At 73.0% G+C, this 55472-nt stretch carries 54 protein-coding genes (1 of these 54 running past the window's edge); 24 read left to right on the top strand and 30 right to left on the bottom strand.

Going from position 1 to position 55472, the window contains the following annotated elements; genetic code table 11:
* On the top strand, nt 1-311 hold the 3' end of the coding sequence (locus ACIQCH_RS17760; RefSeq protein ID WP_402581779.1) for a hemolysin III family protein. The gene continues 433 nt to the left of window position 1, outside the view; only the last 311 of its 744 coding nucleotides appear in the window; its start codon lies off the left edge, out of view; it ends in the stop codon at nt 309-311.
* Between the two features lie 40 nt (nt 312-351).
* Here ACIQCH_RS17760 and ACIQCH_RS17755 read toward each other — a convergent pair whose 3' ends face one another.
* Nucleotides 352-2397: a thioredoxin domain-containing protein gene (locus tag ACIQCH_RS17755; protein WP_402581777.1), complete on the bottom strand. Its 2046-nt coding sequence runs from the start codon at nt 2395-2397 to the stop codon at nt 352-354.
* Nucleotides 2398-2482: 85 nt separating this feature from the next.
* A complete protein-coding gene (locus tag ACIQCH_RS17750) occupies nt 2483-4120 on the bottom strand; it encodes a recombinase family protein (protein ID WP_402581775.1) in 1638 nt (545 codons plus the stop codon).
* 289 nt (nt 4121-4409) lie between these two features.
* Here ACIQCH_RS17750 and ACIQCH_RS17745 point away from each other — a divergent pair, with 289 nt between their 5' ends.
* Nucleotides 4410-7844 (top strand): tetratricopeptide repeat protein, encoded by a 3435-nt coding sequence (locus ACIQCH_RS17745; RefSeq protein WP_402581773.1) that lies wholly within the window; start codon nt 4410-4412, stop codon nt 7842-7844.
* Nucleotides 7845-7935: 91 nt separating this feature from the next.
* Here ACIQCH_RS17745 and ACIQCH_RS17740 read toward each other — a convergent pair whose 3' ends face one another.
* Together ACIQCH_RS17740 and mca are read right to left on the bottom strand one after the other, a co-directional pair.
* Entirely contained in the window at nt 7936-8175 is a 240-nt protein-coding gene (locus tag ACIQCH_RS17740; protein ID WP_199922746.1) for a hypothetical protein, read from the bottom strand.
* On the bottom strand, nt 8168-9049 hold the full coding sequence (mca, locus tag ACIQCH_RS17735; protein WP_402581771.1) for a mycothiol conjugate amidase Mca: 882 nt from the start codon (nt 9047-9049) through the stop codon (nt 8168-8170). Before mca ends, ACIQCH_RS17740 begins: the two co-directional genes overlap by 8 nt.
* 160 nt (nt 9050-9209) lie before the next feature.
* On the opposite strand from mca, the gene ACIQCH_RS17730 reads away from it, so the two are divergent.
* Both ACIQCH_RS17730 and greA read left to right on the top strand, forming a co-directional pair.
* Complete coding sequence (locus tag ACIQCH_RS17730) at nt 9210-9638, top strand: DUF4307 domain-containing protein (protein ID WP_402581769.1); 429 nt, start codon at nt 9210-9212, stop codon at nt 9636-9638.
* Between the two features lie 143 nt (nt 9639-9781).
* Entirely contained in the window at nt 9782-10279 is a 498-nt protein-coding gene (gene greA, locus ACIQCH_RS17725; protein WP_402581767.1) for a transcription elongation factor GreA, read from the top strand.
* Nucleotides 10280-10351: 72 nt separating this feature from the next.
* Here the strand turns inward: greA and ACIQCH_RS17720 are convergent, their stop codons facing one another.
* The 3 genes from ACIQCH_RS17720 to ilvA all read right to left on the bottom strand — a co-directional run bounded on the left by ACIQCH_RS17720 (nt 10352) and on the right by ilvA (nt 13654).
* Nucleotides 10352-11203 (bottom strand): ABC transporter permease, encoded by an 852-nt coding sequence (locus ACIQCH_RS17720; RefSeq protein WP_402581765.1) that lies wholly within the window; start codon nt 11201-11203, stop codon nt 10352-10354.
* Nucleotides 11200-12228, bottom strand: a complete 1029-nt coding sequence (locus ACIQCH_RS17715) for an ATP-binding cassette domain-containing protein (protein ID WP_402581763.1) — start codon at nt 12226-12228, stop codon at nt 11200-11202. Before ACIQCH_RS17715 ends, ACIQCH_RS17720 begins: the two co-directional genes overlap by 4 nt.
* Nucleotides 12229-12424: 196 nt before the next feature.
* Nucleotides 12425-13654 carry a threonine ammonia-lyase gene (ilvA, locus tag ACIQCH_RS17710; protein ID WP_402581761.1) on the bottom strand — a complete coding sequence of 410 codons (1230 nt, stop codon included), beginning with the start codon at nt 13652-13654 and terminating at the stop codon, nt 12425-12427.
* A gap of 183 nt (nt 13655-13837) precedes the next feature.
* Here ilvA and ACIQCH_RS17705 point away from each other — a divergent pair, with 183 nt between their 5' ends.
* From ACIQCH_RS17705 to ACIQCH_RS17695, 3 genes are read left to right on the top strand one after another with little or no spacing between them, the layout of a single operon-like run.
* Nucleotides 13838-14368 carry a MarR family winged helix-turn-helix transcriptional regulator gene (locus tag ACIQCH_RS17705; RefSeq protein ID WP_402581954.1) on the top strand — a complete coding sequence of 177 codons (531 nt, stop codon included), beginning with the start codon at nt 13838-13840 and terminating at the stop codon, nt 14366-14368.
* Nucleotides 14369-14425: 57 nt separating this feature from the next.
* On the top strand, nt 14426-14887 hold the full coding sequence (locus tag ACIQCH_RS17700) for a sigma factor-like helix-turn-helix DNA-binding protein (protein ID WP_402581759.1): 462 nt from the start codon (nt 14426-14428) through the stop codon (nt 14885-14887).
* 34 nt (nt 14888-14921) lie between these two features.
* A complete protein-coding gene (locus ACIQCH_RS17695; protein WP_030202070.1) occupies nt 14922-15173 on the top strand; it encodes a hypothetical protein in 252 nt (83 codons plus the stop codon).
* A gap of 138 nt (nt 15174-15311) precedes the next feature.
* Here ACIQCH_RS17695 and ACIQCH_RS17690 read toward each other — a convergent pair whose 3' ends face one another.
* Nucleotides 15312-16460: a cystathionine gamma-synthase gene (locus tag ACIQCH_RS17690; RefSeq protein ID WP_402581757.1), complete on the bottom strand. Its 1149-nt coding sequence runs from the start codon at nt 16458-16460 to the stop codon at nt 15312-15314.
* Nucleotides 16461-16571: 111 nt separating this feature from the next.
* Complete coding sequence (locus ACIQCH_RS17685; protein WP_402581755.1) at nt 16572-17534, bottom strand: hypothetical protein; 963 nt, start codon at nt 17532-17534, stop codon at nt 16572-16574.
* A gap of 213 nt (nt 17535-17747) precedes the next feature.
* Between ACIQCH_RS17685 and ACIQCH_RS17680 the strand changes: the two genes are divergently transcribed.
* The 3 genes from ACIQCH_RS17680 (at nt 17748) to ACIQCH_RS17670 (ending at nt 20129) form a co-directional block, all read left to right on the top strand.
* Complete coding sequence (locus ACIQCH_RS17680) at nt 17748-18857, top strand: hypothetical protein (RefSeq protein ID WP_402581753.1); 1110 nt, start codon at nt 17748-17750, stop codon at nt 18855-18857.
* A gap of 116 nt (nt 18858-18973) precedes the next feature.
* The gene (msrA, locus tag ACIQCH_RS17675; protein ID WP_030202058.1) at nt 18974-19639 is read left to right on the top strand and encodes a peptide-methionine (S)-S-oxide reductase MsrA; all 666 of its coding nucleotides are present in this window, start codon (nt 18974-18976) and stop codon (nt 19637-19639) included.
* 133 nt (nt 19640-19772) lie between these two features.
* Entirely contained in the window at nt 19773-20129 is a 357-nt protein-coding gene (locus tag ACIQCH_RS17670; protein WP_402581952.1) for a hypothetical protein, read from the top strand.
* Between the two features lie 123 nt (nt 20130-20252).
* Here the strand turns inward: ACIQCH_RS17670 and ACIQCH_RS17665 are convergent, their stop codons facing one another.
* Nucleotides 20253-21314: an NAD(P)-dependent alcohol dehydrogenase gene (locus ACIQCH_RS17665; protein WP_402581950.1), complete on the bottom strand. Its 1062-nt coding sequence runs from the start codon at nt 21312-21314 to the stop codon at nt 20253-20255.
* Between the two features lie 218 nt (nt 21315-21532).
* Between ACIQCH_RS17665 and ACIQCH_RS17660 the strand changes: the two genes are divergently transcribed.
* Both ACIQCH_RS17660 and ACIQCH_RS17655 read left to right on the top strand, forming a co-directional pair.
* A complete protein-coding gene (locus tag ACIQCH_RS17660; RefSeq protein WP_402581751.1) occupies nt 21533-22444 on the top strand; it encodes a helix-turn-helix domain-containing protein in 912 nt (303 codons plus the stop codon).
* Nucleotides 22441-22914 (top strand): GNAT family N-acetyltransferase, encoded by a 474-nt coding sequence (locus ACIQCH_RS17655; protein ID WP_402581749.1) that lies wholly within the window; start codon nt 22441-22443, stop codon nt 22912-22914. The genes ACIQCH_RS17660 and ACIQCH_RS17655 overlap by 4 nt, the downstream gene beginning before the upstream one ends.
* 64 nt (nt 22915-22978) lie before the next feature.
* Here ACIQCH_RS17655 and ACIQCH_RS17650 read toward each other — a convergent pair whose 3' ends face one another.
* The 3 genes from ACIQCH_RS17650 to ACIQCH_RS17640 all read right to left on the bottom strand — a co-directional run bounded on the left by ACIQCH_RS17650 (nt 22979) and on the right by ACIQCH_RS17640 (nt 25577).
* Nucleotides 22979-23428 (bottom strand): peptidoglycan-binding protein, encoded by a 450-nt coding sequence (locus ACIQCH_RS17650; protein ID WP_402581747.1) that lies wholly within the window; start codon nt 23426-23428, stop codon nt 22979-22981.
* A gap of 382 nt (nt 23429-23810) precedes the next feature.
* The gene (locus ACIQCH_RS17645; RefSeq protein ID WP_402581746.1) at nt 23811-25082 is read right to left on the bottom strand and encodes an Ig-like domain-containing protein; all 1272 of its coding nucleotides are present in this window, start codon (nt 25080-25082) and stop codon (nt 23811-23813) included.
* Between the two features lie 141 nt (nt 25083-25223).
* Complete coding sequence (locus ACIQCH_RS17640; protein WP_402581744.1) at nt 25224-25577, bottom strand: hypothetical protein; 354 nt, start codon at nt 25575-25577, stop codon at nt 25224-25226.
* Nucleotides 25578-25685: 108 nt separating this feature from the next.
* On the opposite strand from ACIQCH_RS17640, the gene ACIQCH_RS17635 reads away from it, so the two are divergent.
* Nucleotides 25686-26057, top strand: coding sequence for a hypothetical protein (locus tag ACIQCH_RS17635; protein ID WP_402581743.1), 372 nt, complete (start codon nt 25686-25688; stop codon nt 26055-26057).
* 96 nt (nt 26058-26153) lie between these two features.
* On the opposite strand, the gene hutH is transcribed toward ACIQCH_RS17635, so the two are convergent.
* The 5 genes from hutH to ACIQCH_RS17610 form a co-directional block, all read right to left on the bottom strand.
* On the bottom strand, nt 26154-27698 hold the full coding sequence (gene hutH, locus ACIQCH_RS17630) for a histidine ammonia-lyase (protein ID WP_402581948.1): 1545 nt from the start codon (nt 27696-27698) through the stop codon (nt 26154-26156).
* Nucleotides 27699-27782: 84 nt separating this feature from the next.
* Nucleotides 27783-28916, bottom strand: coding sequence for a GGDEF domain-containing protein (locus tag ACIQCH_RS17625; RefSeq protein ID WP_402581741.1), 1134 nt, complete (start codon nt 28914-28916; stop codon nt 27783-27785).
* 446 nt (nt 28917-29362) lie between these two features.
* Nucleotides 29363-30181: an enoyl-CoA hydratase/isomerase family protein gene (locus tag ACIQCH_RS17620; RefSeq protein WP_030202030.1), complete on the bottom strand. Its 819-nt coding sequence runs from the start codon at nt 30179-30181 to the stop codon at nt 29363-29365.
* A gap of 32 nt (nt 30182-30213) precedes the next feature.
* A complete protein-coding gene (locus tag ACIQCH_RS17615) occupies nt 30214-31428 on the bottom strand; it encodes an adenylate/guanylate cyclase domain-containing protein (protein ID WP_402581739.1) in 1215 nt (404 codons plus the stop codon).
* Between the two features lie 204 nt (nt 31429-31632).
* Nucleotides 31633-32547 carry a biotin--[acetyl-CoA-carboxylase] ligase gene (locus ACIQCH_RS17610; RefSeq protein ID WP_402581737.1) on the bottom strand — a complete coding sequence of 305 codons (915 nt, stop codon included), beginning with the start codon at nt 32545-32547 and terminating at the stop codon, nt 31633-31635.
* A 107-nt stretch (nt 32548-32654) separates the two neighbouring features.
* On the opposite strand from ACIQCH_RS17610, the gene ACIQCH_RS17605 reads away from it, so the two are divergent.
* The 4 genes from ACIQCH_RS17605 (at nt 32655) to ACIQCH_RS17590 (ending at nt 35320) form a co-directional block, all read left to right on the top strand.
* Entirely contained in the window at nt 32655-34250 is a 1596-nt protein-coding gene (locus tag ACIQCH_RS17605) for an acyl-CoA carboxylase subunit beta (RefSeq protein WP_402581735.1), read from the top strand.
* 23 nt (nt 34251-34273) lie between these two features.
* Nucleotides 34274-34480, top strand: a complete 207-nt coding sequence (locus tag ACIQCH_RS17600) for an acyl-CoA carboxylase epsilon subunit (RefSeq protein WP_402581733.1) — start codon at nt 34274-34276, stop codon at nt 34478-34480.
* Nucleotides 34481-34555: 75 nt separating this feature from the next.
* Nucleotides 34556-34684, top strand: a complete 129-nt coding sequence (mmpB, locus tag ACIQCH_RS17595; RefSeq protein WP_267884793.1) for a morphogenic membrane protein MmpB — start codon at nt 34556-34558, stop codon at nt 34682-34684.
* 24 nt (nt 34685-34708) lie between these two features.
* The gene (locus ACIQCH_RS17590; RefSeq protein ID WP_402581731.1) at nt 34709-35320 is read left to right on the top strand and encodes a Maf family protein; all 612 of its coding nucleotides are present in this window, start codon (nt 34709-34711) and stop codon (nt 35318-35320) included.
* Between the two features lie 26 nt (nt 35321-35346).
* Here ACIQCH_RS17590 and ACIQCH_RS17585 read toward each other — a convergent pair whose 3' ends face one another.
* Nucleotides 35347-35850: a hypothetical protein gene (locus ACIQCH_RS17585; RefSeq protein ID WP_402581729.1), complete on the bottom strand. Its 504-nt coding sequence runs from the start codon at nt 35848-35850 to the stop codon at nt 35347-35349.
* Nucleotides 35851-36217: 367 nt separating this feature from the next.
* On the opposite strand from ACIQCH_RS17585, the gene ACIQCH_RS17580 reads away from it, so the two are divergent.
* On the top strand, nt 36218-37981 hold the full coding sequence (locus ACIQCH_RS17580; protein ID WP_402581727.1) for an acetyl/propionyl/methylcrotonyl-CoA carboxylase subunit alpha: 1764 nt from the start codon (nt 36218-36220) through the stop codon (nt 37979-37981).
* A gap of 165 nt (nt 37982-38146) precedes the next feature.
* Here ACIQCH_RS17580 and ACIQCH_RS17575 read toward each other — a convergent pair whose 3' ends face one another.
* Together ACIQCH_RS17575 and ACIQCH_RS17570 are read right to left on the bottom strand one after the other, a co-directional pair.
* Nucleotides 38147-39082 carry a DeoR/GlpR family DNA-binding transcription regulator gene (locus ACIQCH_RS17575; protein WP_402581725.1) on the bottom strand — a complete coding sequence of 312 codons (936 nt, stop codon included), beginning with the start codon at nt 39080-39082 and terminating at the stop codon, nt 38147-38149.
* Between the two features lie 175 nt (nt 39083-39257).
* Nucleotides 39258-40697 (bottom strand): NAD(P)H-quinone dehydrogenase, encoded by a 1440-nt coding sequence (locus ACIQCH_RS17570; protein ID WP_402581723.1) that lies wholly within the window; start codon nt 40695-40697, stop codon nt 39258-39260.
* 211 nt (nt 40698-40908) lie between these two features.
* Here ACIQCH_RS17570 and ACIQCH_RS17565 point away from each other — a divergent pair, with 211 nt between their 5' ends.
* The 4 genes from ACIQCH_RS17565 (at nt 40909) to ACIQCH_RS17550 (ending at nt 44850) form a co-directional block, all read left to right on the top strand.
* Entirely contained in the window at nt 40909-41346 is a 438-nt protein-coding gene (locus ACIQCH_RS17565; protein ID WP_402581722.1) for a gamma-glutamylcyclotransferase, read from the top strand.
* Nucleotides 41347-41715: 369 nt separating this feature from the next.
* Nucleotides 41716-42522, top strand: coding sequence for a purine-nucleoside phosphorylase (locus ACIQCH_RS17560; protein ID WP_402581720.1), 807 nt, complete (start codon nt 41716-41718; stop codon nt 42520-42522).
* Between the two features lie 118 nt (nt 42523-42640).
* Complete coding sequence (locus ACIQCH_RS17555; protein ID WP_402581947.1) at nt 42641-44290, top strand: phospho-sugar mutase; 1650 nt, start codon at nt 42641-42643, stop codon at nt 44288-44290.
* 125 nt (nt 44291-44415) lie between these two features.
* Entirely contained in the window at nt 44416-44850 is a 435-nt protein-coding gene (locus ACIQCH_RS17550; protein ID WP_402581718.1) for a CBS domain-containing protein, read from the top strand.
* Nucleotides 44851-44931: 81 nt separating this feature from the next.
* Here ACIQCH_RS17550 and ACIQCH_RS17545 read toward each other — a convergent pair whose 3' ends face one another.
* From ACIQCH_RS17545 to afsQ1, 4 genes are all read right to left on the bottom strand, one after another.
* Nucleotides 44932-45726: a VOC family protein gene (locus tag ACIQCH_RS17545; RefSeq protein ID WP_402581716.1), complete on the bottom strand. Its 795-nt coding sequence runs from the start codon at nt 45724-45726 to the stop codon at nt 44932-44934.
* Between the two features lie 163 nt (nt 45727-45889).
* On the bottom strand, nt 45890-46480 hold the full coding sequence (locus tag ACIQCH_RS17540; protein ID WP_402581714.1) for a hypothetical protein: 591 nt from the start codon (nt 46478-46480) through the stop codon (nt 45890-45892).
* Between the two features lie 14 nt (nt 46481-46494).
* Nucleotides 46495-48084 carry an ATP-binding protein gene (locus ACIQCH_RS17535; protein ID WP_402581945.1) on the bottom strand — a complete coding sequence of 530 codons (1590 nt, stop codon included), beginning with the start codon at nt 48082-48084 and terminating at the stop codon, nt 46495-46497.
* Entirely contained in the window at nt 47982-48659 is a 678-nt protein-coding gene (afsQ1, locus tag ACIQCH_RS17530; RefSeq protein ID WP_402581712.1) for a two-component system response regulator AfsQ1, read from the bottom strand. Before afsQ1 ends, ACIQCH_RS17535 begins: the two co-directional genes overlap by 103 nt.
* A gap of 167 nt (nt 48660-48826) precedes the next feature.
* Between afsQ1 and ACIQCH_RS17525 the strand changes: the two genes are divergently transcribed.
* Nucleotides 48827-49558: a SigE family RNA polymerase sigma factor gene (locus ACIQCH_RS17525; protein ID WP_402581711.1), complete on the top strand. Its 732-nt coding sequence runs from the start codon at nt 48827-48829 to the stop codon at nt 49556-49558.
* Nucleotides 49559-49717: 159 nt separating this feature from the next.
* Here the strand turns inward: ACIQCH_RS17525 and ACIQCH_RS17520 are convergent, their stop codons facing one another.
* Nucleotides 49718-50425, bottom strand: coding sequence for a uridine kinase (locus tag ACIQCH_RS17520; RefSeq protein WP_402581710.1), 708 nt, complete (start codon nt 50423-50425; stop codon nt 49718-49720).
* Between the two features lie 49 nt (nt 50426-50474).
* Here ACIQCH_RS17520 and ACIQCH_RS17515 point away from each other — a divergent pair, with 49 nt between their 5' ends.
* Nucleotides 50475-50819, top strand: coding sequence for a hypothetical protein (locus ACIQCH_RS17515; RefSeq protein ID WP_402581709.1), 345 nt, complete (start codon nt 50475-50477; stop codon nt 50817-50819).
* Between the two features lie 128 nt (nt 50820-50947).
* On the opposite strand, the gene ACIQCH_RS17510 is transcribed toward ACIQCH_RS17515, so the two are convergent.
* The 4 genes from ACIQCH_RS17510 to ACIQCH_RS17495 form a co-directional block, all read right to left on the bottom strand.
* The gene (locus tag ACIQCH_RS17510) at nt 50948-51844 is read right to left on the bottom strand and encodes an aldehyde dehydrogenase family protein (protein WP_402581707.1); all 897 of its coding nucleotides are present in this window, start codon (nt 51842-51844) and stop codon (nt 50948-50950) included.
* Nucleotides 51837-53273: an aldehyde dehydrogenase family protein gene (locus ACIQCH_RS17505; protein ID WP_402581705.1), complete on the bottom strand. Its 1437-nt coding sequence runs from the start codon at nt 53271-53273 to the stop codon at nt 51837-51839. Before ACIQCH_RS17505 ends, ACIQCH_RS17510 begins: the two co-directional genes overlap by 8 nt.
* A gap of 5 nt (nt 53274-53278) precedes the next feature.
* A complete protein-coding gene (deoC, locus tag ACIQCH_RS17500) occupies nt 53279-54283 on the bottom strand; it encodes a deoxyribose-phosphate aldolase (RefSeq protein WP_402581704.1) in 1005 nt (334 codons plus the stop codon).
* A 67-nt stretch (nt 54284-54350) separates the two neighbouring features.
* Nucleotides 54351-55079 (bottom strand): hypothetical protein, encoded by a 729-nt coding sequence (locus tag ACIQCH_RS17495; RefSeq protein WP_402581702.1) that lies wholly within the window; start codon nt 55077-55079, stop codon nt 54351-54353.
* Nucleotides 55080-55472 lie beyond the last annotated feature (393 nt).

The raw sequence follows: 55472 nt of genomic DNA, 5'->3' as shown, positions 1-55472 counted from the left end.
CCGCCGGCATCGCCTTCCGCGTCTTCTGGGTCGGCGCCCCCCGCTGGCTGTACACCCCCTGCTACATCGCGATGGGCTGGGCGGCGGTCTTCTTCCTGCCCGACTTCATGCGGGCCGGCGGGATCGCCGTCCTCGTGCTGGTGATCGTCGGCGGACTGCTGTACAGCGCGGGCGGGATCATCTACGGGCTCAAGCGCCCCAACCCCTCCCCCCGCCTCTTCGGCTTCCACGAGGTCTTCCACTCCCTGACCCTCGCGGCCTTCATCGCCCACTACGTGGGCATCTCCCTGGTCGCCTACTCGCACACCTGAGGGGTGTCCGGCGCACCGCCGGCCGGACACCCCCGGGCCGTCAGGACCGGATCGCGCCGAGCTCGCGCGCCAGCGCCCGGTCGTCCGCGGTCGGCGCGGAGCACACGAAGTGGCGGCACACGTACGCGGCCGGCCGCCCCTCGACGAGCGGGCGGTCGGTGAGCAGCGGGAACTCGTCCCCGTCCGGCTCCCCGAGCGCCACCACCGCGCCCGGAGCCGTCCCCAGCAGCGCCGTACGGTGCAGCCGCTCGCGCATCGGATCGTCCGCCGCACCGACGACCGCGACCTCCCGCGGCCCGTCGAGCAGCGCCTCCGCCACCGCCAGGCCCCAGCCGATGAAGCGCGGGGCCCGCGGGCCGAGGGCGTGCACCACGCCCAGCGCCCGCTCCGCCGCCGTGCGGTGCGCCTCCGAACCGGTGTGGGCGGCGTACGACAGCAGCGCCCCGGCGGCCGCGGTCCAGCCGGCCGGCGCCGCGTTGTCCGTCGGGTCCTGCGGCCGCCGGATCAGCGCCTCGGCGTCGTGCGCGGTGTCGTAGAGCGAGCCGTCCTCAGCGACGAACCGGTCCAGGACCAGGTCGCACAGGAACCCGGCGAACTCCAGCCAGACCCCCTCCCCCGTCACCGCCGCGAGCGCGAGGAAGCCCTCCGCCACGTCGCCGTAGTCCTCCAGCACGCCGGCGTTCCCGCCCACGACCCCGTCCTTGCTGGTCCGGGCCAGCCGGGCGCGCCCGGCGGCCGCGTCGAAGTGCAGCCGCACCAGCAGGTCCGCGGCCTCGGTGGCCCGGTCGACGAGGTCCGGCCGGTCGAAGTACGCCCCGCACTCGGCCAGCGCCGCGACGGCCAGCCCGTTCCAGGCCGCCACGACCTTGTCGTCCCGCCCCGGCGCCGGACGCCCGGCGCGCGCCGCCAGCAGCCGGTCCCGGATGCCCGCCAGACGCACCCCGTCCACCACCGGCCCGTCCTGCGGGAGCTGGAGCACGGAGGTGCCGTGCTCGAACGTGCCCTCCTCGGTCACCCCGAAGTACGCCATGGCCACCTCGGCGTCCTCGTCCCCGAGCACCTCCCGCAGCTGCGCCGGGCTCCAGGCGTAGTACGCCCCCTCGACGTGCCTGCCGGTGCCGTCGTCGCTGTCGGCGTCCAGCGCCGACGCGAAGCCGCCCTCGCGGGTCCGCAGTTCCCGCACCATGAAGTCGGCGGTCTCCAGCGCCACCCGCCGCGCCAGGTCCGACCCGGTGGCCCGCCACAGGTGCGCGTACACGCGGCACAGCAGCGCGTTATCGTAGAGCATCTTTTCGAAATGCGGGACCGTCCACGCCCGGTCCACCGCGTACCGGGCGAAGCCGCCGCCGAGCTGGTCGTAGATCCCGCCCCGGGCCATCGCCTCGCACGTGTCGGCGGCCATCTGCAGCGCACCCTCGGACCCGGTCCGGGCGTGGTGGCGCAGCAGGAACTCCAGCACCATCGACGGCGGGAACTTCGGCGCCCCGCCGAACCCGCCGTGCCGGTCGTCGTACTCCCGCGTCAGCCCGAGCAGCGCCTGCGCCAGCTCCTCCGGCCCCGGCACGCCGGCCTTCCCGTACTCGATCCTGCGCCCGGCCAGGTCCCGCACGATCTTCCGCGCCACCTCGGCCACCTCCGCGGGCCGGCCCACCCAGGCCGTCCGCACGCCCTCGAGCACCTGCATGAAGGACGGCATCCCGTGCCGGGGCTCCGGCGGGAAGTACGTCCCGAAGTAGAAGGGCTCCCCGTCCGCCGTCATGAACACCGTCATCGGCCACCCGCCCTGCCCGGTCGCCGCCTGCACCGCCTCCATGTACACGGAGTCCACGTCCGGTCGCTCCTCGCGGTCGACCTTGATGTTGACGAAGTGCTCGTTCATGTACGCGGCGGTGAGCTCGTCCTCGAAGCTTTCGCTCGCGAGAACATGGCACCAGTGGCACGAGCTGTACCCGACGCTGAGGAAAACCGGAACGTTCCGCCTGCGGGCTTCCTCGAACGCCGCCGGCTCCCACTCCCACCAGTCGACGGGGTTGTCCGCATGCTGAAGGAGGTATGGGGACGTGGCATGAGCGAGTCGATTGGCCATGGGCTCATCCTTGCGCACGAGGCGGAGACGGAGTCGCATGGCACGTGGCGCTGCCCGCGAATGAACCAGAGGTGCGCTCGCCGCCTCACTCCTCCCGCTCGGCAGCTTCCCCCACAAGCCAATCGAACACGAGTCGATCGAGAATCGGGCTGCGGTCGCCCCGCCGAGCTGCGGGAACCACGACGATGCCGTGGGCTCCGAGCGCAGTCTTCAACAGCATCCGCCGCTCAAGGGTGTTCGCCGCCTCCCACGCCGTCCGCAACATCTCTATCGGTGCACGGGAATCGCGGGCGATGGTCGAGCTCCAGGCGTCCACAGCGGTCTCGGCGCTCTCGATGACGGAGCGCAGCCCGTCGTGCAGTTCCTCGAAGCGTTGCTCGTCCATCTTGCCGTAGACGTAGAAGTCTTCTTCCAGCTTGCCCATCCTCTGCTGCGCGGCCGCCAGCGCGCTCTGCGCCGCCGCCCCGTTCGCCTGGCCCTCCGGATCCCCGGCCGCCAGCCACCACCCGACGATCCTGGACGCCTCGGGGTCGTCAGCCGCCAGACGTGACACGTAGCTCGTCCAGGCCAGCCCCACTTCCCGGTCGATGCGATCGGCAAGGGTGACGACACCGGTGCAGACAGCGCTCCCTCGCGTGTCCCGCACCGAGCACCGGTAGCGGCCGCCGCGATAGGTCATCGGCGCCCCGCACCGTTCAAGGTCGCCCGCACCACTCTTGTCGCGCAATCGTCCGCACCGGTAGATGCCCGTCCCCATGTGCTTCGTCTGCGGCTTACCCCTCGACCAGCGATCGTCCGTACGCGCACCGATCATCGCCTTGATCCGAAACCATTCCGCAGGGTCCACCACGCCGACCCCACACATCACGATCTCACCCGCCGCGTCCCGCAGGGGTTCTCCGAACCCGGCCCAGCTGTCCAAGAGCGCACCGTGTTCGTCGGTCCGACGCCGCCGGACGGGAACCATCGCGGCGAACAGCGGCGACTGCGCGAGCTTGCTCACGGCGGTCGGAGACCAGGTGGCACCGCTCCGTGTCCAGCGACCTTCCCGATTGAGCTGGTGCGCCGTGGCCTTCGTCGTCTTCCCGTCGAGCAGCAGGTCGGCCAGTCTGCGCGCTGTCTCGTACTCCGCCGGATGCGGTTCCACCTTGCCGCTGCCCGGCACGCTGAACAGACCGAACGGCGGTCTTCCCGTTCCACGCCGGCCCTCGGCCTTGTGCGAGTCGTGTCCCATCTTTACGCGCTTGGCGATGTCCAAGGACTCCTCTCTGGCCCGCTCGCTGAGGATGCCGAAGACCAGACGTCCGCCATTCGCGGAGTCCAACCCCTCGGACACGGACACCAGACGCGACCCGCGTCGGTCGAACTCGTCCAGCAGCCGCCCGACGGCACCCATGCCGCGCCGGTCGAAGCGATCCGCTTTCCACACCGCCAGCGTCCTGGCCTTCCCGTCCATCACGGCCTGGACGGCGCGCTCGAACTGCCGGCGCCGGACATGCGATTTGGAGGCCGAGAGCTGTTCGAACCACACGTGGCGGATCTGAAGGCCGCCCGCCCGCGCCCAGCGGACCACCTCGCGCAGGTGGCCCCGCAAGGTCGCCAGGTCCTCTCCCTTGTTGCTCCGCCGGAGGTACACGTCCACCAGCTCGTCGGGCCCGGCCAGGCACGGCTCGGAGAGCCCCATCGCCCCGAGCTCGTCCACTCCGAGCCCGAGCGAGGCCAAGACTTCATGGTCCGCACGCATGTCATCCCACCCTTCCGGTTCGCCGCGAGACTACGAAGAACCTGGATATCTGACAGCCCATTCCTGAAAGTGCCACACGATCCAGCGAACAGACTTCCTCGAGACGGCACCCGACAGCCGTGCCTACGCGTACGAGCGTGAGGCCACGAGTCCCGAAGCTCTGAAGTTGCTCAACTGGCTTCGCAATCGCAGCGGTTCCCTCGCGCCGGGGGCGATCCGGGCGGACACTTGTGCCTCCGATCTGAGCCTCTCTGACAGGGGGACGCGCATGAGGGACGGTCATCGGAGCGAAGCCGAGCGGGTGTTGGCGCAGGCGGTCGAGGAGGAGGTGCGGCGGTCCGGCGGCCGGATCGAGCAGGGGCCGCTGCTCGCGCGGGCCAAGGCGGCCCTCGACGGGATCGCGGCCGCCGCCGCGCCGGAGTACGAGGCGTACACCCGCGCGCTGGACGAGGCGGCGGACGGGGCGCGGACCCTGGGCGAGTCGTTCCGGCAGCAGGGCGCGCCGACGGCCGCCCTGGTGACGGGCGTTGCGGCGGTGGCGGCCTTCGGCGCGGACCTGGCCCTCGGCCTGGAGGCCGGGGCCGCGCTCGGCGCCGGGGCCGCGGTGGCCGTGGCGGGGGCGGCGGCGACGGTGCTGCGGGTGACGGCGGCGCACTGGCCGGCCGCGCACCGCCGGGCGGGGCGACTGGGCCAGCCGGGCGGCCCGGAACAGTTGCGGCTGCAGTGGCTCTCGGCGCTGGAGGTACGGGGCGTCCGGCCGTACCTGGAGCAGCAGCGCGCCGTCGCGGCGGCCTCCCGGGCCGCGGCCGGGCCGCTGGCCGTACCGGGCGCGCGGGCCGGGGGCGGGTCGGCGGCCGTACCGTCGGCGGGCCGGTCCGGGAGCGGGTCGGCGGGTACGGGGCGCGGGCGGGTGTCCGCGGGTGCGACGGGCCCGGGCACCGGGCCGCAGCTGCGGGGCGTGGACCGGAGTGCGGCGGCGCGGCGCAGGAACGTGCTGGCGCAGTCGTTCGGGCAGCTGTCGGAGCCGGCCGGGCCGTTCGTGGGGCGGCGGGCGGAGGTGGCCCGGATCGCGCAGTGGGTCCAGGCCGCGCGGGCGAGCACGGAGACCCGGCCGGTGGTCGTGGTGCTGCACGGCGAGCCCGGGGTGGGCCGGACGGCGCTGGCGGTGCGGGCCGCGCACCACCTGCGGGACCAGTTCCGCGGGGCGTGCGTGGTGGACCTGCGGGGCGGGGCGCTGAGCGGTGAGCGGCCGCTGCCGACGCGGGAGGCGCTGCTGCACCTGCTGAACCGGCTGGGCGCGCCGCGCGAGCAGCTCCTGTTCCGGGAGCGGGCCTCGGCGCAGGCGCAGGTGCGGCGGCTGGGCGAGCTGTACCACCAGCACCTGCGGGGGCTGCCGGTGGCGGTGGTGCTGGACGACGCGGTGGACGCGGCGCAGGTGCGGGAGCTGGTGCCGGAGCGTTCGGACTCGCTGGTGCTGGTGACGGCCCGGGAGCCGCTGGAGCTGCCGGCGGACACGCCGGCGTGGGTGTACCACCTGGAGGTGGCGCCGTTGGCGGCCGGGGACGGGGCCGAGGTGCTGCGGGAGGCGGTGGCGGCGGCGGGCACGAGCGTCTACGACGAGGAGGCGCTGGCGGCGATCCAGCGGTTCACGGCCGGGCTGCCGCTGGCACTGCGATTGACGGGGCCGCTGCTGGGGACGCACACGGCGCGCCGGTTCGAGGTGCACCTGCGCGACCGGGTGGGTTCGCTGGACGTGACGGAGCGGGCGCTGGACCTGTCGTACGCGCACCTGGCCGAGCCGGTGCGGCGGCTGCTGCGGCGGCTGTCGCTGGCCGGGCGGGCCTCGCTGGGGGCTGCGGCCGCGGCCGCGCTGGCCGAGGTGGCCGAGACGGAGGCGCTGCGGCAGCTGGCGGCGCTGGCCGGTGCGGGTCTGGTCGACCACGTGCGCGGGCAGCGGTACCGGCTGCACGACGCGGTGCGGGCGTACGCGGCGGTGAAGCTGCTGGAGGAGGAGGACCGGGAGGAGATCACGGCGGCGCACGAGCGGCTGATCCGTACGTACGCCCAGCTCGCGGACGCGGTGATCCGGATGGTCGACGGCAAGACCTCGACCCGGGCCGACGGGGTGGCCAAGGGCGCGGTGGGCGGGCACGGGTTCGTGTCGCTGGAGGGCGCGCTGCAGTGGCTGGACGACGAGTCGAGCTTCATCACGGCGGCGCTGCGGCACACGGAGGGCGTGGACCAGGGGGCGGTGCTGGACCTGTTGGGGGCGTTGTGCGACTACTGCCTGCTGCGCGGTGACCTGTACCGGTTGGGGGAGATCAACGAGCTGACCCAGGCGCTGGAGGGGGGCCCGGACGCGGACGGGACGTCGAGTTCGGGTGCCGGTGCGGGTGCGGGTGCGGGGGCCGACGGAGGTGCGGGTACCGCGCCGGTGTCGGGTTCGGTGGCGCGGCGGTCGGTGCAGTGGCGTACCGGCATCGCGGCCCGGCAGCTGGGCGAGCTGGACGTGGCGCGCACGACGCTGACCTCGGTCGTGGACTCGTACGTGGAGGCCCACAACGCGTCGGGGGCGGCCCGGGCCATGGTGTCGCTGGGCATCACGCTGCACCACCAGGGGCAGCTGGCCGAGGCGGCGACGCGGATCCGGGAGGCGCTGGCGGTGCAGACCGGTCCGGAGCTGGCGGGTGACCGGGCGTGGGCGCTGCACGCGCTGGCGTCGGTCGAGCGGGACCGGGCGCGGCTGGCGGAGGCGCTGGAGCTGCTGGAGGAGTCGCTGGCGCTGCACCGGGAGAGCGAGAGCCTGCACGGGCAGGCGTGGGCCCACTTCCAGCGCGGTCAGGTCTTCCTGCGGACCGGGGAGGTCGGGCGGGCCGAGGAGGACCTGCGACGGGCGCTGGAGCTGTACGGGCGTACGCACGACGAGCGCGGTGAGGCGTGGGCGCTGACGCAGTTGGCCCGGGCGCGGCTGGTGGCGGGGGACGCGCCGGCCGCGGTGGACGGCCTGCGGGAGGCGCTGGTGCGGCACCGGGAGGCGGAGGACGCGCGGGGCGAGGCGTGGACGCAGTACTACCTGGGGCAGGCGCTCGAGGAGCGGGGCGATCCGGACCAGGCGGTGCGGGAGCTGGAGCGGGCGCGGACGATGTTCTCGCGGATGCGGGACGTGTACGGGCTCGCCTGCGCGCGACACCACTCGGGGCGGGTCACGCGTGACATCCGGGCCGCACAGACCGGCAGTCTGCGCAATTCGGGGTTCGCGCGGCAGTTGCTGACCGACGCCCGGGCGGACTTCCGCCGGGTGGGGGTGGCGCACGGCGAGGGCTGGACGTGCCTGGAGCTGGCGGTGGTGGACGCCGGCAACGGCAAGCCGGCGTCGGCGCTCGGGCTGTGCGACGAGGCGCTGGAGCTGTTCCGCTCGTACGGGGACGCGCGGGGGGCGGACTGGGCCGCGTTCCTGCGGTGCACGTTGCTGCCGTACGTCGACGAGGTCGACGTCGCGCGGGCCGAGTTCGCGGCCCTCGCGGGGGCGGGGCACGGGGCGCGGGACGGGAAGCTGGAGGACTGCCTGGAGGCGTACGGGCTCGTCCTCGACCGGGGGGTCGACCCCGGGGAGGGGTGGCAGGGGTACCGGTTGGGGCTGATCCCCACGCGGCACTCGCGGGAGGTCATGGGCGTGCCGGTGCCGCCGGCCGCGGCGGGCTGACCCTTCCGGCGCCGGTCGCGCTCGAACCGGGGCCCCGGGCCCGACGCCCGCCCGCGTTCGGGGCAGGGCCGGGGGCGGGGCCCCGGGAGCGTCAGGCCTTGGTGGGGTTGGCCGGGTCGGTCGACGGGGCCGGGGACTCCGGGGCCTCGGTGAAGTTCACGCGGCCCATGTGCCGGTTCATGGACTTCATCAGGCCCCACGTCCCCAGGGCCAGCACAGCGAAGACGATGAAGCCCAGGATCCCGGGCGTCACCTTGTTCTTGTCGAAGGTGTCGCCCGCGAGCGGGACGAGCTGGGCCAGGGCTGCGTGAGTAGCGCTCATGTCAGGCATTGTCCCGGATGCCCGCGAAGAGGTCGTCCTCGGGGAGGGTGGTGTCCACGAGGGACTTCGCCAGCTCGTACTCCTCCGTGGGCCAGATCTCCTTCTGGAGCTCCAGCGGCACGCGGAACCAGCCGCCGTCCGGGTCGATCTGCGTGGCGTGCGCGATCAGGGCCTTGTCGCGGATCTCGAAGAAGTCGGCGCACGGGACGTGCGTGGTCAGCGTCCGCTCCTTGCGCTCGAACTCCTTCCAGCGCTCCAGCCACTCCCCGTACGGCGACTCGAGGCCGCGGGCGAGCAGGCCCTCGTGCAGGGCGACGGTGCGGGGCTTGTTGAAGCCCTGGTTGTAGTAGAGCTTCTGCGGCCGGTGGACGGGGCCGAACTCGGCCTCGGGGTACTTGTCGGTGTCGGCCGCGCCGTCGAAGGCCACCATCGTGATCTTGTGGGTCATGATGTGGTCGGGGTGCGGGTAGCCGCCGTTCTCGTCGTAGGTCGTGACGACCTGCGGCCGGAACTCGCGGATCTTGCGCACCAGGCGGCCGGCGGCCGCGTCGACGTCCTCGAGGGCGAAGCAGCCGTCGGGCAGCGGCGGCAGCGGGTCGCCCTCGGGCAGGCCGGAGTCGACGTAGCCGAGCCATTCCTGGGACACGCCCAGGATCTGGCGGGCCTCGTCCATCTCCTTGCGACGCACCTCGTGGATGTTCTCCTCGATGTACGCGTCGCCCTGGAGCTTGGGGTTGAGGATGGAGCCGCGCTCACCGCCCGTGCAGGTCACGACCAGCACGTCCACCCCCTCGGACACGTACTTGGCCATGGTCGCGGCACCCTTGCTCGACTCGTCGTCGGGGTGCGCGTGCACTGCCATCAGTCGAAGCTGCTCAGTCAAGACTCGATCCTCGCGATTCGAAGCGAAACGTTCGAAAACGTACCCTCTGTCCCCCCGCGGAACAGCGGCCTGGGGCTCATGGGAGGCACCTGCGGCCAGCTTCTATAGTGACCGAATCGGGGGACGGAAAATTCCAGGACCCCTGTAGAGAGGAACGATCATGAGCGCGGTGCGCGAGGGCCTGCCCGAGGGGCGGGGCCGCCTGCCGGAGGGCCGCTACGGCCGGACGAAGGACGAGCGCGCAGACCGGAAGCTCAAGATCGTCGGATCGGTGCTGGGCGTGGGCCTGCTGGGCCTGGTCGGCTGGATCGGCTGGGACTACGTGGCGGGCAGCGCGGTGAGCGCCGAGGTGATCAAGTTCCAGGCCTCGGACACCGAGGTCAAGGTCCACCTGGAGGTCCGCAAGGACGCCGAGGTGCGCGGGGTGTGCACCCTTTCCTCGCAGGACCGGGACCACAATGAGGTCGGCCGGAAGGATTACGTCTTCGGCCAGCGGGCAACCCGTATCGACGAGGTCGTCGTACTGAAGACGACCGGCCGGGCCTCCATGGTCGAGCTGGTCGGCTGCCAGGCCGCCACCTCGGGCTGACCTTCCGGCCGGCCGGAGCGAAACATTCCGTCCACCTCGCCTCCTCCCCCTTTTTCCCCCGAATTGTTAGGCTCGTGGTTTCGCCTGGCAGAGCTCTGGCAGAGCGAGGCGCTTTGTTATCCCAGTACCGACGAGGAGCACCTGTGACCCAGACGAGCGAGAGCGTCACCTGGCTGACCCAGGACGCCTACGACCAGCTCAGGGCCGAGCTGGAGTACCTGTCTGGTCCCGCACGCACGGAGATCGCGGCCAAGATCGCCGCCGCCCGTGAGGAGGGTGACCTGCGGGAGAACGGCGGGTACCACGCGGCCAAGGAAGAGCAGGGCAAGCAGGAGCTCCGGGTCCGCCAGCTGACGCAGCTGCTGGAGAACGCGAAGGTCGGCGAGGCGCCGTCCTCCGACGGCGTGGTGGCCCCCGGCACGGTCGTGACCATCGCCTTCGACGGCGACCCGGACGACACGATGAGCTTCCTGCTGGCCTCCCGCGAGTACGCCTCCGCGGACATCGACACCTACTCGCCCCAGTCCCCGCTGGGCCAGGGCGTGAACGGCCGTGCGATCGGCGAGGACGCCGAGTACGAGCTGCCGAACGGCAAGAAGGCCACCGTCAAGATCCTCGACGTCAAGCCGTACGCCGGCTGATCCGGCGCCGCCGCGATCGTACGAAGGCCCCCGCCCGGGACACACCGGGCGGGGGCCTTCGCCGTGCCGGCGTCAGGACGTCGCCGACCGGTACTTGCGCACCGCGAGGGTCCGGAAGACGACGACGATCAGCAGGGACCAGAGGACCGACGCGATCACCGGGTGCTGCATGGGCCAGGCCGGCGAGTCGACCACGCCCGGGTTGCCGAACAGCGTGCGGCCGGCCTGCACCGTGGCGCTGAACGGGTTCCACTCGGCCACGTGCCGGAGCCAGGGCGTCATCTGGGCGGGGTCGACGAACGCGATCGAGACGAAGGTCACCGGGAAGAGCCAGATCAGCCCGCCGGAGGTGGCCGCCTCGGGCGTGCGCACGGACAGCCCGATGAGGGCGCCGATCCAGGTGAAGGCGTACCCGAGCAGCAGGAACAGCGCGAAGGCGCCGACCACCTCGACCGCACTGGTGTGGGTGCGCCAGCCGACGAGCAGGGCGACCGCGGCCAGGACGAGCAGGGTGAGCGCGGTCTGGACGAGGTCGGCCAGGGTGCGGCCGGTGAGCACCGCCCCCCTCGCCATGGGCAGCGAGCGGAACCGGTCGATCAGACCCTTGTGCATGTCGTCGGCGATGCCGGCGCCGGCGCCCGCGGTGGCGAAGGTGACGGTCTGGGCGAAGATGCCCGCCATCAGGAACTCGCGGTAGACGGCCGGGTCGTTGCTGCCGCCCACGGTCATGGAGCCGCCGAAGACGTAGCTGAAGAGCACGACGAACATCACCGGCTGGATCAGCCCGAACACGATCATCTCGGGGATCCGCGACATCCGGATCAGGTTGCGCTTGGCGACGACGAGGGAGTCCTTGACGGACTGCACGGCGCCGCCGCGCGGCCGGGGGCCGGTGGGGGCGAGGGTGTCGGAGGCGGCGGTCATCGGACGGCCTCCTTCTTCGCGGCCCGGCGGCCCCGGGCCTGCTGCCCGTCGCCGGGCCCGCCCTCGCCGTTCTCCTCCTCGCCGCGGTCGGCCACGTGGCCGGTCAGGGAGATGAAGACGTCGTCGAGGGTGGGCCGGCGCAGGCCGATGTCGTCGATCTCGATCCCGCGGACGTCGAGTTCGCGGATGACCTCGGCGAGCAGCTTGGCGCCGCCGGTGACGGGGACGATCAGCTTGCGGGTGTGCGCCTCGACGGTGGTCTCGCCCTTGGCGAAGGCGGCGAGCACGCCGCGGGCGGTGTCGAGGGTGTCGCGCTCGTGGACGACGACCTCGACGCGTTCCCCGCCGGTCTGGGCCTTCAGCTCGTCGGAGGTGCCGCGGGCGATGACCTTGCCGTGGTCGACGACGCAGATGTCGTGGGCCAGCCGGTCGGCCTCCTCCAGGTACTGGGTGGTCAGCAGCAGGGTGGTGCCGCCGGCGACCAGTTCCTCGATGACGTCCCACAGGCCCTGGCGGTTGCGCGGGTCGAGGCCGGTGGTGGGCTCGTCCATGAACATCACCGGCGGTCGGACGACCAGGGCCGCGGCGAGGTCGAGGCGGCGGCGCATGCCGCCGGAGTAGGTCTTGGCCGTGCGGTCGGCGGCCTCGGCGAGGTTGAAGCGCTCCAGCAGCTCGCCGGCGCGGGCCTTCGCGGCCCTGGCGCTCATCTGGTAGAGCTGGCCGACCATCTGCAGGTTCTCGCGACCGGTGAGGTACTCGTCGACGGCCGCGAACTGGCCGGACAGGCCGATCGAGCGGCGGACTTCGTTGGGGTGCTTGAGGACGTCGATGCCGGCGACGACCGCCGAGCCGCTGTCCGGCTTGAGGAGGGTGGTCAGCACCCGGACGGTGGTGGTCTTCCCCGCGCCGTTGGGGCCGAGCAGGCCCAACACGGTTCCCTCGGGTACGTCGAGGTCCACTCCGTCCAGAGCCCGTACGTCGCCGAAGGTCTTCACCAGGCCTTCGGCGTAGATGGCGCCTCGCATATGGATTCTCCCAGTGCGAATCGGGCGTTTCCCAGCAAATCCTATGGTCGGCGGGTACGACCCGCCGGTCGGTGCGGCGTTCTGCCGGAAACGGTATCGCGTTATATCGCGTCGGGTGGGCGGAACGGCCGAGTCGGTACGGCCGGCTCGTGAGCCGGCCCGGCGCGGCCCGCTCGGCGGACTCGGGACGGCCCGCTCAGGACATCACCCGGTACCCCGCGGCGTGCAGGGACGCGGCCACCTCGGCGCAGTGCTCGGGACCCTTGGTCTCCAGGTGCAGCTCCACCTCCACCTCCGTGAGCCCCAGACCCGGATCGGTCCGCACGTGGCTCACGTCCAACACGTTCGCATCCACCACTGACAACACCCCCAGCAGACCGGCCAGCGCCCCCGGCCGGTCGGCCACCCGCAGCCGCAGCGACAGGTACCGCCCGGCCGCCACCATGCCGTGCCGCAGGATCCGCTGGAGCAACAACGGGTCCACGTTCCCGCCCGACAGCACCGCCACCACCGGGCCCCGGAACGCCTCGGGCTCGCTCAGCAGCGCCGCCACCGGCGCGCAACCGGCCGGCTCGACGACCAGCTTGGCCCGCTCCAGGCACAGCAGCAGGGCGCTGGACAGGGCGTCCTCGGACACCGTCCGTACGTCGTCCACCAGCTCCCGCACGATGGCGAACGGCACGTCACCCGGCCGCCCCACCTTGATGCCGTCCGCCATCGTCACCGGCTCGTCCACCGCCACCGGATGGCCCGCGACCAGCGAGGGCGGGTACGCGGCCGCGCCCTTGGCCTGCACGCCCACGACCCGGACGTCCGGACGCACCGCCTTGACCGCCACCGCGATGCCGGCCACCAGGCCCCCGCCGCCGACGCCCACCACGATCGTGCGGACCTCCGGGCACTGCTCCAGGATCTCCAGGCCGACCGTGCCCTGACCGGCGATGACGTCGCGGTGGTCGAAGGGGTGGATGAACACCGCCCCGGTGCGCTCGGCGTACTCCTGCGCGGCGGCCAGGGTCTCGTCCACGACCTGGCCGACCAGGCGCACGTCGGCCCCGTACTCCCGGGTCGCGGCCACCTTCGGCAGCGGCGCGCCGACCGGCATGAACACCGTGGAGCGCACCCCCAGGAGGGCGGAGGCGAGGGCCACGCCCTGCGCGTGGTTGCCGGCACTGGCGGCCACCACCCCGGCCGCCTTCTCCTCCGGCCGCAGCCCGGCGATGCGCACGTACGCGCCGCGCAGCTTGAAGGAGCCGGTCCGCTGGAGGTTCTCGCACTTGAGGTGCACCGGGGAGCCGACGAGCGCGGACAGGTGCCGGCTGCCCTCCATGGCCGTGACGCGCGCGACCCCGTCGAGCATCTTCTGTGCACCTCGGACGTCGTCGAGGATCAGGGAGGGGAGGGGGGCGGGCAACCGGTAGCTCATGCCGCAAGTCTCGCAGCGCGCGGAGGGTGCCGCGCAGGGCCGCCGGACCGGCCGTCTCAGGTTTCCCCAGGGCCGGTACGCCGCGCCCCCTCGCCGCGTACTCTGTCCCCCATCCTGTCGGCCCCGCATGAAGAGAGCCCCGGTTCCATGCCCCCAATCCCGCCGCCCCCGGCCCCTTCCGACCTGCCCGCCCAGGGCCAGACAGAGGCCGGGAACGAGGGCGCGAGCGAGGTCGGGCCGGAGGCCGGCAGCGGCCTGCTCGACTCCCTCCAGCACCAGGTGGCCCTGTTCGCGCGCCGCGCGGAGCAGACCCGGCTCGGCGGGGTGGGCCAGGCCCGCAACTCGATGGACCGCGCCGCGTACCTGCTGCTCAACCGGCTCGACCGGGAGGGCCCGATGGGGGTCAAGGCACTCGCCGCCGGCATGGGCATCGACTCCTCGACCGTCACCCGGCAGGTCGCGCCCCTGGTGGACAGCGGCCTGGTCAAGCGGACCTCGCACCCGGAGGACGGGCGCGCGGTCGTGCTCGCCCTGTCCCCGCGCGGACTGGCGCGGCTGGAGGACGTACGGTCCTCGCGGCGCGCGCTGATGGCCCAGGTGACGGAGGGGTGGAGCGAGGACGAGCGGGAGGCCTTCACCGCCCTGCTGACGCGGTTCAACGTGTCGCTGTCCGAGCGGATGGGCGCTCCCGGCGAGGGCGGCCCCGCCTCCTGATCGCGCGACGCCGCCGCGAGTCTTGACCGGGCGCCCGGCCTGCCCTGTCATGAGAGGGTGACAGGACGGTGGGCCGGCCAAGGCGACCGCCGGGCCCGCGAGTTCGAGGCGTTCGTCGCGGGCGCGGGCGGTCGGCTGCTGCACGTCGCGACCCTGCTCACCGCCGAACCGGACGACGACAACCCGGCCGCGCGGCGGCTGCTCGCGGACGCCCTCGCCCGGACGTACGCCGGCTGGGAGCGGGCCCGCGGCGACGATCCGTACGACCGCACGCGCGCGGAGCTGGCGCTCGCCTTCGCCCGCTCCGCCTGGCGCCACCACCGCGGACGCGGCGGAGTGCTCACGGCCCTCTCGCCGCAGGAACGCCTCGTCATCGCCCTGCGCGTGTACGAGGGCATCGCCGAGGAGCAGACGGCCGCCCTGCTGGGCCTGCCCGCGGACCGGATACGGACCCTCCTGACCCGCGCCGTCTCCGCGCTGCGCTCGCGGCCGGCGACCCCCGCGGCGGGTGCGGCGTGAGCGCGCCCGCGGGTCGCGGGAGAGGAGCGGTGCGATGAGCCTGCCCGACCGCAAGGAACTGGAGGTGCGGCGGATGCTCGAAGGACCGCACCCCGTGGTCCCCGTCGGCCTCGCGGCCCAGGCCGCCGCCCGCGGCACGCGCCTGCTGCGCCGCCGCCGCGCGCTGCGCCGGCTCGGCTGGACCCTGCTGCTGGCCGCGGCCGTCGCGTTCACGGTGTGGGCCTCGCTCACCCGGCCCTGGGTGGTACCGCCCTCGACGGTCGCACCGCCGCTCGAGGGCTGGTGACCGTACGGACCGGATCCGGTCGGGGCGAGGTACGGGCGCGGGTACGGACGGGCGCGGGTACGAGCACGGGTGTGAGCACGGCTGCGGGTGCGGAACCCCGGGGGTGCCGCACCCGCGCCTGCGCGCTGCCCGGACCGGCTAGCCCAGCGCCTGCTTGAGGTCGGCCAGCAGGTCGTCGATCGCCTCGATGCCCACCGACAGGCGGACCAGGTCGGCCGGTACCTCCAGGGCCGAGCCCGCGGCCGAGGCGTGGGTCATGCGACCGGGGTGCTCGATCAGCGACTCGACGCCGCCCAGGGACTCGCCGAGGGTGAACAGCTGCGCACGGTTGCAGACCTCGACGGCCGCCTCCTCGCCGCCCTGCACCTGGAAGGAGACCATGCCGCCGAAGTCCTTCATCTGCTTGGCGGCGACCTCGTGGCCCGGGTGCTCCGGCAGGCCGGGGTACAGCACGCGCGTGACCTTGGGGTGCTCGGTCAGCATCTCGGCGACCCGGGCCGCGTTCTGGCTGTGCCGGTCCATGCGCACCGACAGCGTCTTGATGCCGCGCAGCACGATCCAGGAGTCGAACGGACCGGCGACCGCGCCCATCGCGTTCTGGTGGTAGGCGAGTTCCTCGCCCAGCGCCGCGTCCGCCGTGACCAGCGCGCCGCCGACCACGTCGGAGTGGCCGCCCATGTACTTCGTCAGGGAGTGCACGACCACGTCCGCGCCCAGCGCCAGCGGCTGCTGGAGGTACGGGCTGGCGAAGGTGTTGTCGACCACCAGCTTCGCGCCGGCGGACCGCGCGATCTCCGCGACCACCGCGATGTCGGTGATGCCGAGGAGGGGGTTCGAGGGGGTCTCGACCCAGATCACCTTCGTACGGTCGGTGATCGCGGCCCGCACCGAGGCCGGGTCGGAGGTGTCCGCGACGGACCACTCGACGCCCCAGCGGGAGACGACCTTCGCGAAGAGGCGGAAGGTGCCGCCGTACGCGTCGTTCGGGATGACCACGTGGTCGCCGGGCGAGAGGAGCGTGCGCAGGAGGCAGTCCTCGGCGGCCAGGCCGGAGGCGAAGGCGAGGCCGCGGCGGCCGCCTTCGAGTGCGGCGAGGTTCTCCTCCAGAGCGGTGCGCGTGGGGTTGGCGCTGCGGCTGTACTCGTAGCCGCCGCGCAGGCCGCCGACGCCGTCCTGCTTGTAGGTGGAGACCTGGTAGATCGGGGGGACGACCGCGCCGGTCAACGGGTCAGCCGTGTTGCCCGCGTGGATGGCGCGGGTCTCGAAGCTCATCTGCTCGTGGCTCATGTGCAGAGCCTATGCGTCCGCACAGGGGTGGCGCGCGGCCGCCGGGCCCCGCCCGGGGCTGCGTCCTCCCCGGGCGGGCTCCGGTCCGGTCGGACCCGGGCGGCGGTCCGGTCAGCCCCAGGCGTGCACCATCTCCTCGGCGAAGCCGGCCATCTCGGCGGCGCCGAGGTCGTCGGCGGTGGCCGTCCGCTCGCCGCCCCGCGGCCGCGCGGCGAGCGTGCCCTCCTCCTGCTCCTGCGGCTGGTCACCGGGGCGGGCCTGCTCGGCCGGCCCGGCCTCCTCGCCCGGCTGCTGCTCCTGGGCCGGGTCCTGACCCTGGCCCGGCTGCTGCTCCTGGGCCGGGTCCTGACCCTGACCCGGCTCCTGCTCCTGACCCGGCTCCTGACCCTGACCCGGCTCCTGACCCTGACCCGGCTCCTGCTCCTGACCCGGCTCCTGACCCTGACCCGGCTCCTGCTCCTGACCCGGCTCCTGACCCTGACCCGGCTCCTCGGCCTGGTCCCGGCCCTGGTCCTGGCCCTGGTCCTGGCCCTGGCCCGGGTCGAGGCCCTCGTCCATGCCGGAGCCCGGGTCGGCGCCCTCCTCCATGCCGTCCTCCAGACCGTCGTCCGCGCCCTGGTCCGTGCCCTGATCCGGGTCGTCGTCGCCGGGCTTCGCGGGCTGCGCGGCGGGCCGGCCCGGCGCGGTGGTCGGGGTCTGCGGGGCGGGCAGGGTCTGCGGGGCACCCTCCGCGCGGTCGGCGAAGGCCACCGACAGGGCGGGGAGGTCCTTCTCCGCGCGGTCCTCACCGGAGGCGAGTTCGAACGCCTCCCCCTCGCAGTGCGGGCCCTCGAAGACGAACGCGGTGACCCGGGTGCCGTTCGCGAGCCGCTCCGGGAGCTTGCCCTCCGGGACCGCCTCGAGCTCGTAGCAGGTATCGCCGTTCGGGTTCTGGATCTGCGCGACCGCGGAGTTCTCGGCGCCGGGCACGTAGTAGCTGAAGGTTTCCGTGTCGGCCGCGAACGCCGCGGCCGGCAGCGTGACGGAAAGGGCCAGGGCGCCCAGGGTGATCGAGACTGCACTCCGCATGCGCATGCGCGTTTTCTCCTTCGGCTTGATCAGGCCGGGCAGGCCTGCGCGGGAGATGCTAAATGCGGACAAACCGCGGAAACGATGCTCTGGTCCGGTATCCACGGGTGTTCCGCGCACATTCACGTGGTCGGCTCAGGAACGGCCCTCCCGCCCCGGGCAAATGGCGGACGCACCCGGGCCGCGGGGAGAGCCGGCCGGGTGTGGAACGCTTGAGCCATGGAGATCCTGTGGTTCCTGATCGCGATGGGCATGCTCGCCGCCGTCGTCGTCCCCTACGTGCGGCGTCGGAACGGCGGCGGCATCCGGCTGACCCACCCCGACGCCCCCGACGCCGCCGACCCGGCGGACTACGGCTTCGTACGCCAGGAGGAACTCGACATCCGCGTCCCCGGTCCCGACCGGGACCTGATGGACGTACTGGAGCTGGTGCAGCGCAGCCAGGACTGGCGGGCGGCCTCCCAGCTGCTGGCCGGCACCCCCAAGGAGGGCGAGGTGCGCTGGCAGCGCGTGCAGGCCTTCGCGGGCGCGGCCTCCCTCGAGCTCGCCCAGCGGCCTGGCGTCGGCGCGGCCTGGCTGCGGACCTGGCGGCTGGAGTCCCCGAAGGACGCGGGCGGGGCGCAGGTGCACGCCGAGTTCCTGGTGCAGCAGGCCTGGCGGGCCTCGGGCGGGGTCGGCTCCGAGGACCACCGGATCATCCTCGAGGAGGCCCGTACGGCCTGCGACGAGGCCGCCCTGCTGGCCCCCGGCGACCCGGTGCCGCACATCACGCAGCTGGCGGTCGCGCGGGGGCTGGCGTACCCGGAGGCGGAGTTCGACGCGCTGTGGGCGAAGGTCATCGACCGCGCGCCCGAGCACATGGGGGCCCACCTGGCGGCCCTGCACTACTGGTGCGAGAAGTGGCACGGTTCGCGGGAGAAGGCCGACGCCTTCACGCACGCGGCCGCCGCCCGCGCCCCGCGCGGCTCGCTGCTGGCGGCGCTGCCCCTCTTCGGCGTCTTCGAGCACCTCCCCGACATCGCCCTCGTCCAGGACTTCTACGGCAGCGCGGTGGTCTCGCGGGCCATGGAGGGCGCCCTGTACGCCGTCCACGCGGCCCGGCCCGACGACCCGATGCTCGCGCACGTGCGCCACCTGCTGATCCTGTTCCTGGTGCGCGGCGAGCGGTGGGCCGAGGCCATGGAGCAGATCCGGCACGTGGACGGCTACGTCGGCGCGCTGCCGTGGTCGCACAGCGAGGACCCGGCGGCCGAGTACGCGGTCTACCGCGCCCTCGCGGTGGCCGGCTACGAGGCCAACGGCGGCAGCCCGGCCACCCTCCCCCACTGACGCCGGACGCCTCCACCGACGCCGGACCGGCCGGCACCGGCGCCACCGCGGGAATCGAGACCGGCGGGCGGACGTTGACACGACACCGCCCGCCGTCTTCCCCGAGGAGCCACCCCATGCTGTACGGCCGTCGTACCCCTGAGCTGCCCACCCCGGAGCAGGCGATCCCGGGGCGCTCGGAGGCCCTGTTCAGCCTGCCGTCCACCCACACCGTCCTGGGCAACCCGCTGGCCGGGCCCTACCCGGCCGGGCTGGAGGTGGCCGACTTCGGGCTCGGTTGCTTCTGGGGCGCCGAGCGCAAGTTCTGGCAGACCCCGGGCGTGTGGACCACGCTCGTCGGCTACCAGGGCGGCTACACCGAGAACCCCACGTACGAAGAGGTCTGCTCCGGCGGGACCGGCCACACGGAGGTCGTCCGCGTGGTCTTCGACCCGTCCGCCGTGTCGTACGAGACGCTGCTGAAGGTCTTCTGGGAGGCGCACGACCCGACCCAGGGCTTCCGCCAGGGCAACGACGTGGGCACCCAGTACCGCTCGGCCGCCTACACCCACTCCCCCGCCCAGCAGGCCGCGGCGGAGGCCTCCCGCACCGCCTACCAGGAGGTCCTGACCCGCTCCGGGTACGGCCAGATCACCACCGCGGTACTGCCCGCCGCCGAGCGCCCGTTCTGGCCTGCGGAGGCCTACCACCAGCAGTACCTCGACAAGAACCCGGCCGGCTACTGCGGCATCGGCGGCACGGGCGTCTCCTGCCCCATCGGCATCGCCAGGACCGACGCCTGACCCCCCTGCCCGCCACCACCGCTCCCGACCGCCGCCCCACCCGCTCCGTGTCGTCACCCGTTCGGATGCCGGCACGGGGAACGGTGTGGCCGGGCCGGGTCGAGGGACCAGGATCTCGCCCATGGGAGCCACCGTGACGACCAGCGCCGCCGGGCAACAGCCGCTCATTCCGCAGCCGCCGGGGACCGTGACCGCACTGCGCCAGGCGCTGGCGCAGATCGCTCCGGCCTCGCTGCCGGCGTTCACCCGCGAACTGGACCAGGCTGCGGACCAGTCCCGGCAAGGGGCCGACCTCGCACCGCTGCGGCGGTTCGTGGCCCAGTGGGCGGTCTACGTGCACGTCCAGCGCCAGCCGCGGCTCGCGAGCGAGCTGCGGCACTGGGAGGAGTCGGCCGCGACCGCCGACGCCACCGAGGCCCGCCGCGCGGCGACCGAGATCGGCCGCATCCTCGGCGAGGCCCACGCCGCCCTGTCCGCCCCGCCGCGGTGAGTGCCGACGGACCTGGGAGCGTGCCGCCCTTCGACGCACTGTGAATGGCTTCCGCCCCAGCCCCGGTCCGCTCGTGGGGGAGCAGGCCGGGGCCGGGGCGGTTGCCTGTGGGCCGAGGACGGGTCAGATGGTGGCGGCGTCGATGACGAAGCGGTAGCGGACGTCGCTGGAGAGGATCCGCTCGAAGGCGGTGTTGATCTCGTCGGCGCGGATGGTCTCGATCTCGGCGCCGAGGCCGTGCGCCGCGCAGAAGTCCAGCATCTCCTGCGTCTCGGCGATGCCGCCGATCATCGAGCCGGCCAGGGTGCGGCGGCCGGTGATGACCGAGAACAGGTTCAGCGAGACGTCCTCCTCCGGGGCGCCGACGTTCACCAGCGCCCCGTCCACCTTCAGCAGGCCGAGGTAGGCGTTGAGGTCCAGCGGCGCCGACACGGTCGAGACGACCAGGTCGAAGGTGCCCGCCAGGTCGCGGAAGGTGGCCTCGTCACTGGTGGCGTGGTAGTGCGCGGCGCCGAGCCGGAGCCCGTCGTCCTTCTTGCGCAGCGACTGGGACAGCACCGTCACCTCGGCACCCAGCGCCGCCGCGATCTTGACGCCCATGTGGCCGAGCCCGCCCAGGCCCACGACCGCGACCTTCTTGCCCGGACCGGCGCCCCAGTGCTTGAGCGGCGAGTAGAGCGTGATGCCCGCGCACAGCAGCGGGGCGGCCACGTCGAGCGCCAGCCCGTCGGGGATGCGGACCGTGTAGTTCTCGTCGACCACGATGTGGGTCGAGTAGCCGCCGTACGTGGGGTCGCCGTTCTTGTCGCGGCCGTTGTACGTGCCGGTCATGCCCTGCACGCAGTACTGCTCCTGGCCCGCCAGGCAGTACTCACACGCGCGGCAGGAGTCGACGAAGCAGCCGACCCCCACCCGGTCGCCCACCGCGAACCGGGTCACGCCCGCGCCCACCGCGGTGACCACGCCGGCGATCTCGTGGCCCGGGACCATCGGGAAGGTGCCCTCGCCCCAGCCGTCGCGGGCCTGGTGGATGTCGGAGTGGCAGATGCCCGCGTACTTGATCTCGATGAGCACGTCGTGCTCGCCGACCGCGCGGCGCGGGACCGTGGTCCGCTCCAGCGGGGCCTTGGGGGCGGGGGCCGCCCAGGCCGCCACCCGCGTGCCCGCGTTCTCGGTCGCGGTCACGGTGGCGGTCCGGGTCGCGGTCACGTTCACGTTCTCGGTCACGTCGTCTTCTTCCGTCTTCGTCCGGCGCGGCGCCCGCGCCCTCATGTCGTCCGTTCCGAGGGGAAACGATGCCGCAGCCGGCCGGCCCCACCCAGGCCCCTCCCGAGCCTAGGTCCACCGGTCCTACCCTCACCGGTGGCAGGCTGCCGCCTGCCCCGGCCGGTGATACTGGCCGCATGGAGCGCCACGACCCCCTGGACCAGCGCGCCGAGCTGAGCGAGTTCCTGCGCTCCCGGCGCGCCCGCCTCAAGCCCCAGGACGTCGGACTGCCCGAGTACGGGCGCGCCCGCCGCGTACCGGGGCTGCGCCGCGAGGAGCTGGCGCAGCTGGCCGGGGTGTCGCTGACGTACTACACGCGCCTGGAGCAGGGCCACGGCCAGAACGTCTCCGCCGAGGTCCTCGACGCCATCGCCCGCGCGCTGCGCCTGGACGACACCGAGCGCGCCCACCTCACCCACCTGGCCAAGCCCCGGGCCCGGCGCAAGCGGCACAGCGAGCGGCCCCAGCAGGTCCGGCCCGAGCTGCTGGGCCTGCTCGAGGCGATGGAGGGGGTGCCCGCGTACGTCCTCGGGCGCCGCCTCGACGTCCTGGCCTGGAACCGGATGGCCGCCGCCGTCTTCGGCGACTTCGGCGCCCTGCCGGTCGCGGAGCGCAACATGGCGCGGCTGGTCTTCCTCGACCCGGCCGCGCAGGAGCTGTACGCCGACTGGGCCTGCCGGGCCTGCGAGATGGTCAGCGGGCTGCGGTGGTACGCGGGCTGCCACCCGGACGACCCGCGGCTGTCGGCGCTGGTGGGCGAGCTGTCCGTGAAGAACGAGGAGTTCCGCACGCTGTGGGCCGCCCACACCGTCGCGGACAAGACGCACGGCCGGAAAACCCTTCGCCATCCGCTGGTCGGTGAGGTCCACTTGGCGTTCGAGACGCTGAAGTTGCCGGACAGCCCCGAGCAGTCCCTGGTCACGTTCCACGCCGACCCGGGCTCCGGCTCGGCGGACGCCCTGCGACTGCTCGCCTCGTGGCAGGCCGGTGCCCCGGCCCCCGCCGAGACCGTGACCACGCACCCAGCCCCGGAGACCCGCAGCCGATGAAGTCCGCACGGACCACCACCGCGTACACCCTCGCCCCCGCCGTCACGGAGGCCGACGCGGCGGCCGTCGCCGAGGTCTGGCTGCGCTCGTACGACGCGGCGCTGCCGTCCGTGCGCCGCGCCCACACGGACGACGAGGTGCGCGACTGGTTCCGGTACGTGGTCGTGCCCGCGGGGAACACCCACCTCGCCCGCGACGCCGCCGGCGGTCCGGCCGGGATGATGGTCGTCGCGGACGGGGTCCTCGACCAGCTCTACCTCGACCCGGCGCACCGCGGCCGCGGCCTCGGCGACCGCTTCCTGACCCTGGCCAAGGAACTCTCGCCGGAGGGCCTGGAGTTGTGGACGTTCCAGGTCAACACCCCCGCCCAGCGCTTCTACGAGCGCCACGGCTTCGCCGCCGTGGAGCGGACGGACGGCTCCGGTAACGAGGAGCGGGAGCCCGACGTCAGGTACGTCTGGCTCCCGTGACCTCACCCCCGGCCCCCGCCCGGGAGCTCGGCCCCCGTTTCCCCGTGGGGGATCCCTGCGGTCGTCAGTGCGCGCCGGCGCCGGACAGGGTGTTGCAGGTGTTGTAGGCCCCCTCCATGTTCCTCCAGTGCCACTTCATCCTGTCGCGGGTCTGGGGGCCGTAGATGCCGTCGGCGGCGAGGCCGAGGCTCGCCTGGACGCGCTTGAGGGCGGCCGTCGTGTACGCGCCGAAGGCGCCGTCCACGCTGACGTTCTGGCCGTAGCAGTAGTTCAGGGTGTCCTGGAGGTGGTACACCTGCATGCCGTTGGCCCCGGCGCGCAGGGTGCAGTTGTTGTTGCCCTGGAGGCCGATGGTGGGGACCTTCGCGTACCAGGCGTTGGTGTTGCCGCTGTAGTAGATCGCGTAGTCGGTGCAGCCGGGGAGGGCCGCGTGCGCGGCCGGGCTGAAGCCGATCAGGCCGACGGTCATCGCGGCGGCGGAGCCGAGCGTGGCAAGCGTGCGCTTGAGCTTCATGTGTGGGTCGACCCCCGGGTGCGGTCCGATGCGAGCGGAAGCGATCGGATGTGAACGGATGTTGGCGGTCGGCGGGTTGCCGTCCGACAGCGAGGAACCTAGCCGCGTTCCGGCACCCCGGCTTCCGCCTCCGCCGGGGTGTCCCACGGCCCTCCTACGTCCTGGGAAGGGCCCGGTGCGCCCGGAGTGCGGGCCGCCCCGCATCCGTCCCGCGGCGTCCCCGGAGCGTCCCACGCGCGTCCCGACGTACGTCCCGACGTACGTCCCGACCTCCCGCTTCCGCCTCCACCCCGAGCGCTAGGGGCCGCAGAACGCCGGTGGCGGCGGCCCCTGGAAGGGTCCGCCGCCACCGGCGCGAGTCGTGCGGAGGGAACGGAGGGGATCAGACGGCGGAGCCGGCCTTCCACTCCGACCAGCTCATGTTCCAGCCGTTCAGGCCGTTGTCCGGCTTGATCTGGCGGTCGGGGGAGTTGGTGACGGTGACGACGTCGCCGATGAGCGAGTTGTTGAAGAACCAGGCGGCCGGCTGGTCCGGGTCGCCCGCGCCCTTGACGTCGGCCAGGCCCACGCAGCCGTGGCTGGTGTTGACGCTGCCGAAGACCGAGCGGGGACCCCAGTAGTTGCCGTGCACGAAGGTGCCGGACGTCGACAGGCGCATGGCGTGCGGCACGTCCTTGATGTCGTACGCGCCCTTGCCCTTGTCGTCCGTGAAGCCGACGGTGGCGCCGTTCATCCGGGTCTCCTTGAACTTCTCGGAGATCACCATCTGGCCGTTGTACGTCGGGTTCTCCGGCGAGCCCGACGAGATCGGGATGGTCTTGATGACCTGGCCGTCCCGGGTGATCTGCATCGTCTTCTTCTTCGCGTCGACGACGGAGACCTGGCTCCGGCCGATCTGGAAGGTGACGGTGCGCTCCTGCACGCCGTAGACGCCCGGGGCGCCCTCGACGCCGTCGAGCTTCAGCTTCAGCGTGACGGTGGAGTTCGCCTTCCAGTACTGCTCGGGGCGGAAGTCGAGGCGCTGGGAGTTGAACCAGTGGCCGACGACCTCCTGGCCGCCGCTGGAGGAGACGTCGATGGCCGACTGGACGGCCTTCTTGTCCTTGATCGGCTTGTCGAAGTTGATCGACACGGGCATGCCCACGCCGACCGTGGAGCCGTCCTCGGGGGTGAAGAGGCCGACGAAGCTGTTGGCCTGCGAGACGGTGCTGAAGGACGCGTTCTCGTGCGCCTCGCGGCCCGAGGCGTCCTTGGCGGTGGCCGACAGGGTGTACTTCGTGGCGCGCTTGAGCTTCGAGGCCGGCTTCCAGCTCTTGCCGTCGGCGGAGATCTCGCCCTCGACGTCGGCGCCCTCGGCGGTCTTGAAGTCGACCTGGGTCAGGGTGCCGTCGGTCACCGTGACGGAGGCGTCGTTGTTGATGCCGACGTTGGTGGCGCCGTTCTTCGGCTTGATGGATATTCGCGCCTGGGACGAGTTCGCCGCCGCGGCCGCGTCGGCGTCCGACTGCGACTTCTTCGTGCCGTCGCCACTGCCCGCACCCGCGTCGTCACCGCCGCCGCACGCCGTCAGCACCAGTACCCCGCCGAGCAGCGCGGACGCGGCCGCCAGGGCCCTGCGCCGCCGCTTGCTGTCCGTCCTCACACGTCTCTCCATCGTTGCCGGATGACCCCCGGGAAACCCCGGGCGGGGAGGCCCTCGTGGACCGCCCCGCCTCGCTACACATACGCCAGTCTGCGGTAGATCGGTTCCACAGTTCGCGGAACTGTGGGAAACCCCACGGGGCCGGCCCCCGTCCTACGGTTCCCGGCGGGTGTCGGCGTCTTCGTGTTCGAGGGGACCATCCTCCTCTCCCGCGTCCCACTCCATCGAGTCGGGGTCGTATTCCACGGGCTCGGTGCTCCACGAGGCCTGGGCGAGCTCGACGCCGGGCACCTCGGCGATCAGGTCGAAGGGGTCGACGAGGTACGCGAGGGCTTCCGCTTCGTCCTCCCGTACGGCGGCCTCGGCATGGCTGCGCTCCTCGTCCGGCATGAACTCGTCGGCCGCGATGCGCTCCAACGCGGCGCCGGTCAGAGCCTCCGGTTCCGGGACCTCCAACACCAAATCGACGCGAAGGCGTACGTACTGTGATGACTCAGAAGTGCTCATGGCTGGGAGGGTATGCCCGTGGGGGCCCCGCCTTTCCCACGACCCGCCCCTTTCATTAGCATCGGCGGCACACGGCCAATTCGCTGCTGCCACAAGGGGGATCGCACCGTGTTCGCACGTCGACCGCTTCTCACCGCCATCGGAGCGGGCACCCTTCTCACCGCCCTCTGGTTCGTCCCCAACGCCAACGCGACCCCGGAGCAGCCCGCCGCCGCTCCCCGCTCCGCGGATTCCGCTTCCGTACGCACCGCAACCGTCGGAGTCGCCAGAGTGACCGGGACCGCCAAGGTCACGGGTGCCACCGGGGCGATACCCGCCGCGGCTCCCGCGGACGCCCCGACGGAGCTGGCGCTGGCGGACACCGGGGGCGTGGACACGTCCCCGTACCTGCTCGCCGGAACGGCGTTCCTGGTGGCCGGGGCCGGCTTCGTGGCCTTCTCGGCCCGCCGGGCCCGCGCCGAGCAGCCGGGCCGCCCGTAGGGGCGCCGCTGGGGGCCGCGGCCCGCAGACGCGGAAGAGGGGCTGCCCCGGACTCTTCGTCCGGGGCAGCCCCTCTTGCGCGTCTCGGCGGGCGCGTCAGGCCAGCGGGCCCGTCACGGCCTGGACGGCGTCGACCAGCGCGCCGGAGCGCACGAAGGCGTCGGCGGCGGCCAGGTCGGGGGCCAGGAACCGGTCGGGACCGGGGCCCTGGACGCCCGCCGCGCGGGCGGCCTCGATGGCGGCCCGGCTGGCCGGGGCCGGCGCGAGGTGGTGCTCGGCGCGCAGCTCGATCGCACGCGTGGCGGCGTACATCTCGATGGCCACGATCCGGGTGAGGTTGTCGACCGCGGTGCGCAGCTTGCGGGCGGCGGACCAGCCCATCGAGACGTGGTCCTCCTGCATCGCGGAGGACGGGATCGAGTCGGCGGAGGCCGGAACGGCCAGCCGCTTCATCTCGCTGACCAGCGCGGCCTGCGTGTACTGGGCGATCATGAGGCCCGAGTCGACGCCGGCGTCGTCCGCGAGGAACGGCGGCAGGCCGTGGCTGCGGTTCTTGTCCAGCAGGCGGTCGGTGCGGCGCTCGGAGATGGAGCCGAGGTCGGCGGCGGCGATGGCCAGGAAGTCCAGGACGTACGCCACGGGCGCGCCGTGGAAGTTGCCGTTGGACTCCACGCGGCCGTCGGGCAGCACGACCGGGTTGTCGACCGCGGAGGCCAGCTCGCGGGAGGCGACCAGCTCGGCGTGGGTGACGGTGTCGCGGCCGGCGCCGGCCACCTGCGGGGCGCAGCGCACCGAGTAGGCGTCCTGGACGCGCGGGGAGTCGTCCTGGTGGTGGCCGGTCAGGCCGGAGCCCTGCAGGACGGCGAGCATGTTCGCGGCGGAGTCGCCCTGGCCCGGGTGCGGGCGGATGGCGTGCAGCTCGGGGGCCAGCACCTTCTCGGTGCCGAGCAGGGCCTCGAGGCTGAGGGCGGCGGTGATGTCGGCCGACGTGTAGAGCTTCTTGAGGTCGGCGATGGCCATGCACAGCATGCCGAGCATGCCGTCGGTGCCGTTGAGGAGGGCCAGGCCCTCCTTCTCCTTCAGCTCGACGGGCGCGATGCCGGCCTCGGCGAGCAGCTCGCCGGCCGGGCGGACGGTGCCGTCGGGGCCCTCCGCGTCGCCCTCGCCCATCAGGGTCAGGGCGCAGTGCGAGAGCGGGGCGAGGTCGCCGGAGCAGCCGAGGGAGCCGTACTCGTGCACGACGGGGGTGATGCCCGCGTTGAGGACGTCGGCCATCGTCTGGGCGACCTCGGGGCGTACGCCGGTGTGGCCGGAGGCCACGGTCTTCAGGCGCAGGAACATCAGGGCACGGACGACCTCGCGCTCGACGCGCGGGCCCATGCCGGCCGCGTGGGAGCGGACGATGTTGCGCTGCAGCTGGGCGCGGAGGTCATGGTTGATGTGCCGGGTGGCGAGCGCGCCGAATCCGGTGGACACCCCGTAGACGGGTTCGGGCTTGGCGGCCAGGGCGTCCACGATCCCGCGGGCCCGGGCGAGCGCGCCCAGGGCCTCGTCGGACAGCTCGATACGAGCGTTGCCGCGGGCCACGGCGATGACGTCGGCAGCGGTGGTACCGGACGTCCCCACCACGACAGTGTGCATATCCATATTCAGCACCCTACGGATTGAATCGCTTCATGTCACTAGGAGGGCGGCCACAAGTGGCCGGGCGCGGCCGCACGCCGCTCACGACGGCGCCGACGGCCGGTCGTCGCCCGCCCGGCCGCGGAAGCGGCGACGCTCGGGCGAACCGGGCTGCGGGGCGTCCGCGAGCGGGACGACGGCGGTGTCGCGGCCCGCGACGACCGGCTTCGGCGAACGCGCCGCCTTCGCCTTGTACTGAGCCGCGTCCGCGAGCCGGAACAGCCGCCGGGAGGACCGCACCGCGCCGATCGGATCGCCGGTGGAGGCGATCCCGCAGGCCACGCCCTCGCCGAGCTCCAGATCGGCGGCCCGGGCGCACAGCTGCTCGGCGGCCTCGACCACGGCGTCGGAGCCGGGCCCCACGGACACCAGACAGAACTCGTCCCCGCCGAGCCGGGCGGCCAGGGCGCCGGGGAGCATGGCGCCGCACAGCGACAGCACCGACCCGAAACGCTCCAGCAGCCGGTCGCCGGTGGCGTGCCCCAGGGTGTCGTTGACCCGCTTGAGCCCGTTGAGGTCGCAGACCACCAGGCTCACCACGGAACCGTCCGCCCGGTGCCGCTCCAGCGCCTCGTCCAGGGCCATGTCCACCGCGCGACGGTTGGCCAGGCCGGTCAGCGGATCGGTGAAGGCCAGCCGGCGGACCTCCTCCAGGCGCTCGCTCTGCGCCAGACCGGCGGCCACGACGGCCGCGAGGACGGTGGCGAACTCGGCGTCCTCGACGCCGAACTGCGCGCCCCCCGCCGTCCGGGCCACGTACAGCTCGCCCCACGCCCGGCCGTGCAGCACGAGCGGGGCGACCACGCAGCTGCCGCGGCCGCGGCGCTTGAGGCCCGCCGCGCGGTTGCCGGCACCGGCGGCGGTCTCGACCCAGGCGTGCGGGCCGCCGCCGCCCGCCCACCGCTCGTGCAGGAACTCGGTGATCTCGGGGAAGTCGTGGACGGGATAGGACTCGTCCTGCGGGAACTCCTCCTCGCCCGCGGCCCGGTCGCCCTCGTTGACCAGGACGCGCAGCCGGCCGCGCTCGCGCTCCCAGGCGGAGACGGCGGCGAAGGAACCGTCCATCGCCCGCCGCGCCCCGCGCGCGGCCGCCCGTACGGCCTCGTTCGGCGTGGCCGCCGCCGCCATGGCCTGCGCGAGGGCCACTACGGCCCGCAACCGCCCATCCACTCCCATCACCCCAGATTAGGGATGATTGTCCGATTCGGGGACATCGAGTACGGCATCCGGTCCCGTGGCGACTACTCCTCGTAGCCGCGGGGACGACTCGCAGCCGGGGACAGCCCGTCAGCGAAGTCCCGGGCCCGCACACATCGCGGGAGCGCCGCCCCGTGGTGTGCGGGGGAGGCACTTGAGGCGGCATGGCAGGCTGGTCCGGAGGCAGGCCCGGGCCGGAGGTGGCCGCAGGCCAGGGCGAAGCCCCAAAGCCTCCGGGGTGGGCCTGCCGCAGGGCCTGCAGGCCATGCCGGGTCAAGCGCCGAGGGGACCCGCACACCACGGGGCGGCCCACGAAGCGCGAGGCCGCCTCTACGCCGGAAGCCCCCACGAGCCCCACGGGCCACGACCCGTCGAGCGCCGAGGGGGCCACCCGAACGGGACGGGCCCTGAAGGGGACCCAGCCCCTACTCCCCCGGCCAGTTCGGCTTGCGCTTCTCGTTGAAGGCGGCGACGCCCTCCGCGCGGTCGCCGGAGAACGCCACCGTCCGCCACGCGGCGTCCTCGACCTCGAGCCCGGCCCGCAGGTCCAACCCCTGCCCCAGCCGCAGCGCCCGCTTCGCGGCCCGCAGCCCCACCGGGGAGTTGCCGGCGATGGTCGCGGCCAGCTCCAGGGCCCGCTCCCGGTCCCGCCCCGCCTCGACCAGCTCGTCGACGAGCCCCAGCGCGGCCGCCTCCGGCGCCTCGACCCGGCGCGCCGAGAAGATCAGCTCCGCCGCCCGCGCGGCCCCGACCCGACGCGGCAGCAGCTGCGTACCGCCGCCGCCGGGGATGACGCCCACGGAGACCTCGGGGAGACCGACCAGCGCCGTCTCGTCCGCCACGATCACGTCGCAGGACAGCGCGAGCTCGAAGCCGCCGCCCAGCGCGAAGCCGTGCACCGCCGCGATCGTCGGCATCGGCAGCTCCAGCACGCCGGTGTACGACGCGCGCGTGGTCGGCCGCTGGCGCCGCAGGTCCGCGTCGGTGAAGGAGTTGCGCTCCTTGAGGTCCGCGCCCACGCAGAAGGCCCGCTCGTGCGTCGAGGTCAGCACCACCACGCGCACCGTCGGGTCCGCGGCCAGCGCGTCGCAGGCCGCGATGATCGAGCGGGCCATCTCGGTGGAGACCGCGTTCATCGCCTTGGGCCGGTCCAGGACGAGCTCGGCGACGTGCCCCTCGCCCTCCCGCCGTACCGCGACGAACTCTCCGAAGCGCTGCTCCGCCTGCTCAGCCTGCTCGGCCATCCTGGCCCTCCCGGTTAACGACCGTTATCTCGTCAACCGGGGATCTTAGGGGCCCTGCGCGTCAGCAGCCAGGGCTCCACGATGCCCAGTCCACGGACCGGCCGCTGCCACATCGGCTGGAGCGCGAACCGGTACGAGGCGCCCTCGGCCTCCTCCAGCTCCGCGGCCTTCTCCGACACCGGCGCGTCGCCCGTCCGGCCCAGCTCCAGCGCGAGCGCCCCGTCGACCAGCACCGAGTCCTTCGGCGCTATCGACGTGAGCCGGCTGGCCAGGTTCACCGTCGTGCCGAAGACGTCGCCCATGCGGGTGGTGACCGTGCCGAACGCGATGCCCACCCGGAGCTCCGGCATCGACTCGTCGTTGCCCAGCGTCCCGATGAGCCGCAGCGCGATCTCCGCCGCCGTGCCCGCGTCGTCGGCGCAGAAGAGCACCTCGTCGCCCAGGGTCTTGATCAGCCGCCCACCGTGCGCGGCCACCAGATCGGCGGCCGTGGTCTCGAAGGACTCGACCAGCTCGCCGAGCTCCTCCTCCTCCAGGCGGCGGGTCAGCCGCGTGAAGCCGACGAGGTCGGCGAAGCCGACCGCGAGCCGCCGGTCCACCATCTCCTCGTCGTCCGCGGCCTGCACCACGCGGCCCGTGGCCGCGGCCAGCTGCCGCCGCCAGACGTAGACGAGGAACTCCTCCAGCTCCGGCAGCAGCAGCTCCACCAGCGGGTACGTGACCTCGGTCCGGGTCATCCCCGGCTCCGGCGGCTCCGTCAGCCCCTCCAGGAAGGAGTCGATCTGCCACTCGGCCAGCCGGGCCGTGGTCTGGCCGGTGGAACGGGCCACCTGCACCGCCATCGGCTCGCTGAGCAGCCCGGCCTCCACCAGGCCGGCCAGCCGCCGCAGCGCCAGGACGTCCGCCTCCGTCAGGGCGCGGGCCTGCCCGATGTCCGCGAAGCCCATGGCCCGCCAGAAGCGGGAGGCCAGCTCCATCGACACCCCGGCGGTACGGGCCGCCTGGAAGGGGGTGTAGCGACGCTCGGCGCCGAGGATCAGCTGCTCCAGACGGATGGCGAGCGGGTCGGCGGTGGGCTCGGCCGTGTGGTCGACCTCGTGGTGCGGGGTGTGCTGCTCGGGGCCGATGGGACCGGACGGGTTGCCGGAGTGGCCGCCGGAGTGGCCGCCCGCCTGCCCGCCACCCTGGCCGTTCCCGCCGGTAACAGGAGTGTTGGACGCGCCGGAAGCCGTGTCGTCGACGGTCAAGGGCCGCCTCCTGTCCATTCCGTGCGCACTGCCCCACCGAGCCGGGTGATCGCCGATGGCACTGGCGACCGCCTAAACCATACGGCAGGTGTGCCGTAGCTCACTCCTCGCTCCGTCCCGAAACCGCCGACTTCCGTGGACGCGCCGGCCCCGGCCGCCGCACGAACGGTCGTACGCCGGCCCGGGCACCGGTCCACGGCCGCCTCAGCCCTCCCCGCGCAGGTGGATCACGTCTCCCGCGCCCACCGTCTCGCGCCCGCCCCCGTCGGTGGCGATCACCAGCCGTCCGTCGGCGTCCAGGGCCTCCGCCCGCCCGACGACCTCGCGCCCGCCCGGCAGGTCGGCCCGTACCCGTCGGCCCAGCGTCGCGCACCCGGCCGTGTAGGCCTCCAGCACGCCGCTGCGCCCGGCGTCGCCCCCGGCCGCGCGCCAGTGCCCGTACCAGCCCTCCAGCGAGCGCAGCACGGCGCGCAGCAGCGGGTCCCGGTCGGTGCCGGTGGCCTTCGCCAGGGCCAGCGACCCGGCGCCCGGCACCGGCAGCTCGTCGGCACTCAGCGTGACGTTGAGCCCGATGCCGATCACGATGCCGTCGCCCGCGCGCTCGGCGAGGATGCCGCCGGTCTTGCGCTCCTCCCCCTCCACCGTCACCAGGACGTCGTTGGGCCACTTCAGCGCGGTGTCCACGCCCGCGGTCCGGGCCACCGCCTCGGCCGTGGCCACCCCGGCCAGCAGCGGCAGCCACCCCCACTGCTCCACCGGCACGCCGGTCGGCTCGAGCAGGACGGAGAAGAAGAGCCCGGAGCGGGCCGGGGCCGTCCAGCTGCGGTCGAGCCGGCCGCGGCCGGCGGTCTGCTGCTCGGCGACCAGCACGGCGCCCTCGGACAGCTCCGCGGCGCGGGCGGCGAGGTCGGTGTTGGTGGACCCCGTACTGGGCACCACCTCCAGGGACGTCCACAGCCCCGCGGGCTCCACGAGGGCCCGGCGCAGCGCGGCGGCGTTCAGCGGCGGCCGGTCGAGGTCCGACCAGCGGCCCGGGCCGGGCGCGGACGACGGACCGCCGCCCGGAGCGGAAGGGGAATCAGGGGACGAAGCGGCAGATGATGCATCCGAAGGCGTCATGCAAGCCACATTAGGTGTGGTAAACGCCGCAGTGTGGAGCGCCATGCGCAGCACTACGCTACGTGCCAGTAGCCATCCGGTTGACCAGGCAGGGAGCCGCGACCCCGATGTCAGAACCCTCAGCGCCGATCGACATCCACACCACCGCGGGGAAGCTCGCCGATCTGCAGCGCCGCATCGACCAGGCGGTACACGCCGGATCCGAGCGCGCCGTGGAAAAGCAGCACTCCAAGGGCAAGTTGACGGCCCGTGAGCGCATCGACCTCCTCCTCGACGAGGGGTCGTTCGTGGAGTTGGACGAATTCGCCCGGCACCGCTCCACGGATTTCGGCATGGAGAAGAACCGCCCGTACGGTGACGGCGTCGTGACGGGCTACGGCACCGTCGACGGCCGTCCCGTCGCGGTGTTCTCGCAGGACTTCACGGTCCTCGGCGGCTCGCTCGGCGAGGTCTTCGGCCAGAAGATCATGAAGGTCATGGACTTCGCGCTGAAGACCGGCTGCCCGGTCATCGGCATCAACGACTCCGGCGGCGCCCGCATCCAGGAGGGCGTCATGGCCCTCGGCATGTACGGCGAGATCTTCCGCCGCAACACCCGCGCCTCCGGCGTGATCCCGCAGATCTCGCTGATCGTCGGCCCGTGCGCCGGCGGCGCGGTCTACTCCCCGGCCATCACCGACTTCACGGTGATGGTCGACAAGACCTCGCACATGTTCATCACCGGCCCGGACGTCATCAAGACGGTCACCGGCGAGGACGTGGGCTTCGAGGAGCTCGGCGGCGCCCGCACCCACAACGCCACCTCGGGCGTGGCCCACCACATGGCCGGGGACGAGAAGGACGCGATCGAGTACGTCAAGTCGCTGCTGTCCTACCTGCCCTCGAACAACCTCTCGGAGCCGCCGGCCTTCCCGGAGGAGGCGGACCTCGAGGTGTCGGGCGAGGACCTCGAGCTGGACACGATCGTCCCGGACAGCGCGAACCAGCCGTACGACATCCGCACCGTCATCGAGCACGTCGTCGACGACGCCGAATTCCTCGAGACCCAGGCGCTGTTCGCCCCGAACATCGTCACCGGCTTCGGCCGCGTCGAGGGCTACCCGGTGGGCGTGGTCGCCAACCAGCCGATGCAGTTCGCCGGCTGCCTGGACATCGACGCCTCCGAGAAGGCGGCCCGGTTCGTCCGCACCTGCGACGCCTTCAACATCCCGGTCCTGACCTTCGTCGACGTCCCCGGCTTCCTGCCGGGCGTGGACCAGGAGTACGGCGGCATCATCCGGCGCGGCGCCAAGCTGATCTACGCCTACGCCGAGGCCACCGTCCCGCTCATCACCGTCATCACCCGCAAGGCCTTCGGCGGCGCGTACGACGTCATGGGCTCCAAGCACCTGGGCGCCGACCTCAACCTGGCCTGGCCGACCGCCCAGATCGCGGTCATGGGCGCGCAGGGCGCGGTCAACATCCTGCACCGGCGCACCATCGCCGAGGCGGAGGCCGCCGGAGACGGCGACGCCACGCGGGCGCGGCTCATCACCGAGTACGAGGACACCCTGCTCAACCCGTACATCGCGGCCGAGCGCGGTTACGTCGACGCGGTGATCATGCCGTCCGACACGCGCCGCCACATCGTGCGCGGTCTGCGCCAGCTGCGGACGAAGCGCGAGTCCCTGCCGCCGAAGAAGCACGGCAACATCCCCCTGTAGGGCTCCTGGAGAGGGACACCACCATGATCAAGGTCCTGAAGGGCAACCCGACGCCCGAGGAGTTGGCCGCCGCACTGGCGGTGGTCCAAGCGCGCGCGGCGGCGCTGGCCTCGGCGCCGTCGGGCGCGCCCCGCGTGGCGGACGGCTGGTCCGACCCGGCCCGGGTGGCCCGTACCGGGTTCCCGCAGCCCGGTCCGCGGGCGTGGGGACGTACGTACTGGCCCGCCTAGGCGGGTGTGTCGCACCGTGGCGCCTGAGTACCCGTACTCAGGCGCCACGGGCGTCCGCGGCGCGAGGATCGGAGCATGCTCTGGTCCGACCCGAAAGACGAGCCGCCGAAGGACATGCGCGAGGCCCAGGCCATGCTCCGCCGCATGACGCTGGTCATCGTGGTGGCGATGGTGGTGGTGGTCTACGTCCTCGGGATCCGCTGAGCGGCCTCCGGACGGCCTCCTACGATGGGCCGCATGACTGAATCGCGCCGGCTCGTCCTGGCCTCCGCCTCCCCCGCCCGGCTCAACCTGCTCCAGCAGGCCGGCCTCGCCCCGCACGTCATCGTCAGCGGGGTGGACGAGGACGCCCTGAGCGCCGACACGCCCGGCGAACTCGCCCTCGTACTGGCCGAGGCGAAGGCCTCCGTGGTGGCGGGTCTCGACGAAGCCCGGGGCGCGCTGGTGATCGGCTGCGACTCGGTGCTGGAGCTCGACGGGGAGGCCCTGGGCAAGCCGGACGACGCGGCGGACGCCCTGGCGCGCTGGAAGTCCATGCGGGGCCGTTCGGGTGTCCTGCGCACGGGCCACTGCGTCATCGACACGACGAGCGGCCGGCAGGTCTCGGCCACGGCCTCGACCACCGTGCGCTTCGGCGAGCCCACGGACGCCGAGGTCGAGGCCTACGTGGCCAGCGGCGAGCCGCTGCACGTCGCGGGGGCGTTCACGCTGGACGGCCGCTCGGCGCCCTTCGTCGAGGGCATCGACGGCGACCCCGGCAACGTCATCGGCCTGTCACTTCCCCTGCTGCGCGCCCTGCTGGGCGAGCTGGGCATCTCCATCACCGAGCTGTGGACCTGAGGGCCTGAGGGCGCCCGCGGAGCCGGCTAGGCGGGCGCCACGCCCGCCTCCGGCGCGCCCCCTTCCGGGGCGCCCGGCTCCGGCGCGGGCGGGGTCCCGGCAGCGCCGTCCGCGTCCCGCTTCCCGTACGCCACCAGGGTGAGCACGACCAGTCCGAGGATCAGCATCATGAGGGCGAACGCGGGCCAGCCGACCATGCCCACCACCAAGGCGCCGAGCACCGCGTCGGTGACCGCGCAGACGACGAGCAGGATCCGGGCGACCCGGCCGGGAGCCCGGTCCCGGACGGCCGTGACCAGCAGAAGGAGGCCGCAGAGCGCCATGAACGCGCCCATCAGCGCGCCCATGCCGTAGGTGGCTCCGGACATCAGGTCGGGGTCCATGCCGGCGATCGACATCGACTGGCGGTCCACCGCCGTGCCCAGCACGAGGTGCACCACCACGAGGCCGACGGCCTCCAGGAACAGCGCGATCGCGGCGGCACCCGCCGCGAGCCTGCGGAACACCGAGCCCCACCCCCGTCCGGGCATGCGTGCGGTCAGATCCGTACGTTCGACGCCCCGGAGGCTACTAACGAGTAAACGTGCGGACAAGAGGTGCGCACGGGTTCGTCACGACTTCCCCAAGCCGGGCCCCCTCGGCAAAGAATGTCAGGGGGCTTCGTAGGGTCCCCACAAAGAAACCCGCCGGGCCGCTGCACCAGGGCACAGAGACCCGGACCATGCGACGGGGTTACTGTGCAGTCGGGGATTTCCCTGGTCCGGGTCGCCACAAGGCTTTTCGCGACTCGACGCAGCCTCGAAGAACACTCCGTGTGGGCAAGGTCACCGTTGGGGACGGGTCGATACGTCGTGTGGCCTGTCCCTAAACTCAGCTTGTTTCAAGGAGGGAGACATCGTGCGCAAGGTGCTCATCGCCAACCGTGGCGAAATCGCTGTCCGCGTGGCCCGGGCATGCCGGGATGCCGGGATCGCGAGCGTAGCGGTCTACGCCGATCCGGACCGGGATGCTCTGCATGTCCGTGCGGCCGACGAGGCGTTCGCGCTGGGCGGTGACACCCCGGCCACCAGTTATCTGGACGTGGCCAAGGTGCTTCAGGCCGCAGCCGATTCGGGAGCCGACGCCGTCCATCCGGGGTACGGCTTCCTCTCCGAGAACGCCGACTTCGCCCAGGCCGTCCTGGACGCGGGGCTGACGTGGATCGGTCCGCCGCCGCAGGCGATCCGGGACCTCGGCGACAAGGTCGCCGCCCGGCACATCGCCCAGCGCGCCGGCGCCCCGCTGGTCGCCGGTACTCCGGACCCGGTCTCGGGCGCGGACGAGGTCGTGGCGTTCGCCCGCGAGCACGGCCTGCCCATCGCGATCAAGGCCGCCTTCGGTGGTGGCGGCCGCGGCCTGAAGGTCGCCCGCACCCTCGAAGAGGTGCCGGAGCTGTACGAGTCCGCCGTCCGCGAGGCCGTCGCGGCCTTCGGTCGGGGCGAGTGCTTCGTGGAGCGCTACCTGGACAAGCCGCGGCACGTGGAGACCCAGTGCCTGGCCGACTCCCACGGCAACGTGGTCGTCGTCTCCACCCGTGACTGCTCGCTGCAGCGCCGCCACCAGAAGCTGGTGGAGGAGGCCCCGGCCCCGTTCCTGTCCGAGGCGCAGAACGCGGAGCTGTACGCGGCCTCGAAGGCGATCCTGAAGGAGGCCGGCTACGTCGGCGCCGGCACGGTCGAGTTCCTCGTCGGTGTGGACGGCACGATCTCCTTCCTCGAGGTCAACACCCGTCTGCAGGTGGAGCACCCGGTCACCGAGGAGGTCTCGGGCATCGACCTGGTGCGCGAGATGTTCCGCATCGCCGACGGCGAGGAGCTCGGTTACGACGACCCGGCCCTGCGCGGACACTCCTTCGAGTTCCGCATCAACGGCGAGGACCCGGGCCGCAACTTCCTGCCCGCCCCGGGCACCGTCACGCTCTTCGCCCCGCCGACCGGCCCGGGCGTGCGCCTGGACGCCGGTGTGGAGTCCGGTTCGGTCATCGGCCCGGCCTGGGACTCGCTCCTGGCCAAGCTGATCGTCACCGGCGCCACCCGCGAGCAGGCCCTGCAGCGCGCGGCGCGTGCGCTGGCGGAGTTCCAGGTGGAGGGCATGGCCACCGCCATCCCCTTCCACCGCGCGGTCGTCGCCGACCCCGCCTTCGCCCCCACCGACGGCAGCCCGTTCAAGGTCCACACCCGCTGGATCGAGACCGAGTTCGTCAACGAGATCGCCCCGTTCGCGGCCCCCGCGGGCGAGGAGGCCGACGAGGAGCCGGGCCGCGAGACGGTGGTCGTCGAGGTCGGCGGCAAGCGCCTCGAGGTCTCCCTGCCGTCCTCGCTGGGCATGACCCTGGCCCGTACGGCGGCCGCCGGTGGTGCCAAGCCGAAGCGCCGCGCGGCCAAGAAGTCCGGCCCGGCGGCCTCCGGCGACAGCCTCGCCTCGCCCATGCAGGGCACGATCGTCAAGGTCGCGGTCGAGGAGGGCCAGGAGGTCAAGGAGGGCGACCTCGTCGTGGTCCTCGAGGCCATGAAGATGGAGCAGCCCCTCAACGCGCACCGTTCGGGCACCATCAAGGGCCTGACCGCCGAGGTCGGCGCCTCCGTCACGTCCGGCGCCCTGATCTGCGAGATCAAGGACTGACGTCGCAAGCCCTGACGGCACGTGCGTGAAGGCCCCCGCCCACTTCCCGGGCGGGGGCCTTCACGTCGTACGTCCGGGGAGGCCGCCGGAACGGCCGTACGCCCGGGAGGCCGCCGGAACGGCCCCCGGCGGCCCTCCGGGCCGCGGTCGGCCCCTGGATGCCCGCTACCGCCGCCGCAGGTCCGCGACCCGCGCCCGCTCGCCGGGATCGCCCAGCGGGGCGGCCCGCAGCGGCACGCTGGGCCCGCCCCGGCGCTGGACCGGCAGCGGTGACTCGCGCCGCGGCCGACGGCCCGGCAGCCCGTCGCCGGGGGCGACGGACGTCCCGGCGACCGTGACCTGCACCCCTTGGTCCGCCAGGGCCTGGAGCTCGGTCTGCGCCCGGTCGTCGTGCCCCGGCGGCTCGTCGGTGACCAGCCGCGTGATCACGTCGGTCGGCACCGTCTGGAACATGGTGTCGGTGCCGAGCTTCGTGTGGTCCGCCAGCACGACCACCTCCGCCGCGGCCTGCACCAGCGCCCGGTCGACGCTCGCCGAGAGCATGTTCGAGGTCGACAGGCCCCGCTCCGCGGTCAGTCCGCTGCCGCTGAGGAAGGCCCGCGAGACCCGCAGCCCCTGCAGGGACTGCTCCGCCCCGCTGCCGACGAGGGCGTAGTTCGAACCGCGCAGGGTGCCGCCGGTCATCACGACCTCGACCCGGTTGGCGTGCGCCAGGGCCTGGGCCACCAGCAGGGAGTTGGTGACGACGGTCAGTCCGGGCACCCGGGCGAGCCGGCGGGCCAGCTCCTGCGTCGTGGTGCCCGCGCCGACGACGACGGCCTCGCCTTCTTCGACGAGGCCGGCGGCGACATCGGCAATGGCGGTCTTCTCCGCCGTCGCGAGATGGGACTTTTGCGGAAAGCCGGACTCTCGCGTGAATCCGCCCGGCAAGACCGCACCGCCGTGCCGGCGGTCGAGGAGTCCTTCTGCCTCCAGTGCCCGCACGTCCCGCCGTACGGTCACTTCGGAGGTCTGGACGACGCGGGCGAGCTCCCGGAGCGAGACCGCTCCGTTGGCACGCACCATTTCGAGAATCAGTTGGCGACGTTCTGCAGCGAACACGAAACTGACAGTAACCCCAACGACCGTCTGCTTTCAGCTCTTTGCGCCGGATTACCGAAGTTGTCCGCACAGCGGGGTGACGAGTGGTATATACGCGCCCGCGACTTCGGCCGCCGCACACCACGCCCCGTCACCCCGCCCCAATGTCCTTGCGGACGGCGGCGATTGGCGCGGACTACGCCTCGCCGGCGAGCTTGCGGGTGTGCAGCTGGCGGGCGACCTCGGCGATCGATCCCGACAGCGAGGGGTACACGGTGAACGCGTTTGCGATCTGCTCGACCGTCAGGTTGTTGTCGACCGCGATCGAGATGGGGTGAATCAGTTCACTGGCGCGCGGCGCGACGACCACGCCGCCCACCACGATCCCGGTGCCCGGGCGGCAGAACATCTTCACGAAGCCGTCCCGGATGCCCTGCATCTTCGCGCGCGGGTTGCGCAGCAGCGGCAGCTTGACCGTACGGGCCTCGATCTTGCCGGCGTCGACGTCGGCCTGCGTGTAGCCGACCGTGGCGATCTCGGGGTCGGTGAAGACGTTCGAGGAGACGGTCTTCAGGTTGAGCGGGGCCACTGCGTCACCGAGGAAGTGGTACATCGCGATGCGGCCCTGCATGGCCGCCACCGAGGCCAGCGCGAAGATGCCGGTCACGTCGCCGGCCGCGTACACGCCGGGCGCGGTGGTGCGGGAGACCTTGTCGGTCCAGATGTGGCCCGACTCCTTGAGCTTGACCCCGGACTCCTCCAGGTTCATGTCCGCGGTGTTCGGGATCGCGCCGACGGCCATCAGGCAGTGCGTGCCGGAGATGACGCGCCCGTCGGCGAGCGTGACCTCGACGCGGTCGCCGACGCGCTTGGCGGACTCGGCGCGGGCTCGCGAGATGACGTTCATGCCGCGGCGGCGGAAGACGTCCTCCAGCACGGCGGCCGCGTCCGGGTCCTCGCCCGGCAGGACGCGGTCGCGGGAGGAGACGAGCGTGACGCGCGAGCCGAGCGCCTGGTACGCGCCGGCGAACTCGGCGCCGGTGACGCCGGAGCCGACCACGATGAGCTCCTCGGGCGTCTCCTCCAGGTCGTACACCTGCGTCCAGTTGAGGATCCGCTCGCCGTCCGGCAGGGCGTCGGGGATCTCGCGCGGGTGGCCGCCGGTGGCGATGAGCACCGCGTCGGCGGTCAGGATCGTCTCGGTGCCGTCGGCGGCCGTGACGATCACGTCGCGGGTGCCGTCGATGCCCTGCGGGCCGCCGAGCTTGCCGCGGCCGCGCAGCACCTTGGCGCCCGCACGGGTCACGGAGGCGGTGATGTCGTGGGACTGGGCCAGCGCCAGGCGCTTCACACGCCGGTTGACCTTGCCGAGGTCCACGCCGTGCACCCGGGCCGCGTCCTCCAGCGGCGGGGTGTCGTCGGCGACGATGATGCCGAGCTCCTCGTACGACGAGTCGAAGGTGGTCATCACCTCGGCCGTCGCGATGAGGGTCTTCGAGGGCACGCAGTCGGTGAGCACCGACGCCCCGCCCAGACCGTCGCAGTCGACGACGGTCACCTCCGCGCCGAGCTGGGCGCCTACCAGCGCCGCCTCATACCCGCCGGGTCCGCCGCCGATGATCACGATCCGGGTCACGAAAAGTCCGCCTCACGTCTTCCCGGCCGGCTGCCGCCCCGGCCGGGGGGTCCGGGGGTTCTCTCCCCGGGGGATGCTGTCCGTACAGCATTGTCCCGCATTCCGGGCCCGGGCTCGTCCCCCGGGCCCGGGGGACGAGCCCGGGCCCGGATGCGAATCCGGTGACCGCGCGCACAGCACCCACGGCCGCCCCTCCCGTACCCTCGACACCATGTCGCTCTACGCCGCGTACGCCGGCAACCTCGACGCGCGGCTGATGACCCGCCGCGCACCGCACTCCCCGCTGCGTGGCACGGGCTGGATCAACGGCTGGCGGCTCACCTTCGGCGGTGAGCAGATGGGCTGGGAAGGCGCGCTGGCCACCGTCGTCGAGGCCCCGCGCTCGCAGGTCTTCGTCGCCCTGTACGACATCGCTCCGCTCGACGAGGAGTCCATGGACCGCTGGGAGGGTGTCGGGCTCGACATCTACCGCCGCATGCGGATCCGGGTGCACACCCTCGACGGCGAGGAGGCCGCCTGGGTGTACGTCCTCAACGGCTACGAGGGCGGTCTCCCCTCGGCGCGCTACCTCGGCGAGATCGCGGACGCGGCCGAGTCCGCGGGCGCCCCGCACGACTACGTGATGGAGCTGCGCAAGCGCCCGTGCTGAGGGTCGGACCCCGACCTCCCGACGTGAGTGCCGCCCCGGCCCCGTGGCGAACGAAGCCGCCGCCGGGCCGGTGTCGGGGTGGGCTCTCGCTTCGTGGGGCCGTCCCGTGGTGTGTGGGTCCCCTCACCTCTTGACCCGTCATGGCCCGCAGGCCCTGCCGCCTCAAGAGGCTCCCCCACACACCACGGGCCGGCCTGCCAGGGTTCGACGGCTCCCGGAGCCTGGGCCTCGGCCGCCTCGGAGCCCTTCGCCTCTCCCGCCCGATCCCCCCGTCGCCACCCATATCGTCGGAAACGACAAGGCAACGATCGGAACACCGTGAGCTGTGCCATCTACGCGCGTAGGGATTGAGCGGCTACCCTCGTCCGCGTGAACGCAACTGCCATCGACCCCCACGCCTCCGCCGCTGCCGCCGCGGCCCGCCTGCGCGAGCTGACCGGCGCCGAGACCCACGACGTCGCGCTCGTCATGGGCTCCGGCTGGGCCCCGGCCGCCGAGGCCCTGGGCGCCCCCGAGTTCGAGTTCCCCGTCACCGAGCTGCCCGGGTTCCCGCCCCCGGCCGTCGAGGGACACGGCGGCAAGATCCGCTCGTACAAGATCGGCGACAAGCGCGCCCTGCTGTTCCTCGGCCGCACGCACTACTACGAGGGCCGCGGCGTCGCCGCCGTCGCCCACGGCGTGCGCACCGCCGTCGCCGCCGGCTGCAAGACCATCGTGCTGACCAACGGCTGCGGTGGCCTGCGCGAGGGCATGAAGCCCGGCCAGCCGGTCCTGATCAGCGACCACCTCAACCTCACCGCGGCCTCGCCGATCATCGGCGCGAACTTCGTGGACCTCACGGACCTGTACTCCCCGCGCCTGCGCGCGATGTGCAAGGAGATCGACCCGACCCTCGAAGAGGGCGTGTACGTGCAGTTCCCCGGCCCGCACTACGAGACCCCGGCCGAGATCAACATGATCCGCGTCCTGGGCGCGGACCTCGTCGGCATGTCCACCGTCCTCGAGGCCATCGCGGCCCGCGAGGCCGGCGCCGAGGTGCTGGGCATCTCCCTCGTGACCAACCTGGCGGCCGGCCTCTCCGGCGAGCCGCTCAACCACGAGGAGGTCCTCCAGGCGGGCCGCGACTCGGCCGCCCGCATGGGCCAGCTGCTCACCCAGGTCCTCGAGAAGATCTGAGCCGCCCGCGGGACCGGCACGGTCCCGACGGGGCGCGGCCGCACCCCGCGGCGTACGGGCACAGCGACAGGCGGAGCGACGAGAAGAGGCGGATGAAGTGGCTGAACTGGCGGAAGATGTGCAGGACGACCTGATGCGCCGGGCCCTGGCCTGGCAGGCGGAGGACCCCGACCCGGAGACGGCCCAGGAACTCGGCCGCCTCATCGAGGCCGGCGACACCGCGGAGCTGGCCACCCGCTTCGCGGGGACGCTCCAGTTCGGCACCGCCGGACTGCGCGGCGAGCTCGGCGCCGGTCCGATGCGGATGAACCGCGCCGTGGTCATCCGCGCCGCGGCCGGACTCGCCGCGTACCTGAAGGACCAGGGCCACGACGGCGGCCTGGTGGTCGTCGGCTACGACGCCCGCTACAAGTCCGCCGACTTCGCGCGCGACACCGCCGCCGTGATGACCGGGGCCGGCCTGCGCGCCGCGGTGCTGCCGCGGCCGCTGCCCACCCCCGTCCTCGCCTACGCGATAAGGCACCTGGGTGCCGTCGCCGGCGTCGAGGTCACCGCGAGCCACAATCCCCCCCGGGACAACGGCTACAAGGTGTACCTGGGCGACGGCTCGCAGATCGTCTCCCCCGCCGACGCGCAGATCGCCGAGCAGATCGCGGCGGTCGGCGCGCTGACGTCCGTACCGCGTCCCGAGGACGGCTGGGAGGAGCTCGGCGACGAGGTCCTGGAGGCCTACCTGGCGCGTACGGACGCCGTCCTGACCCCCGGGTCCGCGCGGTCCGTGCGGGTCGTCTACACGGCCATGCACGGCGTCGGCAAGGACGTGGTGCTGGCCGCGTTCGCCCGGCACGGCTTCCCCGACCCGGTGCTGGTCCGGGCGCAGGCCGAGCCGGACCCGTCCTTCCCGACCGTGGCGTTCCCGAACCCCGAGGAGCCGGGCGCCATGGACCTGGCCTTCGCCACGGCCGCCGAGGCCGGCCCGGACATCGTGATCGCCAACGACCCGGACGCCGACCGCTGCGCCGTGGCCGTCCCCGACGACGACGCCCCGGCCGGCTGGCGCATGCTGCGCGGCGACGAGGTGGGCGCGCTGCTCGCGGCGCACCTGGTGCACAAGGGGGCCCGCGGCACGTTCGCGGAGTCCATCGTGTCGTCCTCGCTGCTGGGCCGGATCGCGGACGCCGCCGGCCTCCCCTACGAGGAGACCCTGACCGGCTTCAAGTGGATCAGCCGCGTCGAGGGCCTGCGGTACGGGTACGAGGAAGCGCTCGGCTACTGCGTGGACCCCGAGGGCGTGCGCGACAAGGACGGCGTCACCGCCGCCCTGCTGGTCGCCGAGCTGGCCTCGGAGCTCAAGGAGCAGGGCCGCACGCTGACCGACCTGCTGGACGACCTGGCGATGGCCCACGGGCTGCACGCCACCGACCAGCTGTCGGTGCGCGTGTCGGACCTGGCGGTCATCGCGGACGCGATGCGCGCCCTGCGCGAGCGCCCGCCGGTCGCCCTGGCCGGGCTGCGCGTGGTCTCCGCCGAGGACCTCGCCGAGGGCTCCGGCAAGCTGCCGCCCACCGACGGCCTGCGCTACTACCTCGAGGGCGCCTACAAGGCGCGGGTGATCGTCCGCCCGTCCGGCACCGAGCCGAAGCTGAAGTGCTACCTGGAGGTCGTGGTACCGGTGGCGGACGCCGCCGACCTGGCCCCGGCCCGCGCCCGCGGCGCGGAGGTGCTCGCCGGCATCAAGAAGGACCTCGCGGAGGCCATGGGCCTGTGAGCCCGGCGAAGGCCCCGGACCCCACCGGTCCGGGGCCTTCGGCGTACCTCCCGGCGCGCGGTCGGCCGCCGTCCGTGCTGTGCTCGAAGGACGAAGCTTCGGACACCGCGACCGCGGGAGGAATCATGGCCACGAAGAAGCTGACCGCCCGGGACATCATGACCGCCGGGGTGCAGTGCGTGGGCGAGCACCAGACCCTGCTGGAAGCCTGCCGCATGATGCGCGACCTGAACGTGGGCTGTCTGCCGATCTGCGGCGACGACCAGAAGCTCCAGGGCCTCATCACCGACCGCGACGTCATCGTCAAGTGCTGCGCCGAGGGCCGCGACGTGGCCGAGATGAAGGCCGGCGAGCTGGGTGGCGCCCTGCACTGGATCGGCGCGGACGACGACGCCCAGCAGGCCGTGGACCTCATGGAGGTGCACCAGATCAAGCGCCTGCCGGTGATCGACGTCAAGAACGGCCACCGGCTGTGCGGCATGATCACGGAGGCGAACATCGCCAAGAACCTGTCGGACGAGCAGATCGCCGAGTTCGCCTCGCGCGTCTACACGCACTGACCGCCCGCCGCCCCCGACCACGACCACGACCACGACGACGCGGCACCGGTCCCCGGCCGGTGCCGCGCGCCGTGCGGGGCCTCAGCCCATCCGCGGGTCCGGCTTCAGCATCGCGAAGTGCGCCCCGTGCGGGTCCGACAACCACGCCATCCGGCCCACGTCCGGCACGTCCGTCGCGGGCATGACCACGCCCCCGCCCGCGCCCTGGGTCCGGCGCGCGACGTCGTCCACGTCCGCGACCATGAAGTACGGGATCCAGCGCGGCGGCGGCAGCGTCTCGGTCGGCATGGCGTCGCGCGGCGCGACCCCGCCGAAGGAGCCCTGCTCGAAGTCGCCGTCCGCCACGGAGAGCACGCGGTAGACCATGCCCGGGGTCTGCATGTCCTGGTGGCGCCAGTCGAACAGCCCCTTGTAGAAGGCGATCGCGGCGGTCGGGTCCTTCGCCATCAGCTCGACCCACACCAGGCTGTTGTCGTCCGAGGCCCGCCCCAGGCCCTTGGTCTTCCCGGGCTGCCAGATCGCGAACTGCGCGCCGTGCGGGTCGGTGTACTGCGCCAGCCAGCCCTCGCCCATCACGTCCATCGGCTCGGCGCGGACCGTCCCGCCGCCCTTGAGGACGGCCTGGGTGGTCGCGGCCGCGTCGTCGCTCTGGAAGTACACCATCCACGCGGAGCGGGCGCCCTCCTCGGTGAGCGGGCCGACCGCGCCGACGGTCTTCCCGTCGACCTGGAAGAAGCCGTAGCCGCCCGCGTCGGGGCCCGCGGAGACGAAGGTCCAGCCGAGGACCGCGGAGTAGAACTCGGCGGTGGCCGCGGTGTCGGGGGAGCCGATGTCGATCCAGTTGGGGGAGCCGTGCACGAAGTCGGTGCCGAGCATGCGTCCGACCGCCTTTCGGGGTTCGCGGGTCTCGTACGGATGTCCCCGGCCACCCTCCCGGACTCCCCGGCACCCCGCACCCCGACGGCGCCGCCGTATCACCCCCTCGGGGGACGCCACGACGGCGCAGGCGGGGCCGCCCCGACGGCGTACGCGGGGAGCGCTACGACGCCGAGGGCGACGGCGTCGACGTCGGCCGCACGATCTCGCCCAGCGTCGGCACCGACTCGGGCCGGTCCCGTACCGCCTCCGTGCACTCCCACGCCCGCGGCGGATCCGTGTCGGGCCCGCCCAGCACCACGCGCCCGCCGCCGGCCACCCCGCTGTCCGCGAAGGTGCACACGATCTGGGCCAGCGCCAGCGGCGGCAGGTCCTCCGGCCGGCGGCTCAGCCGCAGCGTTCCCTTGGGGTCCCCCGGCCGGGCCGGCGCCACGCTCAGCTCGGCGCCCACCTCCGTCGAGAACCCGGCGTCCCGCTCCTCCGCCGACAGCGACTGCTCCAGCTCGGCGAGCAGCGACTGCGCCGCGCGCACCGGCCGCTTGTCGACCCCGGCGAGCACCCGCTCCACGGCCACCAGCTGCGAGCCGCAGACCAGTTGGACCTCGACCCGGACGCCCTCCCGGCCGGCCGGCTGCGCCGGCGGCGCGGAGGTGTCGCACGACACCCGCGAGGGGGCCGCGCCCACGTCCACCGGCACCGTCGTGGCGCGGATCCCGCAACCCGAGCCGAGCAGCCCCAGGGACACGACGCACACGACCCAGCGGGCCCTCATCTCGTACCGGCCTCTCCGAGCGGCGGCGCGGGCAGCCGCAGTGTGAACAGCGCGCCGCCCTCCGGCGCGTTCTCGGCGGTGATGTCGCCGCCGTGGATGTGGGCGTTCTCCATGGCGATGGAGAGCCCGAGGCCGCTGCCGTCCGAACGCGGCCGGGAGGCACTGGCCTTGTAGAACCGGTCGAAGACGTGCGGCAGCACGTCCTCGGGGATGCCCGGCCCGTTGTCCTTGACGGCGATCACGAGTGCGTCGCCCTGCTCGCCCGTCTCCGTGCGCACCGACACCCGCACCGGCGAGCCGCCGTGCTTGAGGGCGTTGCCGATGAGGTTGGCCAGGATCACGTCGAGCCGGCGCGGGTCCAGGCGCACCACGATGCCGCGCTCCGCGTCGAGTTCGACGGCGTCCAGCCAGGCCCGCGCGTCGATGCAGGCGGTGACCTGGTCGGCGACGTCCACGTCGTCCACCACCAGGCGGGCGGTGCCGGCGTCGAAGCGGGTGACCTCCATGAGGTTCTCGACCAGGACGTTGAGCCGCCGCGTCTCGCTGACCACCAGCTCCACCGCGGGCGCGATCATCGGGTCGAGGTCGTCCATCTCCTCCTCGAGCACCTCGGTCACGGCCGTCAGCGCGGTCAGCGGCGTGCGCAGCTCGTGCGACATGTCCGCCACGAAGCGCCGCGACGACTCCTCGCGGGAGCTCATGTCGGCGACCTTCTTCTCCAGCGCCTCGGCCGTCCTGTTGAACGTACGGGACAGGTCGGCGAGTTCGTCGGTGCCGGAGACGTCGAGCCGGGTGTCGAGCTTGCCCTCGCCGAGCCGCCGGGCCGCGTCCCCGAGCCGCTGCACGGGCTTGAGGACCGTGGTGGCGGCGGCCTGCGCGAGCAGCGCCGAGCCGAGCAGGGCGAGCGCGGTGGCGATGCCCAGCGACCAGGCCAGCGAGTTCAGGTCGTCCTTCTCCTGGGCCAGCGACTTGTACATGTAACCGGTCGGTCCGCCGCCGACGATGCGGGTGCCGCCGACCAGGTACGGGGTGCCCTTGCGCTGGGTCCGCTGCCAGTAGACGTGGTACTCCGCGTCGTTGGCGGCGGTCACCTTCTGCCGGTCGTTGACGGCCTGCTGGAGCGAGCCGGGCACGTCGGTCAGCTGGAAGGGCGCGGGACCGGCGGTCCCGATCACCTTGCGGCCGTCCTTCGCCTCGTCGACCAGCAGCACGCTGAAGCCCGGGCTGGCGCCCGCCATCAGCTCGGCGGTGCGCTGGAGCTCCTCCGGCTGGGGGTCGGCGGGCAGGGCGGCGGCACGGGTCTGCATGCCCTGGCGGAAGTCGCGCAGGGCCGCGTCCTGGGTGCGCGTGAGCACCGCCTCGCGGTTGAGCCAGTACGCGATCCCGGAGGCGGACACGGCGGCGGTCAGTGCGACCAGCCCGAACACGACGATCAGCCGCAGCCGCAGGCTGGTCCAGCGCCGGCCCGCGAGCAGCGCGCGGATCACTGCGGGGAGTCCAGGCGGTAGCCGACGCCGCGTACGGTCCGGATCAGCGTGGGCGAGGACGGCACGTCCTCGACCTTGGCCCGCAGCCGCTGCACGCAGGCGTCCACCAGGCGGGAGTCGCCCAGGTAGTCGTGCTCCCACACGAGCCGCAGCAACTGCTGGCGCGAGAGCGCCTGCCCGGGCCGACGGCTGAGCTCCAGCAGCAGCCGCAGCTCGGTCGGCGTGAGCTGCAGGTCCTCGCCGTTCTTGGTCACGGTCATCGCGGCCCGGTCGATCACCAGCGAGCCGAACACCGCCGAGTCGCTGGCCTCCCGCTCGCCGCGGCGCAGCACCGCCCGGATGCGGGCGTCGAGCACCCGCCCCTGGACGGGCTTGACGACGTAGTCGTCGGCGCCGGACTCGAGGCCCACCACCACGTCGATGTCGTCGCTGCGCGCGGTCAGCAGGATGATCGGCAGCTGGTCGGTGCGGCGGATGCGCCGGCACACCTCGAAGCCGTCGATCCCGGGCAGCATCACGTCGAGCACGATCAGGTCGGGCCGCTGCTCGCGCAGCAGTTTCAGACCGTCCTCGCCGGTCGCCGCAGCGGCCACGCGGTGGCCCTGGCGGGTCAGCGAGAGCTCGAGGGCCGTGCGGATGGCGTCGTCATCCTCGATCAGCAACAGGAAAGGCACGGGCTCATTCTGTCGCATGGCCCGCTTCCGCTTCGACCGTCAGGACGCCACGAGACGTCCCGGGGTCGCTGTGACACGGCTGTGACAGTCGGCGGACACCTCGGTTAAGTGGGCCGGGCAGAGTTCTTCTCGTCGGAACAAGCCGGAATCCACGACGGGGGCGCGAGATGAACACGCTGCAGTCCACCGCCACCAGCGCGGTTGTCACGCGGCTCCACGATGCGGGTCGCCGAGCGGCCGCCCGTGGCGCGGGCCGCACCCGCTCCTCGCACGTGGTGGCCATCGACGCGAACACGTACCAGCTGCCCGTCGCGGTTCCCGCGGCCCGCGGCGCCGCTCCTGCGGAGCGGCCCGAGGACAAGCGGCTGTCCGCCACCGCCGAGGCCGAGTTCACCGCCTACGTCCGCGAGCGGCGCGCCGCGCTGTACGCGACGGCCTACCACCTGACCGGTGACCGCTACGAGGCCGAGGACCTGCTGCAGAGCGCGCTGTTCTCCACGTACCGCGCCTGGGACCGGATCACCGACAAGGCGGCGGTCGGCGGCTACCTGCGCCGCACCATGACGAACCTGCACATCAGCGCCTGGCGCCGGCGCAAGCTCAACGAGTACCCGACGGAGGAGCTGCCGGAGACGGTGGGCGAGACCGACGCGATGCGCGGCACGGAGTTGCGCGCGGTGCTCTGGCAGGCGCTGGCGAAGCTGCCCGAGCCGCAGCGCACGATGCTGGTGCTGCGGTACTACGAGGGCCGCACCGACCCGGAGATCGCGGAGATCCTGGACATCAGTGTCGGCACCGTGAAGTCGAGCATCTGGCGCTCCCTGCGCCGGCTGCGCGACGACGAGTCACTCAGCTTCGGCGAGTCCGAGGCCGAGTCCTTCGGCGAGCTGGTCGCGTAGTCGCACACGCGACCAGCTGGAGCTCCACGCGGCCACGGGGGCCCGTCTTGCGGGGGTGAGACGGGGGCCGAGGGGGATGAGGGAGCGGGATCGAAAGCGGTCGGGGGTCCGCTGTCGGTCCCGCTCCTTCGCGTCTTCCAGGCCGTTTCCGGGCCGTTTCTAGGCCGTCGCCGCCGTACGCGCCCCACGGTGGCGACCGGCGGCCGCGGCGGCCAGCCGGCCCAGCGCCTCGTCCCGCGCACACGCGTGCGCGCCCAGCGCCACGTGCCGCGCCACGATCGCCCGTTCGGCACGCATCAGGCGCCAGCCCCGCCGCAGCAGGAACGGAACCGACTTGCGGCCCTCGCGCAGGTCCCGCAGCAGCCGGCGGCGGAAGGTCGTCGAGGGGCGCCCGCGCAGGCATATCGCGTCGCCCAGCAGACCCAGCTCCTGGCAGCGCGCGGCGATGTCCGCCGCGAAGATGCCCTCGGCGATGAACAGCGGCGTCCGCGAGATCTCGAGGGTCTCGCTCCCGGTGCGCGAGCTGGTGGCGATGTCGTACACCGGCACGTCGGTGCGCCCGGTCCGGCACAGCTCCGAAACCGCCCGTACGGCCGTGTCCGCGTCCCAGGACAGCGGCGAGTCCCAGTCGATGTCGGAGCTGCCCTCGACGAGCGGGAGGGTCGGGTCGCCGGCCTCCTTGTAGAAGTCGTCCAGGCGCAGCACCGGAAGGCCGGAGCGCGCGGCGAGGGAGGACTTGCCCGAGCCGGAGGGACCCGTCAGCAGGACGACGCGCGTCGGAAGGGGAGATGAACAGCTCACGGGACACCAGTGTGCGGCATTACCCCGCGTAGGGGACTCCTTCCGGGGCCCGTTGGTATTCAGCATCACATCTCAACTACGCTGCGCGCACACCCGATTACAAGGCAGGTCTCCCATGGCACGTCACGCAGTCCCGGGCGGCAGCGCCCGCCGCACCCTGCTCAACGCGGGCCTGGCCGTCTCGATGGCCGGCGCGGCCCTCGGGCTCGCCGGTGCGGGCGCGCAGGCGAGCGAGGTCTCGGTGCCGGACGCGCTGGCCGGCACCCTCGGGCCGGTGAAGGCCCTCCAGGTCGACCCGTTGGCGAACACGGGCGTGGACCCGCTGGACAACGGGGTGGGAACCTCGCTCGGCGACTTCAAGCCGCTGAGCACCACCGCCGTCACGGACACCGTCACCAAGGGCGCCAAGATCGGCGAGCTCCCCGGCGTGGCCCTGCTCTCCCCGCTGCTGCCGGGCTGAGCCCGCCCGCGGGCCCCGGCGCGCGTACACAGCCTGTGGAGGAAACCACCGAGCCCCCGGCCGCGTGCGACGCGGCCGGGGGCTCGGTGCGGGGTACGGGGGACGGCCCGTACCCGCAGCGGCGGTGGCTAGTACGAGGAGCCGGAGGCGCCCAGCGAACCCGTCGGGTGCCAGACCGTCTTCGTCTCCAGGAAGGCGGTCATGCGGCCCGTGCCCGGGTCGGCCGCCCAGTCGTCCACAGGCTGTGGACGCAGCACGCGCTTGAGGTTGTCCGCCGCCGCGACCTCCAGCTCCTTGGCCAGGGCCCCGTCGGCACCCGCCAGGTCGATCCCGTTGACGTCCTGGTGGGCCGCCAGGTGCGGGCCCATCTCGGACGCCTTGCCGGACAGGACGTTGACCACGCCGCCCGGCAGGTCGGAGGTGGCCAGCACCTCGCCCAGGGACAGTGCCGGCAGCGGCGCGTGCTCGGAGGCGATGACCACGGCGGTGTTGCCGGTCGCGATCACCGGGGCGATCACGGACACCAGGCCCAGGAACGAGGACTCCTGGGGCGCGACGACCGTCACCACGCCCGTCGGCTCCGGGGTCGACAGGTTGAAGAACGGCCCCGCGACCGGGTTCGCCCCGCCCACGACCTGCGCGATCTTGTCCGTCCAGCCCGCGTACCAGACCCAGCGGTCGATCGCGGCGTCGACCTGCGCGGCGGCCTTGGACTTCGACAGCCCCTCGGCGTCCGCCACCTCGCGCACGAACTGGTCGCGGCGACCCTCCAGCATCTCGGCGATGCGGTAGAGGACCTGGCCGCGGTTGTACGCCGTGGCGCCCGACCAGCCGCCGAAGGCCTTGCGGGCCGCGACGACCGCGTCACGCGCGTCCTTGCGGGACGACAGCGGGGCGTTGGCCAGCCACTTGCCCTTGGAGTCCGTCACCTCGTACACCCGCCCGCTCTCGGAGCGGGGGAACTTCCCGCCCACGTACAGCTTGTAGGTCTTGAAGACATTCAGACGCGTGGTCGACTCAGACATCGAGGTAAGCCTCCAGGCCGTGGCGACCGCCCTCGCGGCCGAAGCCCGACTCCTTGTAGCCGCCGAAGGGCGAGGTCGGGTCGAACTTGTTGAACGTGTTGGCCCACACGACACCGGCGCGGAGCTTGCCGGCGACCGCGAGGATGCGCGAGCCCTTCTCCGTCCAGATGCCCGCGGACAGGCCGTACTGGCTGTTGTTGGCCTTGGCGACGGCCTCGTCCGGCGTGCGGAAGGTCAGCACGGACAGCACCGGGCCGAAGATCTCGTCGCGGGCGATGGTGTGCGCCTGGGTGACGTTCGTGAACAGCGTCGGGGCGAACCAGTAGCCGGACTCCGGCAGCTCGCAGGCCGGGGACCAGCGCTCGGCGCCCTCCGCCTCGCCGGCCTCGGCGAGGGCGGTGATGCGGGCGAGCTGCTCCTCGGAGTTGATCGCACCGATGTCGGTGTTCTTGTCGAGCGGGTCGCCCAGCCGCAGCGTCGACAGCCGTCGCTTCAGCGAGTCCAGGAGCTCGTCGTGGACGGACTCCTGCACCAGCAGCCGGGAGCCCGCGCAGCAGACCTGGCCCTGGTTGAAGAAGATCCCGTTGACGATGCCCTCGACGGCCTGGTCGATCGGCGCGTCGTCGAAGACGATGTTGGCGCCCTTGCCGCCCAGCTCCAGCGTGACCTTCTTGTCGGTCCCCGCCACCTGCCGGGCGATCGCCTTGCCCACGGCCGTGGACCCGGTGAACGCCACCTTGTTCACGTCGGGGTGCGCCACCAGCTCGGCACCGGCGTCCCCGTACCCGGGGATGATGTTGACGACGCCCCTGGGCAGACCGGCCTGGCGGCAGATGTCCGCGAAGAACAGGGCGCTGAGCGGCGTGGTCTCGGCGGGCTTCAGCACCACGGTGTTGCCCGCGGCCAGCGCCGGGGCGATCTTCCACGCCAGCATCAGCAGCGGGAAGTTCCACGGGATGACCTGGCCGGCCACGCCCAGCGGCCGGGGGTTCGCCCCGTAGCCGGCGTGGTCGAGCTTGTCGGCCCAGCCCGCGTAGTAGAAGAAGTGCGCGGCGACCAGCGGGAGGTCCGCGTCGCGGGTCTCCTTGATCGGCTTGCCGTTGTCCAGGGTCTCCAGGACGGCCAGCTCGCGGCTGCGCTCCTGGATGATCCGGGCGATGCGGAAGAGGTACTTGGCGCGCTCGGAGCCGGGCAGCGCCGACCACTTCTCGAAGGCGCGGCGGGCGGCCTTCACGGCGCGGTCCACGTCGGCGGCACCGGCCTGCGCGACCTCGGACAGCACCTCCTCGCTGCTCGGGCTGACGGTCTTGAAGACCTTGCCGTCGGCGGCGTCGGTGAACTCACCGTCGATGAACAGGCCGTACGACGGCGCGATGTCCACGACGGAGCGCGACTCGGGCGCCGGCGCGTACTCGAAAAGGGAAGCCATGATGATCAGTCCACCGTCACGTAGTCGGGACCGGAGTAACGCCCGGTGCTCAGCTTCTGGCGCTGCATGAGCAGGTCGTTCAGCAGGCTGGAGGCGCCGAACCGGAACCACTCGTTGCTCAGCCAGTCCTCGCCGACGGTCTCGTTGACCAGGACCAGGAACTTGATCGCGTCCTTCGTGGTCCGGATGCCACCGGCCGGCTTCACTCCGACCTGGATTCCAGTCTGCGCCCGGAAGTCGCGTACGGCTTCGAGCATGAGCAGGGTGTTCGCGGGGGTGGCGTTGACGCCGACCTTGCCCGTCGAGGTCTTGATGAAGTCGGCGCCGGCCATCATGCCGATCCAGGAGGCCCGGCGGATGTTGTCGTACGTCGACAGCTCCCCGGTCTCGAAGATCACCTTCAGCCGCGCGGCGGACCCGTCCTCGCGGACGCAGGCCTCCTTCACGGACCGGATCAGCTCGTAGGTCTCCAGGTACCGGCCGGCGAGGAACGCCCCGCGGTCGATCACCATGTCGATCTCGTCGGCGCCCGCCGCAACGGCGTCGCGGGTGTCGGCGAGCTTGACCGGCAGCGCGGCGCGCCCGGCCGGGAAGGCCGTCGCCACCGACGCCACCTTGACGTCGGCGCCGCCCAGGGCCGCCTTGGCGGCGGCCACCATGTCGGGGTAGACGCATACCGCGGCGGTCATCGGCGTGGTCCGGTCGGTCGGGTCGGGGTTGACGGCCTTGGCGGCGAGGGCCCGGACCTTGCCCGGGGTGTCCGCGCCTTCCAGCGTCGTCAGGTCGATCATCGAGATGGCCAGGTCGATGGCGAAGGCCTTGGCCGAGGTCTTGATCGAACGGGTGCCGAGCGCAGCCGCGCGGGCCTCCAGGCCGACGGCGTCGACGCCGGGCAGCCCATGAAGGAAGCGGCGCAGTGCGCTGTCGGACGTCGTCACGTCAGCGAATGCGGGGGATGTGGTGGGCATGGTCACCAGATGAGCATATCTACGCGCGTAGCGACCTGTCATCCCCTGTCGCTCCTTCGAGCCCGACGTAACCCATCTGTGACGGGATCCGCCGCCACCCCGCTCCGGCTCAGGCGCCGCGGCAGCCCTCCGGCAGCGCGGGAAAGGCCTGGTGGCCGTAAGGAGCCGGGCCGCCCTGGGTCTTCCACTCCAGCACCGGCCCCGAACCGCCCGCCCCCGTGATGCGGGCGACGAAGCCGGCCGAGTCGGGCAGCGCAGGGTGCTCACGATCCAGCGTCGCGAAGGACTTCGCGGGGGCGGCCCACTCGCGCAGGACGGCCTGCGGACCCTTGGACGACGTGGTGAGGTCCGCGAACACGCCCGCGCCCAGATCCGTCCGCCGAACCTGCGAGACACACCCGCGCCCCAGATCGGAACCGCGCACCGGAAGCGCGTACGCCTTGGTGGCACCGCCCTTGGTGACCTCGAGCACCGGCCGGCCGGACCCCTGCCGCACCAGGGCCAGCTCCAGACCGTTGATCCGCGCCCTGGGATGCCGAGCGTCCAGGAGACCCACCACCCGCACCATGTACGTCTCACCGGGCGTCCAGTCCGGCCCCACGTAGCGGATCCACGCCTCCGGCCCGGTCGCCCCGTCGTTGCGCAGCACCGCGACCAGCCCGTTCCCGATCGGAACCGCCCGCCCCAGATACCGACTGTCATCCACCGGCGCCGCCGACACGGTGCCGCGCACCGTCCCGGCACCCGCCCCGCCCGCAGCCAGGACCGTACCGGCCGCGGGGGCCAGAAGAGCGCCGGCGGCGGCGAGGGCGACGAACGAAGTACGAAGGGCGCGCATGACTACTCCTTGGAGCATTGTCCCCGAGATGCGGGTCCGACGGATGGTCGTCCCCGTCTCATGCCCAACCAACCGTCCCGCACCCGCACCCGACCAAGGGGGTGCAGCGACCGTAAGCGGCTACGTCCAGCCCCCATCGGCTCGGCAGCCGCAGAGCCGACCAGTGGGGCGTAGCGACCGTGGGCGGCTTATGCCCAGCCCCCACCCACCCGCACCCGCCACCGCACCGGAGGGGCGCAGCGATCGTGCGCGGCATATGCCCAGCCCCCACCCCGCCGCACCCGCCACCCGAACCAGTGGGGCGTAGCGATCCGAGGCGCTGACCCGGGTCGAGGGACTCAGCAGACCGAAGTCTTCACACCCGCCCCGGGCGTCTTTCCGGGGCCTGTCCGC

The sequence above is a fragment of the Streptomyces sp. NPDC093225 genome, assembly GCF_044753805.1.
Classification (GTDB): Bacteria; Actinomycetota; Actinomycetes; order Streptomycetales; family Streptomycetaceae; genus Streptomyces.
The sequence above is the reverse complement of the archived record's forward strand: the minus strand, read 5'-3'. Positions and strand labels throughout refer to the sequence as shown.

Excerpts from the sequence above, each read along its gene's own strand:
- ACIQCH_RS17755 (WP_402581777.1), bottom strand. The coding sequence starts at position 2,397 with ATGGCCAATCGACTCGCTCATGCCACGTCCCCATACCTCCTTCAGCAT.
- ACIQCH_RS17745 (WP_402581773.1), top strand. The coding sequence starts at position 4,410 with ATGAGGGACGGTCATCGGAGCGAAGCCGAGCGGGTGTTGGCGCAGGCG.
- ACIQCH_RS17740 (WP_199922746.1), bottom strand. The coding sequence starts at position 8,175 with ATGCCTGACATGAGCGCTACTCACGCAGCCCTGGCCCAGCTCGTCCCG.
- ACIQCH_RS17730 (WP_402581769.1), top strand. The coding sequence starts at position 9,210 with ATGAGCGCGGTGCGCGAGGGCCTGCCCGAGGGGCGGGGCCGCCTGCCG.
- ACIQCH_RS17720 (WP_402581765.1), bottom strand. The coding sequence starts at position 11,203 with ATGACCGCCGCCTCCGACACCCTCGCCCCCACCGGCCCCCGGCCGCGC.
- ACIQCH_RS17715 (WP_402581763.1), bottom strand. The coding sequence starts at position 12,228 with ATGCGAGGCGCCATCTACGCCGAAGGCCTGGTGAAGACCTTCGGCGAC.
- ilvA (WP_402581761.1), bottom strand. The coding sequence starts at position 13,654 with ATGAGCTACCGGTTGCCCGCCCCCCTCCCCTCCCTGATCCTCGACGAC.
- ACIQCH_RS17695 (WP_030202070.1), top strand. The coding sequence starts at position 14,922 with ATGAGCCTGCCCGACCGCAAGGAACTGGAGGTGCGGCGGATGCTCGAA.
- ACIQCH_RS17690 (WP_402581757.1), bottom strand. The coding sequence starts at position 16,460 with ATGAGCCACGAGCAGATGAGCTTCGAGACCCGCGCCATCCACGCGGGC.
- ACIQCH_RS17685 (WP_402581755.1), bottom strand. The coding sequence starts at position 17,534 with ATGCGCATGCGGAGTGCAGTCTCGATCACCCTGGGCGCCCTGGCCCTT.
- ACIQCH_RS17680 (WP_402581753.1), top strand. The coding sequence starts at position 17,748 with ATGGAGATCCTGTGGTTCCTGATCGCGATGGGCATGCTCGCCGCCGTC.
- msrA (WP_030202058.1), top strand. The coding sequence starts at position 18,974 with ATGCTGTACGGCCGTCGTACCCCTGAGCTGCCCACCCCGGAGCAGGCG.
- ACIQCH_RS17660 (WP_402581751.1), top strand. The coding sequence starts at position 21,533 with ATGGAGCGCCACGACCCCCTGGACCAGCGCGCCGAGCTGAGCGAGTTC.
- ACIQCH_RS17655 (WP_402581749.1), top strand. The coding sequence starts at position 22,441 with ATGAAGTCCGCACGGACCACCACCGCGTACACCCTCGCCCCCGCCGTC.
- ACIQCH_RS17650 (WP_402581747.1), bottom strand. The coding sequence starts at position 23,428 with ATGAAGCTCAAGCGCACGCTTGCCACGCTCGGCTCCGCCGCCGCGATG.
- ACIQCH_RS17645 (WP_402581746.1), bottom strand. The coding sequence starts at position 25,082 with ATGGAGAGACGTGTGAGGACGGACAGCAAGCGGCGGCGCAGGGCCCTG.
- ACIQCH_RS17640 (WP_402581744.1), bottom strand. The coding sequence starts at position 25,577 with ATGAGCACTTCTGAGTCATCACAGTACGTACGCCTTCGCGTCGATTTG.
- hutH (WP_402581948.1), bottom strand. The coding sequence starts at position 27,698 with ATGCACACTGTCGTGGTGGGGACGTCCGGTACCACCGCTGCCGACGTC.
- ACIQCH_RS17625 (WP_402581741.1), bottom strand. The coding sequence starts at position 28,916 with ATGGGAGTGGATGGGCGGTTGCGGGCCGTAGTGGCCCTCGCGCAGGCC.
- ACIQCH_RS17620 (WP_030202030.1), bottom strand. The coding sequence starts at position 30,181 with ATGGCCGAGCAGGCTGAGCAGGCGGAGCAGCGCTTCGGAGAGTTCGTC.
- ACIQCH_RS17610 (WP_402581737.1), bottom strand. The coding sequence starts at position 32,547 with ATGACGCCTTCGGATGCATCATCTGCCGCTTCGTCCCCTGATTCCCCT.
- ACIQCH_RS17605 (WP_402581735.1), top strand. The coding sequence starts at position 32,655 with ATGTCAGAACCCTCAGCGCCGATCGACATCCACACCACCGCGGGGAAG.
- ACIQCH_RS17600 (WP_402581733.1), top strand. The coding sequence starts at position 34,274 with ATGATCAAGGTCCTGAAGGGCAACCCGACGCCCGAGGAGTTGGCCGCC.
- mmpB (WP_267884793.1), top strand. The coding sequence starts at position 34,556 with ATGCTCTGGTCCGACCCGAAAGACGAGCCGCCGAAGGACATGCGCGAG.
- ACIQCH_RS17590 (WP_402581731.1), top strand. The coding sequence starts at position 34,709 with ATGGGCCGCATGACTGAATCGCGCCGGCTCGTCCTGGCCTCCGCCTCC.
- ACIQCH_RS17585 (WP_402581729.1), bottom strand. The coding sequence starts at position 35,850 with ATGCCCGGACGGGGGTGGGGCTCGGTGTTCCGCAGGCTCGCGGCGGGT.
- ACIQCH_RS17565 (WP_402581722.1), top strand. The coding sequence starts at position 40,909 with ATGTCGCTCTACGCCGCGTACGCCGGCAACCTCGACGCGCGGCTGATG.
- ACIQCH_RS17550 (WP_402581718.1), top strand. The coding sequence starts at position 44,416 with ATGGCCACGAAGAAGCTGACCGCCCGGGACATCATGACCGCCGGGGTG.
- ACIQCH_RS17545 (WP_402581716.1), bottom strand. The coding sequence starts at position 45,726 with ATGCTCGGCACCGACTTCGTGCACGGCTCCCCCAACTGGATCGACATC.
- ACIQCH_RS17525 (WP_402581711.1), top strand. The coding sequence starts at position 48,827 with ATGAACACGCTGCAGTCCACCGCCACCAGCGCGGTTGTCACGCGGCTC.
- ACIQCH_RS17520 (WP_402581710.1), bottom strand. The coding sequence starts at position 50,425 with ATGCTGAATACCAACGGGCCCCGGAAGGAGTCCCCTACGCGGGGTAAT.
- ACIQCH_RS17515 (WP_402581709.1), top strand. The coding sequence starts at position 50,475 with ATGGCACGTCACGCAGTCCCGGGCGGCAGCGCCCGCCGCACCCTGCTC.
- ACIQCH_RS17510 (WP_402581707.1), bottom strand. The coding sequence starts at position 51,844 with ATGTCTGAGTCGACCACGCGTCTGAATGTCTTCAAGACCTACAAGCTG.
- ACIQCH_RS17505 (WP_402581705.1), bottom strand. The coding sequence starts at position 53,273 with ATGGCTTCCCTTTTCGAGTACGCGCCGGCGCCCGAGTCGCGCTCCGTC.
- deoC (WP_402581704.1), bottom strand. The coding sequence starts at position 54,283 with ATGACAGGTCGCTACGCGCGTAGATATGCTCATCTGGTGACCATGCCC.
- ACIQCH_RS17495 (WP_402581702.1), bottom strand. The coding sequence starts at position 55,079 with ATGCGCGCCCTTCGTACTTCGTTCGTCGCCCTCGCCGCCGCCGGCGCT.